The following is a 49,716-nucleotide window of genomic DNA, read 5'->3' on the forward strand; positions in this document are numbered from 1 at the left end:
CCCAGCTTCTCGGTCTCACCGCGCCGGAACTGACAGTGCTGATCGGCGGCCTGCGCGTCATCGGCGCCAATTATGCCGGTACCGCGCATGGCGTGTTTACCGACAAGCCCGGCGCGCTGACGACGGACTTCTTCACGACGCTGACGGACATGGCCTATTCCTGGGTTCCGACCGGCAACAATCTCTATGAGATTCGTGACCGCAAGACTGGAGCCGCCAAGTACACGGCGACCCGCGTGGATCTCGTCATCGGTTCGAACTCCATCCTGCGCGCCTATGCGGAAGTTTATGCGCAGGACGACAGCAGGGAGAAATTCGTGCGTGATTTCATCGCCGCCTGGACGAAGGTGATGAACGCCGACCGTTTCGACCTTCTGTAAGCAAAGGCCGACTGTTTAATGATGATACACCTCCCTGAGCGATCAGGGAGGTGTTTTTTCTATCTGGGTTGGCAAGGACGCATCAGCGACCGCTCGATCCGGCATGCTATCGCCGGTCAGAAGCCACAACCGGTTTGCCGGATGAAGATTTTTCCGCCTTTGCCGAGGGAGCTTTGCCGCTCTTTTCGTTTTCGTGCGCATCCGGCCCGGCCACGATGACGCCACGGCCCTTCTCTTCGCGTTTCTTGTCCGCAAAGTTGCCCGGTTCCTTTTTGCTGTCCATTGATGAATCTCCCGTGTTGCGTTCCTGTCAGGAGTTCAACGGGCGTTTCGCTCAGAGGTTCCAGAGCCGTCGCGTCAGCGAATGTTTCTCTTTATAACGATCTTTGCTATTAACATGAATTGATAAGTCATGTTATTGGGGCGGAGCGCGATGACTGGCGTGGCGCGCCCGTCTTTCCATACGCTCACCCCAGACCCGACAACCGGACGGTACCCGCATTGAGTTTCTGGCATTCCATGACCTGGCACACGGAAGGGATCAGCGTCACTGCGCCGGTGAAATGGCGCCAGTTCGACGGGCTGGTCAGTGCTTTCTGGGAAGCGGAAAGCCAGATGGGAGCCAAGGGTTATTATCTGGCCGCCGATCCGCGTATCATGATCTTTTTCAACGATGTCTCCTCGCGCATCAGCATGTCCAACCGCAATGGCGAGTTCAATAACCATTCGCGGCCGATGACGCGGGCGGTTTATGTGCCCGCTGGCGTGCCGATGTGGACGAGCAGCAGCGCCACGCACCGATTCTCGCATCTTAACCTGCATATTCACAAGGACCGCCTGTTGCGTTTCCTGTCGCCCTCGGTCGGCAGTTCGGCGGCGATGACGGCGCTGCGCCGTCCCGTCGAGATACAGGATATCGGCTCGGTGGAAACCCTTGCCGGCCTGCTGGTCGATGAGCTGGCTGAACCCTCGAAACATGCGGTCTATGCGGAAAGCCTCGTCGGCAGCATCGTTGCCGGCCTGCTGGATATTCCCGGCCCTTCGCCGGAGCAGGTCAATGGCAGGCTGACGCAGGCGCAGTTGAACAAGCTTCTTGCCCAGGTCGAAAAGCGTGGCGACGACCGTATGACGGTTGCGGAGATGGCCGATATTGTCGGTCTTTCGGAAAGCTGGTTCGCCACCGTATTTCGCCAGACCACCGGCAAGACGCCGCTGCAATGGCAATTGGAGCGGCGCATCAATGCCGCCCAGAAACTTCTGCTGGAAGGCGATCTGACGGTGGCCGATATCGCCGCCCAGCTTGGCTTTTCCGATCAGGCCCATCTGACCAAGGCTTTCCGCCAGTCCGTGGGAAACACACCCGCCGCCTGGCGACGGCTGCACAGGCTGCTTTGAAGCTGGGTGAGGTCGATGCGCAGTGTTTTGGTGAGGCCGCAAACCTCACCTTTCCTCATCATGGGGCTTGTCCCGAGGATCTGCGACCTTCAGACTTGATGAGGCGTGGTTAGATCCTCGGGACGAGCCCGAGGATGACGTGGTGCATTAGGGAAATTATTCAATATATTGAAAATTATTGCTAATATCGATTTTCACCATGTCTTTCGCAAAGTTACGGAAAACGCCCGGCCGGGATTGTAAAAGTCAGCGCCGAACCCGCCATAAGAGACGTGTTTTTCGTTAAAGATGTTGGAAACATTGACGTCCAGCGAGGCGGTTTCCTGAATCTTGTAGCTGAACGCTGCATCCACGGTCACGCTGCTTCCGGTTTCGACCTTGTTGGCATTGTCGAAATAATAAGCGCCGGTATAGCGGCCGCCGAGACCGAAGGTCATGTCGCCGAAATGGTCGTTGCCCGCAAGCGTGTAGTTGACCCACAGCGAGGCCTGATGCTCGGGCACGAATTGCGGCCGGTTGCCGACATTGCCGCCGGTGCCGTTTTCAGTGATTTCCGCGTCGAGATAGGAATAGGCCGCCGTCAGGCTGAGATTGTCGGTCACTTCCGCCTTGGCTTCGAGATCGAGACCGCGCACACGCACCTCGCCGATGGTCGTCGGCAGGCTGGTGATCGGGCTGGTGACGGTGATGTTGTTCTTCTTCAGATCGTAGATCGACGCGGTGAACAGGGCCGGGAAAGCGTCCGGACGATATTTCACGCCGAGTTCGATCTGTTCGCCGCGTTCGGGCTCTACCGTAAGACCAGATGCCGGCACCACCGACTCGGCGTAACTGATATAGGGCGCGATCTCATTGGTGACCTTGTAGGATACGCCGATACGCTTGGTCAGTTCGCTGATGTCGCCGCTCGCCGTCGTGCCGTTCAGCCGGTTGGTCTGGTCGGTGTCGATCCAGTCGTTGCGCAGGCCGGCGCTGACGATCAGCCTGTCGAAGAAGGTCAGGTCCTGTTGCAGGTAGATCGCTCTAGTCTTCTGGTCGGTCAGCGAGTTGGAGAAGAGCGGCACCGTGGAGGGGGCGCCGGTATAGACCGGGTTCGTCCAGTTTATGCTCGGCGCAGCGCCGAAGTAGTTTTTGCTGCCGGAGGTGTAGTCATTGTAGAAGACGCCGACGAGGCTGCGGCTTTCGACATTTTCAAACCGCGTATCGTATTGCAGCCGCGTTTCGATCAGGAAGTTTTCGGTCTCGGTGTCGTTGCCGAAATAGGACCGGTTGGCGATTGTCGAACCGTTGGTCGGCGTGGACGAGATGTAAGCATAACCGAAGTCCGTATTCGCCTTGCTGTAGCGGGCGTTGGAACTCAGCGTCAGGCCGGAGCCGAAATCGTGGTCGAACATCACGCTCAGCGAATTGCGGTTTGTGCCGCGATAATTGTAGTCCGGTTCGCCGAAGAAACGGCTCCGGTCGAAATGCGAGCCGACCGGATGGCCGCCGCCGCCCGGAACGCCATCCTTATTGAGGTGGTCGTAAACTACGGTAAGGCTGGTCACGTCCGTGGGACGCCATGTCAGGCCGCCCATGAAGAATTTCTCGTCGTCGCGGGAATAGTCATATTCTGCATCGGCATTTCTGAGCTTGCCGGTCAGGCGATAGGACAGCGTGTCGTCGCTGGTGATGTTGTCCCCGAAATCGAAGCCGGTTTCGGCGCGGCCATAGGAGCCGCCGGTGATATAGGCTTCACCGAAACGGGTGCGTTTCGGCACCTTGGTGGAGTAATTCACCGAGCCGCCGGGATCTGAGACGCCAAAGGTGGTGGAATTGCCGCCCTTCAGCACTTCCACCCGCTCATAGGCATAGGTTTCCTCGCGCAGCGCGCCGAAGGGACGGCCAAGCGTCAACCCGTCGCGATAGGTATAAGCGTCGAAACCGCGAATCTTGAAATAGTCGAACCGGTCGTCGGAGCCGTAAAAATCCGTGGTTACACCGGCGGTATATTGCAGCGCTTCTTCCACGCTCTGCACGCCGCGCTGCTGCATTTCCTTGGCGGTGATGACGGAGACCGAGGCCGGTGTGTCGAGAATATCGGTCGCCATCTTGCTGCCACTCGTCGTGCGGTTGGCGACGATGGACTTCTGGTCATTGTCACCGCTTTCGATGGTGATCCGTTCCAGAACCGTGCTGCTGTTCGTGTTGGCAGCCTCCTGCGCCAGCAAGGCGCCGGGCAGGGTGGCGACAAGCGCCGTGCAGGCAAGCAGCGCCGCATCCTGATAACGACGTCGCGCGGTTTTGCGGTGTCTGCCTTCGGTTTCGATATTCATTGATATGTTCCAGAAGTTGATGCCCCGATCGCCGCTTCCACGGCCCACTCTCGAAGCGCCCAATAACTTGAGAAAGTTTGTCCGGTATTGTAACTTTCTGCGGTTTTGTACAAAACCCCGGAAATTTCACCACTGTTGCGACGGCATTTCTTGCCTGGGCTTGACGGAGGCAATTGAAGCTGAGAGTTCAAGTCCACTTTTGAACTTTTGAGAGCTCGCCAATGCTTCGCCCATTCCGCTGCCTCCTGCCGGTATTTGTGCTTTTCCTGTCGCTGATCGCGCCGAATATGGCCTCGGCGGAGGAGACGACCAGCTATCCCGTCGTCATCAAACATGCTTTCGGCACGACCACGATTGCGAAGAAACCGCAGCGGGTCGCAACTGTCGCCTGGGCCAACCATGAGGTGCCGCTGGCGCTCGGCATCGTGCCTGTTGGTTTTGCGGCGGCCAATTTCGGCGATGATGATGGCGACGGCCTGCTGCCATGGGTGGCAAAGCAGCTCACCGAACTCAGCGCGGCAAAGCCCGTGCTGTTCGACGAGGGCGACGGCATCGATTTCGAGGCCGTGGCGGCGACGCAGCCGGATGTCATCCTTGCCGCCTATTCAGGCCTCAGCCAGTCCGACTACGATACGCTGAGCCAGATCGCCCCTGTCGTTGCCTATCCCGTTTCTCCCTGGGCGACGGACTGGCGCGAGATGATCCGGCTGAACAGCGCCGGCCTTGGCATGGTTGCGGAAGGTGAGGCGCTCATCAAACGCATCGAGGGCGAGATCGCGCAGGTCGTTGCCGGCCATCCGCAGCTGAAGGGCAAGTCGGCCATGTTCGTCACCCATCTCGACGCCACCAATCTCAGCGTCGTCAATTTCTATACGGCCAATGACACCAGGGTGAAGTTCTTCGCCGATCTTGGGCTTGCCTCGCCGAAAAGCGTCGTGGAAGCCACGAAGCCGGGGCAATTCGCCGCCGGCGTCAGCGCCGAGCGTGTGGATGCCTTCGACGATGTCGATATCGTCGTGACCTATGGCAGTGAGCCGCTGCTGAACGCCATGCGCGCCGATCCGCTTCTCGCCCGCATGCCGGCCGTTGCCAACGATGCCATCGTCATGCTGGGCCGCGACCCGCTCGGCACCGCCTCCAATCCCACGCCGCTGTCGATTTCGTGGGTGTTGAAGGACTATGCCGATCTTCTGGCAAAGGCTGCCGACAAATCCTCCGGGACATCGCAGTGACGATGTCTGGACCAGGCAAAGCGACGGCCGTGCTGCTCGCCGGCCGCTCCAACCGCGTGCGATCGGCATGGCTTGGCGCGGTGCTGGCGCTTCTCTCGCTGCTCTGTGCGCTGTCCGTCGCCATCGGCACGCGTGACGTCTCTTTTGCGGATATTGTTGGCGGGCTCAGCGGCCGCGTCGAGACGGTTGCCGAGGCGGCGGTTGCCGTGCGTTTGCCGCGCACGCTGCTTGCCCTGCTCTCCGGCGCCGCACTCGGGCTGGCCGGGGCCATCATGCAGGGTGTCACGCGCAATCCGCTTGCCGATCCCGGCATTCTCGGTGTGAACATGGGGGCGTCGCTCGCCGTCGTCATCGGCATCGTCTGGTTCGGCATCGCCTCGGCTCAGGCCTTCATCATGGTCGCAATTGCCGGGGCGGGGGTATCAGCGGTTTTCGTTTATGTTGTCGGCTCGCTCGGGCGAGGCGGGGCGACCCCGCTGAAACTCGCACTTGCGGGCGCCGCCACCTCCGTCGCCTTTTCCTCACTCGTCATCGCCGTCGTTCTGCCGCGCAGCGATATTGCCGGCGGTATCCGCTCCTGGCAGATCGGCGGCGTCGGCGGGGCGACTTTCGAGCGTATCGAGACCGTGCTGCCCTTTCTGGCCGCCGGCTTCATCGTCAGCCTGCTTTCGGCGCGCAAGCTGAATTCTCTGGCGCTTGGAGATGAACTCGCCGCCGGGCTTGGCGAGAATGTTGCGGTCGCCAGAGCCGTGGCCTCCTGCGGCGCCATCCTCCTCTGCGGTGCTGCCACCGCCATTTGCGGGCCGATCGGTTTTGTCGGGCTGGTGGTGCCGCATCTCTGCCGCCTGCTCGTCGGTGTGGACAATCGCTGGCTTTTGCCGTTTTCCGCGCTCGGCGGCGCCTGCCTGCTGCTTGCCGCCGATATTGTCGGGCGCATCGTGGCGCGGCCGTCGGAACTCGATGTCGGCATCGTCACCGCCCTTGTCGGTGCGCCTTTCTTCATCTGGATCGTCAGACGCCAGAGGATGCGTGAATTGTGACCATGTACGCTCCCGTCATCGAAAATCTCGTCTTCAATCGCCATGCCCGTCAGCGCCGGCGTCACCTTGTCATCGCCGCCCTGTCGGCGCTTCTGATTGCCGCTTTCGCAACGACGCTGATGCTCGGGCAATCCTTCACGCCGCCCGGTGATGTCGTTCGTGTTCTGCTGGGGCAGGACATTGCCGGGGTAACCTTCACCGTCGGGCAGTTGCGCCTGCCGCGTGCGCTGCTGTCTATTCTGGCAGGCTTGAGCTTCGGGCTTGGCGGCGTCGCCTTCCAGATCATGCTGCGCAACCCGCTCGCCAGCCCCGATATTATCGGCATCAGTTCCGGGGCGAGTGCGGCGGCCGTTTTTGCCATCGTCGTCCTGCAGATGAACGGGCCGCTGGTCTCGGTCTTCGCCGTCGCGGCCGGTCTTGGCGTCGCGCTCCTCGTCTATCTCCTGTCCTTCCGCAACGGCGTGGCCGGAACGCGGCTGATCCTTGTCGGCATCGGCGTATCAGCCATGCTGGAAAGCTTCATCGCCTATATCCTCTCCGTCGCGCCAGCATGGACGCTGCAGGAGGCGATGCGCTGGCTGACCGGCAGCGTCAACGGCGCGAAAATCGCGCAACTGCTGCCGCTCCTCCTCGCGCTCATCCTTTTCGGCGGCCTGCTCCTCAGCCGTGCGCGTGATCTGGAAGCGTTGAGACTGGGGGACGACGCTGCCGCAGCGCTTGGTGTGCGGGTGGGGCGAACCCGGATCATCGTCATCATCGCCGCCGTTGGCATGATCGCCTTTGCAACGGCGGTCTCGGGTCCAATCGCGTTTGTCGCTTTCCTCTCCGGGCCGATTGCGGCGCGCATTGTCGGCAGCAACGGCTCGCTGCTCCTTCCTGCGGCGCTGGTTGGGGCGGCGCTGGTGCTGTTGGGCGATTATTGCGGCCAGTTCCTGTTGCCGGGCCGTTACCCGGTCGGCGTCGTTACCGGCGCGCTCGGTGCGCCCTATCTGATTTACCTTATCGTGCGGGTCAACCGCAGCGGAGGCTCGTTATGACCGGCCACTCCCTTTCCGTGAACGGCCTGTCGGCAGGCTACGGCGAAAACCTCATCATCGACGGGCTGGATCTTACCATTCCGCGCGGGAAGATCACCGTCATCGTCGGCGCCAATGCCTGCGGCAAGTCCACCCTGCTGCGCAGCATGTCGCGGCTCATTGCGCCGCGCGCCGGTCAGGTTCTGCTCGATGGAAAATCGATCCATCGTCTTCCCTCACGCGATCTCGCACGGCGCATGGGCCTTTTGCCGCAATCGCCGATAGCGCCGGAGGGCATCGTGGTTGCCGATCTGGTCAGCCGTGGCCGGCACCCGCATCACGGCCTGTTCGCCCGCTGGTCGCGACAGGACGACGAGGCCGTCGCCGCAGCCCTTGTCGCAACCGATACGGTGGAACTGGCCGAGCGGCCGGTGGACGAGCTTTCCGGCGGCCAGCGGCAACGCGTCTGGATCGCCATGGCGCTCGCCCAGCAGACAGACATATTGCTGCTGGATGAACCGACCACCTTCCTCGATATCAGCCACCAGGTCGAGGTGCTGGACCTTCTGACCGATCTCAACCACGCCCGGGAGACCACCATCGTCATGGTGCTGCACGACCTCAATCTCGCAGCCCGTTATGCCGATCATCTCGTCGCCATGAGGGACGGGAAGCTGCATGTCTTCGGCACGCCGGAGGACGTATTGACGGAGGAGAATGTCCGCCACGTCTTCGGCATCGAAAGCCGGGTCATCGAAGATCCGACCTCGGGCAAACCGATGATGCTGCCGATCGGGCGGCATCGAACGGTGGCGGGGGCGGCAAAAGCCGTATCTCTTTAAGATACGGTTCTGTTGACTTCTGTGCGTATCTGTTTATGATACCAACATCACGAGGCCAGCAATGATCCGTTCTTTCAAAAACAAGCTGACCGCATCGATTGACGACGGATCTGTGAAGAAGGGCTTTCCCGCCGATCTGGTACGCCGCGCCCAGCAGCTGCTCACGATCCTGGATGCGGCGACCACGGTAGGAGACCTTCGCTCACCGCCCGGCAATCGTTTGGAAAAGCTGTCCGGCGATCGTGAGGGCCAATATTCGATCCGGATTAACAAGCAGTGGCGCATCTGCTTCGTCTGGACGGAAGCAGGGCCGGAAAGCGTGGAAATAACCGACTATCACTAGTCTGGCATTCTCGTGGAGAGGCTCATGAAAAATCGGCCAAGGAGGGCCAGCGAGCATGACAATCAGTAAATCGCCTCCGATCCATCCGGGCGAAATCCTGCGGGAACTCTATCTTGAGCCGCTGGGCATGTCGGCTTACGCTCTTGCAAGGCACCTCAATATTCCGCGCACCCGCATAGAACGGATTGCGGGAGAGAAACTTGGTATCACCGCCGACACCGCCTTGCGCCTTGCAAAGTTTTTCAAGACCACACCGGAATATTGGCTGAACTTGCAGAACGCCTTTGACATTAAGGCGGCGGCTGTGAAGCTGGAAGCGGACCTTGCCAATATCAAGGAACTGGAAGCGGCCTAATTCTCAGCCGCCCGTCAGGTCACGGCCAGGCCGCATAAGACGGCGGCGGCACGTTCTGCATTCGCGTTGCCGTTCTCCTGAACCGGCCGGGAGACGTGCCTTCGTTGCGGGTGAAAAAGCGATTGAAATAACCGGGGTCCTGAAATCCTAATCGGAACGCGATTTCAGCGACTTGCAGCGATGAGTTCAGAAGAAGGTCACGCGCTTCGGACAGCAGTTCCCGGTGAATATAGGCCTGCGGCGAAAGCCCCGTCGCCTTGCGCACCGCAAATCCCAGCCGTTCGCGGTTGACGCCGAGCTGCCTTGCATAATCTTCCACGCCCCATTGATCGCGTTTGTGCTGGCTGACCACCAGCACAAAGCGCTCGGTGAGGCTGCCGGGCGTTGAGACGGCTGCGGCAATATCGGCTATGGCGTGCTGGCAGATGCGAATGAGGGTGACGGAGAGCAGGCTGGCGATGATCGTGTCCGAACCGGTTGTCGCGCGGACATTTTCGCTGGCGATGGTCTCGAGATAACCCGCGAGTTCCTGCCGGTCTTTCTCCGCCGGCGCCTGCGTCAGAACACGCTGCAATATATTGCGCACGGCGCTTGCGCTCGTGCCGGTGGGCATCGCATGGGCAAGCCCGATTTCGCTCGTCCTCAGCAGCGATCCACGGCTTCCGGCAGTCAGCCGCAGACGGCCGGCGGGGCCGATGGGCAACCAGACGAGCCCCGGTGCTGGGACAGGCAGCGTCTTTTCGCCCTGTATGATTTCCGCTTCCCCGGCCGACAGGAGAAGCAGATGGGCACTATCCGATTCCAGCCGGAACTCGGAGATGCGCAGCGTCGAGGCGAGGGTGCGCGCCGTGATCTCCACGCGATTGCCGGCAATCTGGCGATGCAGCGGCATACGGCCTCCAAAAGTGCAATAATGCACTACACTAGTGCATTTTATATGCGGCTGTCATTGCTAAACTTTGGTCAGCGCAGGGGAAAGCCTTGAGGAGAACGGCAACCCCGATAAGGCGCTTTGGGAGGAACATCATGAATAATCTGAAGCGCAGAACGCTGTTCTGCCTGCTCTCCGGTGCTGCCTTGTCGGCGGTATCTTTCGGTCACGCCATTGCGCAGGACCGTACCTCGGTGAAGATCGGTTATGCCGTTTCGAAAAGCGGTGCCAATGCCACGGGTGCTGGCATAACCACCATTCCGAACTACAAATTATGGGTGAAAGAGGTCAACGACGCAGGCGGCCTCACCCTTCCGGATGGCAAGCGCCTGCCGGTGGAAGTGGTGGAGTATGACGACCGGTCCTCGGCCGAGGATGCCGTGCGGTTCACCGAGCGTCTGGCCAGCCAGGACAAGGTCGATTTCATCCTGCCGCCCTGGGGCACGGGCTTCAATCTGGCTGTTGCGCCGCTTTACGACCGTTTCGGTTATCCACAACTGGCCGTGACCGGCGTTACCGACAAGGCGCCCGATTTCGCGGCGCGCTGGAAAAAGAGCTTCTGGATGCTCGGCGGTGGTCATGACTATGCCAATGCGCTCGCAGACGTTTTGAAAGCCGCGCGCGATGCCGGCCAGATCAACGACAAGGTCGCGGTGATTTCCGTGGCCGATGGTTTTGGAATCGATCTCATCAAAGCCGCGCGGCCGGCGCTGAAGGAAGCGGGTTTCACGCTTGCCTATGACAAGACCTATCCGGTCGGCACCTCCGATTTCGCAGCACTTGTGAACGAGGCGGCGGCGAGCGGCGCGGACAGCTTCATCGCCTTTTCCTATCCGCCCGATAGTTTTGCGGTAACGAAACAGGCGCAAACGGCGAAGTTCAACCCGAAGGTGCTTTATGTCGGCGTCGGCGGTGCTTTCCCGATCTTCCCGAAGGTTTCCGATGGCAAGCAGGAGGGCGTGATCAGCATCGGCGGCGTCGATGGCAGCAGCGACAAGATCGAGGATTATTTCAAGCGCCACGAAGCCTTCATCGGCACCAAGCCAGACAGCTGGGCAAGCGCCATCACCTATGCGAGCCTTGAAATGCTGGCCCAGTCCGTTCAACGCGTTGGCCTCGACAAGGCGGCGGTGGCAAATGAACTTTCGACGGGAAGCTTCGACACCGTCATCGGCCCGGTCAAGCTTGAAGACAACCAGCTTCGCCAGCTCTGGTGGGCGGGGCAATGGCAGGGCGACCGTTTCGTGGCGATTGCGCCCGCAGACCGCGCAGGCGCGGCCAAGCCGGTCATTCCGAAGCCGCAATGGTGAGCCTTTGCCGGCCGGGGTCGTGAATCCCGGCCGGAAGGCTTCGGCCATCTTCCATACTGGAGACATTCCCTTGTTTTTATCCACCCTCATCTTCGGCTTGATGCTGGGAGGGACCTATGCGCTGATCGCGCTTGGACTTTCGCTGCAATATGGCATTGCCCGCATCATGAACCTTGCCTATGGCGAAGTGCTGATTGCGGCTGCCTTCATCACATTCGTGCTGTTTTCCAGCTATGGCCTGTCGCCGCTCTTGTCGATCTTCATCATCGTGCCGCTTGGTTACGCCCTGTCTTTCGTGATCTACCGGGTCATGATGCGGCCGCTGGTGCGCCGTTCGGGCGGCTCCGGCCGTCTGGAAGTCGATTCCATTCTGGCGACCTTCGGGCTGCTCTTCGTTATCCAGGGCATCATGCTCGTGGCGTTCGGCGGCAACTACCATTCCTATTCCTATCTCTCCGATGGCGTCGACATCTTCGGCACGACGGTGGCGCTGAACCGGCTCCTGTCGTTCATCCTGTCGGTCGCAATCGGCGGAGGGCTTTATCTGGCGCTCACCCACAGCCGCTGGGGCCTCAACCTGCGGGCGGTGGCGCTGGCACCCAAATCTGCGCCGCTGGTTGGCATTGATGTGAACCGTGTGGCCTCAATCGGCTTTGCGCTTGGCGGAGCACTCGCCGTGGCAGGCGGGGTGATGATTTCGATGTACCAGACCTTTTCCGCCTCCTATGGCGTGGTCTTCACCATGAAGGCGCTTGTCGTCGTCATCATGGGCGGTGTCGGCAATCTGCTCGGCGCGCTGGTGGCCGGCCTGCTGCTCGGTCTCGTGGAAACCTTCGTGCTCGTTTATGTCGATCCCGGCCTCACGCTTGCCGCCACCTATCTGCTCTTTCTCGTGGTGCTGCTCTGGCGTCCGGAAGGCATCTTCGCAAGGAGGGGCAAATGATCCCGCTTCTCATCGGCCTTGCCGCAGCCGCGCTGCTGGCGCTTTCCCCTTTCTTCTTCGATGCCTATGGCGTCGGCGTCATCATCGGCCTTCTCGGTTATGCGACGCTGGCCTCCGCCTGGGCGATGTTTTCCGGCCCGACGCGTTACATTTCGCTCGCCACCGTCGCCTTCTTCGGTGTCGGGGCCTATACGGTTGCGGTGCTGAGCGAGGTTTTGCCATGGCCGCTAGTGCTGCTGTGCGCGGCCCTTGTCGGCGCGGCGCTGGCGCTTGTCGTCGGGCTGTCCACGCTGCGCGTCGCCGGCATTTATTTCGTGATCTTTTCCTTTGGCCTTGCCGAACTCATCCGCCAGCTCATCACCTGGTATGAGGTGAATGTGACCGGCACGCTCGGGCGTTACATCTTCCTGCCGCTGGAGCCGCAGCATGTGCTATGGCAATTGCTGGCGCTGGCTGTCATCACCCTCCTGCTGGCAATCCTGATCGACCGCAGCAAGCTCGGACTGGCATTGAAGGCAATCGGTGACGACGAGGTCGTGGCCGCCCATGCGGGTATCAATCTGGCCCGCACCAAGCTGACGCTCTTCGTGCTGTCGGCCACGATCATCACGCTTGTCGGCGCCATTCAAGCCCCGCGCTGGGTCTATATCGAGCCGGCCATCGTGTTTAATCCGCAGGTCTCGTTCCTCACCGTCATCATGGCGTTGCTTGGTGGAGCCACACGCCGCTGGGGACCCATTCTCGGTGCGGTGCCCCTGTTCCTGCTGTTCGAGTGGCTGGGCGCGAACTTCCCCAACCATTTTTCCATCATCCTCGGCGCTCTCTTCATCCTCATCGTCTTCGTGCTGCCGGATGGCGTGCTGGCGGCGCTGGAGAAATTGCGCAAAAAGGAGAAAGCCGCATGAGCGCCGTTCTCGAAATCACCGATATCCGCAAGACTTTCGGCGGACTGAAGGCGGTGGATGGCCTTGGCCTCACCATCGAGGCTGGCGAGGTCGTCGGGCTGCTCGGCCCGAACGGTTCCGGCAAGACGACGCTGATGAACCTTATCTCCGGGGCGCTGAAGCCCACTGAAGGGTCTATCCGACTGAAAGGGCAGGAGATTGCAGGCCGGCGGCCGGATGTGATTGCGCGCGCCGGCGTGGCGCGCACCTTCCAGCTTGTGCGGCTTTTGCCGTCGCTTTCCCTGCTCGAAAACGTCGCCGTATCGGCCATGTTCGGCCCGCAGCGGCTTTCACGCCCCGAGGCGGAGAAGGTCGCGCGCGCCTGCCTCGAAAGAATAGGCCTTGCCGGGCGGGAAACCATACCGGCCGGCGATCTAACCTATATCGACCAGAAACGCCTTGAACTGGCGCGTGCGCTGGCGGGCGAACCGAAGCTTCTGCTTCTCGATGAATGGCTTGCGGGCCTCAACCCCACGGAGCTGCAGGAAGGAATAGCGCTGATCCGGCGGCTGGCGTCCGAGGGTACGACGATCCTGCTGGTGGAACATATCATGGCCGCCGTGCGCGCGCTTTGCCCGCGCTCCGTGGTCATGGCCGCCGGTCGCAAGATCGCTGACGGGCCGACGGCAACGGTGCTTGACGATCCGCAGGTCATTTCCGCCTATCTAGGAGCGGCACATGCTTGAAATAGATGCACTGACAATTCGCTATGGCAAACATCTCGCGGTTGACGGCATATCGCTCAATGTTGCCAAGGGCGAAACGGTGGTGCTGCTCGGCGCCAATGGCGCTGGCAAGTCGTCGCTGCTGAAAGCGGTCGGCGGCATGGTGGCTCCGGTCTCCGGCGAAGTGCGCGTCAATGGCGCGTCGCTTGCCGCTGTCCCCGCTCATCAGATTGTAGAGCGGGGCGTGGCGCTGGTGCCGGAGGGACGCGGAATTTTCGCGGCGCTGACGGTGGAGGACAATCTCCGTCTCGGGGCCAACCCCCGCCATGCCCGCTTAGCGGAAAAGGCGACACGAGAGCACATTTTTTCGCTGTTTCCCCGCCTTGCCGAGCGTCGGCAGCAGCTGGCCGGCACCATGTCCGGCGGCGAACAGCAGATGGTCGCCATCGGCCGCGCGCTGATGTCGGCACCCGATTATCTGCTGCTGGACGAGCCGAGCCTTGGCCTTGCGCCCATCGTTACGCAGGAACTTTTTGCCGCTCTGGCGGAGATCAAGAAGAGCGGCCTTTCCATTCTGATTGTGGAGCAGAATGTGCGCGAAAGCCTCTCACTTGCCGATCGCGGATATTTGCTTGAAGCAGGGCGGATTGTCGGGGCAGGCACGGCTGAGGCCCTGTCCGCCGATCCCGCCGTGCAACGGGCGTTTCTTGGCGGCACCACCGCCGCCATTGTCTGAATTCAGGAGGAAGACCATGCAGACAGTCAATCTTTTCATCGGCGGCGACCATTGCCCGGCCACAAGCGGCAAGCGTTTCGAACGCAGCAACCCCATCACCGGCGATGTGGCGACGAGTGCTGCGGCGGCAACGGTGGAGGACGCCACCCGGGCAGCCGATGCCGCGGCGGCCGCTTTCCCGGTCTGGTCGGCAACGCCGCCCGGTGAACGCCGCCGCCTGCTTCTGGCTGCCGCGCAGGCGCTTCTCGCCGCCGGGCCTGACATTACCCAGGCGATGAAGGAAGAAATCGGCGCAACCGATGCCTGGGCCGGTTTCAACGTCAAACTGGCAAGCGATATGCTGGTGGAGGCGGCAAGCCTGACGACCCAGATCAAGGGAGAGGTCATCCCTTCCAACCGTCCCGGAACCATGGCGATGGCGCTGCGCCAGCCCGCCGGTGTCGTGCTGTCCATCGCGCCGTGGAACGCGCCGGTCATTCTCGGCGTGCGCTCCATCGCCACGCCGCTCGCCTGCGGCAATACGGTTGTCATGAAGACCTCGGAACTGTGCCCGCGCACCCATGCGCTGATCATTGAAGCCGTCGCTTCGGCGGGTCTGCCCAAGGGCGTGCTCAACGCCGTCTCCAATGCGCCCGAAGATGCGGCAAAGATCGTCGATACGCTTATCGCACACCCCGCCGTCAGACGCGTGAATTTCACCGGCTCGACCCGCGTTGGCCGGGTGATTGCCGAAACCGCCGGCCGTTATCTGAAACCCGCTTTGCTGGAACTGGGCGGCAAGGCGCCGTTCATCGTGCTTGATGACGCCGATATCGATGCGGCTGTCGCGGCTGCCGCTTTCGGCGCTTATATGAACCAGGGCCAGATCTGCATGTCGACGGAGCGCATCATCGTGCTCGACAGCGTCGCCGATGCATTTGTGGAGGCCTTCGCCAAGAAAGCTTCGAGCCTTACTGCTGGCGATCCGCGTGAAGGCAAAACACCGCTCGGCTCACTGGTCAGTGCGGAGGCGACATCCCGCATTCGGTCGTTGGTGGATGACGCTGTCTCCAAGGGCGCTCGGCAGGTTGCCGGTGGCGGCGGCAACGGCACGATGCTCGATGCGATTGCCGTCGATGGCGTCACTCCCGCCATGCGGCTCTATGCGGAGGAAAGTTTCGGTCCTGTCGTCTCCATCATCAGGGCCGGCAGCATCGATGAGGCGGTGAGCATCGCCAACGAAACCGAGTTCGGACTTTCGGCTGCGATTTTCGGCAGGGATCAGGCAAGAGCGCTTTCGATTGCCGCCCGCATCGAAAGCGGCATTTGCCACATCAACGGCCCAACCGTTCACGATGAGGCGCAGATGCCCTTCGGCGGGGTCAAGGCTTCCGGTTACGGCCGCTTCGGCGGTACGGCGGGCATTGCGGAATTCACTGAGCTACGCTGGGTCACGCTGCAGGACGGGCCGCTGCATTATCCGATCTGAACCAAGAGTGCTGGCGGGCGGCGTCATCGCCGCTCGTCGATCAGCCAGCCGGTGAGTTTCCTCACCGCGCTGTCGCTGCTTTTCGGCCGCATCAGCCAGTAGCCGCGTCCTGGCGCATCGAGGCTTGGGCCTGCCGTCACCAGCACGCCGGCCTCAAGCAACGGATCGACCAGTCCCGCCCAGCCGAGCGCGAAACCCTGTTCGCCGATGGTTGCCTGCACCACCATGGTGTAATTGTTGAAGCTGATATCGCCGCCATCATGCTCGGCACCGCGATGCACGCCAAAATGCTTGAAATAGGAAGGCCAGTCGAACCAATGCGCCTGCGAGGTATTTTCGAGGTGGATGAGCTTCCGCCGCGAAAAATCCGCAACGGTTGCGGGTGCCGGTGTCCCGGCCAGCAGGGCAGGCGAGCAGACCGGCGTGACCTTTTCCGAAAGCAGCAATACCGCCCCGTCGCCCGCTTCCTGCCGCGTTCCGAAAATGATCATCACGTCGCTATCGTGTTTGCCCTGGCCGAGCGGGTCCTGCGTTGCGACGATCTGGATATTGATGTCAGGATTGAGCGCGCGAAAACCATGCATTCTCGGGATGAGCCACAGGGACGAGAAGGCATAGTCCGTGTGCAGGCGGATGGTCTGGCGCTCCTCCGTCCGGCGCAGCTGCTGTGCGAGAAGGTCGATGGCGTCGACATTGCGCGAGACGATCTCGAACAGCCGCTGGCCTTCGGCCGTGAGTTCGATGCCGCGATGTTTGCGCCGGATGAGGGTTACACCCAGCTCATCCTCCAGCCGGCGAATCTGATAGCTTACGGCCGGCTGCGTCAGCCGCAGGGATGCCGCAGCCGCCGTCAGGCTGCCGCGGCGGGCAACCTCGGTGAAAATGCGCATCCATCCCAGATCAAGCGGCCGGTCTGACATTAAAATTCCTTATATCAACCATCGAAAAATACCCGCTTCACAGGCAAAAGCAACGTGGTGTTCAATAAACTGGATTGATAAAAGGGGAGCCGCAATGAAAACCGTTTCTCATCTGCATCGCATCGCCGCCGGTCTTTTTCTGTCCGTGGCGGCCTTCTCCACCCCGCTTCAGGCGGCCGATGACGCGGCCTGCAAGACGATCCGTCTCAGCGATCCCGGCTGGACCGACATTACCGCCACCAACGGCGTCGCTTCCGTTTTGCTCGATGCGCTGGGTTATGAGGCTGACGTCAAGACGCTGTCGGTGCCGATTGGCTATCAGGCGATGAAGAACGGCGAAATCGATGTTTTCCTCGGCAACTGGATGCCGGCGCAGAAATCCTTCGTGGACGATCTGAACGCCGCCAAGGCGGCCGAGGTGATGACGAAGAATCTTGAAGGCGCAAAGTTTACGCTGGCAGTGCCATCTTACATGGCGGAAAAGGGCGTCAAGGATTTCGCCGATCTCGCCAAACATGCCGATGAATTCGAAAGCAAGATTTACGGCATCGAGCCCGGTGCGCCCGCCAACCAGAATATCCAGAAGATCATCGACGCCAATGATTTCGGCCTGAAGGGCTGGCAGCTCGTCGAATCCGGCGAGCAGGCGATGCTGGCGCAGGTGGAGCGGGCGGGCAGGGACAAGAAGGCCGTGGTCTTCCTCGCCTGGGCGCCGCATCCGATGAATGAGAAGATCGATATCGCCTATCTCTCCGGCGGCGACGCCTATTTCGGCCCGAATTTCGGCGGCGCGGAAGTCTATACGCTTGCCCGCACCGGCTGGCCGCAGCAATGCCCGAATGCGGCGACGCTGTTCAAGAACCTGAAATTCGATATCGGTATGGAAAACAGCCTGATGGGCTCCATTCTTGGTGGTGAGGATTCGAAGGCGGCGGCAGCTGCATGGCTGAAGGCCAATCCGAAAGCGCTCGACGGCTGGATGCAGGGCGTTACCACGCTGGATGGCAAGCCGGGTGCGGACGCCGTCAAAGGCAAGCTTGGTCTCTAAGTCGGAAAGTGGAAATGCCGCGTCCCAATATCCTGATCCTGATGGCCGACCAGTTCAACGGGACGTTTTTTCCCGATGGTCCGGCCGATTTCCTCCACGCACCCCATCTGAAAGCGTTGGCGGAGCGGTCTGTCCGCTTCGCCAACACCTATACGGCAAGCCCGCTCTGCGCACCCGCCCGCGCCTCCTTCATGTCCGGGCAATTGCCGAGCCGCACGCGGGTTTACGATAATGCCGCCGAATTTGCTTCCGATATTCCGACCTATGCGCACCACCTGCGGGCGGCGGGTTATTACACCGGCCTTTCAGGCAAGATGCATTTCGTCGGGCCGGACCAGCTGCATGGCTTCGAGGAGCGCCTGACGACGGATATTTATCCCGCCGATTTCGGCTGGACGCCTGATTACACCAAGCCCGGCGAGCGCATCGACTGGTGGTATCACAATCTCGGTTCGGTCACCGGCGCAGGCGTTGCCGAAATCACCAACCAGATGGAATATGATGACGAGGTGGCCTATCACGCCACCCGCAAGCTCTACGACCTGTCGCGCCGCCTCGATGACCGACCGTGGTGCCTGACGGTCAGCTTCACCCACCCGCACGACCCCTATGTGGCGCGGCGCAAATTCTGGGACCTCTACGAAGACTGCCCCGAGCTTGATCCGCAGACATCGGCGATTGCCTTCGACGAGCAGGATCCGCATTCGAAACGGTTGCTGGAAGCCTGCGACCATAAGGCTTTCGATATCTCGCCGGAACAGATACGCCGCGCACGGCGCGGATATTTCGCCAATATCTCCTATATCGACGAAAAGGTCGGCGAAATCCTCCAGGTGCTGAAGGCGACGCGGATGGAGGAGGACACGATCATCCTCTTCCTGTCCGACCATGGCGATATGCTGGGCGAACGCGGGCTGTGGTTCAAGATGTGTTTCTTCGAAGGTTCCGCCCGCGTGCCCTTGATGGTGGCCGCGCCGGGCTGGCAGCCGGCCCTTATCGACACGCCAGTCTCAACGCTCGATGTCACGCCGACGCTCTGCGGTTTGGCGGGGCTCGATATCACCTCGCTCAAGCGCTGGACGGATGGCGAGGATCTGGCGGCGCTGGCGGCGGGGACTGGCGAGCATGGCCCGGTGCCGATGGAATATGCCGCCGAAGGCTCGATAGGACCGCTCGTCGCCCTTCGCGACGGCCGCTACAAGCTATCGGTCTGCGAGGCCGATCCGCCGTTGCTCTATGATATCGAGGCGGACCCCGAGGAACGCACAAACCTTGCTGGCGATCCCGCTTTCAGCGACGTTCTCTCATCGCTTTCCGCTGAAATCGACCGGCGATGGCAGCTCCCGGTTTTCGACGCGGCGGTGCGGGAAAGCCAGGCAAGGCGCTGGGTGGTCTACAAGGCGTTGCGCAACGGCGCTTATTACCCGTGGGATTACCAGCCTTTGCAGAAAGCCTCCGAGCGCTATATGCGCAACCACATGGACCTCAACGTGCTGGAGGAAAACCAGCGGTATCCGCGCGGGGAATGAAGCGGTAGGGCGGATCGCGCCGCATTTTTAGGTTCGTCGCCAATGGAAACGACCTGCTTTTCATCGCAGCGACGCGAGAAGCCGGAGCCTGACCCAGTTCAGCGCTGCAAGTTTGAAGCGATCGTAGAATGAACGCGCGAAACGCACATAGCGCATGATCCATGCGAGCCAGGGATAGGTGAGGAGCTTTTCCCGGCCGGCGTGATAAATGCGCTCGACGATGAGGAATGTCGCGAGATGGGCAAGGACCGTCAGAACCAGTCCCGCTTTGACGGCGCCATGGGCAATGAGGACGAGACCGATGATCTTCATGGGTTCGGCGATGGCGAAGGGCACCGCAAGGCAAAAGAGAATGGCAAGACGCGGCAATCGCGCGATCCGGCTTTCCAGTCGCTTGATGAATGTCAGCCCGGATATGGCCCTGATGACGGGCCGGTAAAGCGGGCGGAAAATGCCGTCGAGGATGAGGGCGAAAACGATGATCGCCCTAAGCGGAAAGACGAGGATCGTCCGGATTATGCTCTTCACCTCGGCGGGTCTCCAAAAAGGGCGTAACGCCCATCCTTAATCGCCTGAAACATGTCAAAACGAAGTCGTTTTGTCGTTCAGCCCTGCCGCACGCTCGCATACATGCCGGTGGTGCGAAATTCGCTCGGATTGGTGCCGTAGAGCCTGCGGAAGACCTTGGAGAAATAGTTCGGATCCTCGAAACCGCACAGCACCGACACCTCCTTGATGGGAAGGTTGGCAGCCGAGGTGAGAAGCTTCGCCGCCCGGCGCAGGCGTCGCTGCAGCACGAATTCCGCTGGCGAAAGGCCTTCGCTTGCCGCGAAGATGCGGGAAAAATGCGCGCGGCTGAGGCCTGCCACCGCCGCAAGGTCGCTGACCGAAAGCCGTTCGCCGAGATGGCTGTCTATGTAGCTCAGCACCTGCTGCATGGTGCGATATTCGCCGCCGAAAGAAGGATGAGAACCGAAGACATCGTCATAAAGCGTCATTGCCGCTTCATAAGCGACGGCGGAGGCGGCACCTGGCGTTTCCGCGCCATTGACGAGGCGCGAGCAGCATTCGGCAAGATGATCCACGGTCTCGGGCTGGAGTTTGAGGATAGGGCCGGTGACGGAGAGGATATTGCGGTGAATGCGCAGAGCTTCCTCGCCATTCATGGAAATCCAGAAGAATTCCCACTCCTTGCCTTCTTCCAGCCAGTAGCGGTGATTGTGCGGTATGAGCAGCAGCAGGGTTTCGCCCGGCCTCACCACATAGTGGCGGTTCTCGTAACGCAGGTTGCCCTGTCCGGCGATGCAATATTGCAGCACGGTAAAAGGCGTCTGGCCGCGTTTGCGCCCGTCCCAGTCGTAATTGCCACTGCGGCGGATTTCATAACCGCTGCTGGTCGGCATGGTGTGCAGCGTCTGGCGGCCGCGCGGCAGCGAAACTGTTCGCATGCCGGGTCCCTGATCGATCAAATCCTGCAGCACAAAATTACCCATGAAAGCATAATCCTTCTCTGGTCCTCGCGGATATTATACGCATAATCCCGATCCGAGGAGACAGCCAGCGGGATATTGCTGCTGAAAAATTGGGAGTAAGGCCGGTTTTCCGGGATTCTTACGGGTATTTTTCTGCAACGCCATTTTACGATCCTGCGGCCCGTTTCACCCGTTCGATTTGCAACAGAGGTGGCGTTATGAGTTTCAAAATCGCTATTATTGGCGCAGGCAGCGTCGGTTTCACGAAAAAACTGTTCACCGATCTCCTGTGTGTGCCGGAGTTTCGCGATATTGAAGTCGCGCTGACGGATATCAGCCAGCGCAATCTGGATATGATCAGGGCGATCCTCGAGAAGATCGTCGAGGCCAATGGTTTCCCCGTCAAGGTGACGGCCGATACCGACCGCAGGCGGGCGCTGGAGGGCGCGAAATATATTATCAGCTGCGTGCGGGTCGGCGGGCTGGAAGCCTATGCGGACGATATCCGCATTCCGCTGAAATACGGCATCGACCAGTGCGTGGGCGATACGATCTGCGCCGGCGGCATTCTCTACGGTCAGCGCAACATTCCCGTCATTCTGGATTTCTGCAAGGATATCCGCGAAGTCGCCGCACCGGGTGCGAAATTCCTGAACTACGCCAACCCTATGGCGATGAACACCTGGGCGGCCATCGAATATGGCAAGGTGGATACGGTCGGTCTCTGCCACGGCGTTCAGCACGGCGCCGAACAGATCGCCGAAATTCTCGGTGCGAAAAGCGTGTCCGAGCTGGATTACATCTGCTCCGGCATCAACCACCAGACATGGTTCATCGATCTGAGGCTCAACGGTCGCAAGATCGGCAAGGACGAGCTGGTCGCGGCCTTTGAGGCGCATCCGGTCTTCTCGCAGCAAGAGAAACTGCGCATCGACGTGCTGAAGCGGTTCGGCGTCTATTCGACGGAAAGCAACGGCCATCTGTCCGAATATCTGCCGTGGTATCGCAAGCGGCCGGAAGAGATTGCCCGCTGGATCGACATGTCCGACTGGATCCACGGTGAAACCGGGGGGTATCTGCGCCACTCCACCGAAACACGCAACTGGTTCGAAACCGAGTTTCCGCAGTTCCTCGCCTCGGCCGCCAAGCCCATCGATCCGGCCAAGCGCTCCAATGAACATGCGAGCCACATTCTGGAAGCGCTGGAAACCGGGCGTGTCTATCGCGGTCATTTCAACGTCAAGAACAATGGCGTCATCACCAATCTGCCGGCGGACGCCATCATCGAATCCCCCGGTTTCGTCGACCGTTTCGGCATCAACATGGTCTCAGGCATAACCCTGCCGGAAGCCTGCGCAGCCACCTGCATGGCCTCCATCAACGTGCAGCGCATGTCCGTGCATGCGGCGGTGAGCGGCGATATCGATCTTTTGAAGCTTGCCGTGCTGCACGATCCGCTGGTCGGTGCCGTCGCCACACCGGAGGAGGTCTGGCAGATGGTGGACGAGATGGTCGTCGCGCAGGCGCGCTGGCTGCCGCAATATGCCGATGCCGTGCCGGCGGCGAAGGAGCGGCTTGCGAAATCCAGCGTCAAGACCCGCGACTGGGCCGGTGCCGCCCGCCGCAATGTGCGCTCCATCGAAGAACTGCGGGCCGAAAAATCGGCGCTGAAAAAGGCTGTTTGAAGGAAAAGACATGGGAACAGGCCGGGCGGCGGAAGGGAGTTCGCCGCCACGGCCAGAACGATCACAGAGGGTGGGCGGTCGAAGAGCTGCCATTTGGGAGGAATGACGATGTTACTTCAACGCAGGATCGGTATCATCTCGGCACTGGGTCTCGGTGTTTCGATGATCGCACTCAATGCGAATGCCTTCGAGACCACCACGCCGCCGGAGCCGCCGCAATTTCCGGCCGAAGGCAAGATCAACTATGTGGCGCGCGATTCGATCCTCGAATTCAAGGCGCTGCCGAGCTACAGTGAGCCTGACTGGGTTAGCGAGAAATTCGAAAAGACCGGCAAGCTGCCGCCCTTGAAAGAGCGCCTGCCGGAAGAACCGCTGGTCTACAAGACCGGCAATATGCCCGACGGTATGGGCGTTTACGGCGATACGATGCGCCATGTGGTCGGCGGCAGGCCCGAGGGCTGGAACTATATTGCCGGCCAGAGCCAGGGCTGGGGCGGCATCGATATCGCCCTTTCCGAATGCCTGACGCGCACCGCACCGCTCTTCCAGGTGGATGCCAAGGATACCGAGCCGCTGCCCAATCTGGCGAAAAGCTGGGAATGGTCCGAGGATGGCCACAAGCTGACGATGCATCTCGTCAAGGGCGCGAAATGGTCGGACGGCGAGTCCTTCAATGCCGATGACGTGATGTTCTACTGGGAAGATGCGGTCGTCGACCCCAATGTTTCACCGCTTGGCGGCGGCGCATCGCCCGAGGCTTTCGGTGAGGGAACGACGCTGAAGAAGATCGATGATTACACCGTCGAATGGACCTTCAAGGACGCTTTTCCCAAGCAATATCTCTACACCATGGCCTATCCGAGCTTCTGCCCCGGGCCGTCGCATATCCTGAAACCGCAGCATCCGAAATATTCCAAGAATACCTATAACCAGTTCAAGAACGCTTTCCCGCCGGAATATATGAACATGCCGGTCATGGGAGCATGGGTGCCGGTTGCTTATCGGCCTGATGACATCATCGTGCTGCGACGCAACCCCTATTACTGGAAGGTGGATGAGAAGGGCCAGCAGCTGCCTTATCTCAACGAGGTCCATTACAAGCTTTCCACCTGGGCCGACCGTGATGTGCAGGCCGTGGCGGGATCGGGCGATTTCTCCAACCTCGAACAGCCGGAGAATTTCGTCGCCTCGCTGAAACGCGCCGCCGATCCCAATGCACCGGCCCGTCTTGCCTTTGGGCCGCGGCTTATCGGCTATAATCTGCAGATGAACTTTTCCGCCAATGGCTGGGGCAATCCGGACGAGCGCGGGCAGGCCATTCGTGAACTGAACCGCAACGAGGTTTTCCGTCAGGCCGTCACATCGGCCATCGACCGCAAGGCGGTCGGCGACTCGCTGGTGAAGGGGCCGTTCACGGCGATCTATCCGGGCGGCATTTCATCGGGCACCAGCTTCTATGACCGCGCCTCCACGGTCTATTACCCCTTCAATCTCGAGGCCGCCAAGGCCGCGCTCGCCTCGATAGGCCTGAAGGATACGGACGGCGATGGTTTCCTGAATTTCCCGAAGGAAACGCTGCGTGGCCGCAATGTCGAGATTACCCTTCTCGTCAATAACGGTTACGCGACGGACAAGAGCCTCGCGGAAGGTCTTGTCGGCCAGATGGCTAAACTCGGCCTTCGCGTCGTCATCAACAGCCTCGATTCCAACCAGCGCGATGCCGCCCATTATGGCGGGCAGTTCGACTGGCTGGTGCGCCGCAACTCCACCGAGCTTTCATCCGTGGTGCAGAACACCGAGCAGCTTGCCCCTGTCGGCCCGCGCACCAGCTGGAACCACCGCTCGCCTGAAGGCAAGGAACTCGATCTGATGCCGTTCGAGAAGGAGATGGCCGATCTCGTGCGCAAGTTCATCTCCTCGCAGGACAATGCAGAGCGGGCCGAACTGATGAAGCAATATCAGAAGGTCTATACGCAGAACCTCTATACGATCGGCCTCACCGAATATCCCGGCGCGCTGATCGTCAACAAGCGGTTCTCGAATGTGCCGCAGGGCACGCCGATCTTCATGTTCAACTGGGCTGAAGACTCCATCATCCGCGAACGCCTTTGGGTCGCGGCCGACAAGCAGGGCAAATACGAACTCTTCCCGCAGCAGCTTCCCGGCAAGCCGGGTGAGGGCGGGCCGATTAACTAGAACTCCTCCCGGAGAAAACCCGGTACCGGTCGCGCGTGAAGCGCGGCCGGAGATACACGGCCCATCCAAACCGAGGAAGACCGTTCGATGCTGAGATTTCTGACGATACGCGTTGCATCCGCCATTCCGGTATTGTTGATCCTGAGCGTGGTAACCTTCGCCATCATTCAGGCACCGCCCGGCGATTATGCCGACTACATCCGCTCGCAGCTGATGAACCAGGGCGGCGCGTCTTTCGAACAGGCGGAAGCGCAGGCTCAGGCTTATCGCATCGAGCACGGCCTCGATAAGCCGCTCGTCATTCAATATTTCAACTGGATCGGCGGCATCGTCACCCGCGGCGATTTCGGCTACAGCTTCTATTACAACAAGCCGGTCGCCGATGTGGTTGGCGAACGCCTGCCGCGCACCATTGCGCTGGCGCTGGTCTGCCACATCTTCGCGTCCGTTCTCGGTATCGCCTTCGGCATCTGGGCAGCCACGCGGCAATATTCCTGGGTCGACAACCTGCTCTCCACCATCGCCTTCCTCGGCATGACGATCCCGCGCTTCCTGATGGCGCTGATCCTCGTCTATCTCATGGTGTTTCATTTCGATGTGTCTGAGATCGGCAGCTTCTTTTCGCCGCAATATGGCGGTGCGCCGTGGTCATGGAGCAAATTCGTCGATCTCGTCAGCCATGTCTGGCCGGTGGTTGCCATCGCCGTCTTCGGTGGGCTGGCCTATAATATGCGGGTGATGCGCGGCAATCTGCTCGATACGCTGAACGCGCAATATGTCGAGACGGCCCGCGCCAAGGGTCTTTCGGAAGGCGCCGTCATCATGCGCCATGCCGTGCCGAACGCCGTGCACCCGCTCGTCATGTATCAGGGCGTGGTGCTGCCTTACATGTTGAGCGGCGAGATCGAAACCGCGATCATCTTCGCGCTGCCGACCGTCGGTCCCGCCATTGTCGGCTCAATGGCGGTGGGCGATGTCTATGTCACCGCGACCTTCATGATGGTGCTGGCCGCCACGCTGATCGTCGGCAACATCATCGCCGATATGCTGCTCGCCATGCTCGACCCGCGCGTCCGCGAATTCGGGAGGGCCTGAGATGATGGCGTTTGACGAGATGAAAACCGAAACCGCCACCGCAGCAAAACCCGACCGTTCCGCCCATGGCAACGAGACCTATCTCGCACTGGTCTGGCGGCGTCTCAGACGCTCCTTCACCGGCATGGTCGGGCTGGTGCTGGTGGCGCTGTTGATCCTGATCGCTATCTTTGCAGATTTCTTCGCGCCGATGAACCCGCTCGAAACCCATGGCAGCTTCTCGCCGCCGCAGGTGGTGCGCTTCACCGACAAGGACGGCAATTTCAGCCTTGCACCGCGCGTCTATGCCATCGCCGAAACGGAAGAGCTTGATCCTGTCACCTTCCAGCCCATCGTCGGGCCGGATTACGACAATCCCGTCCATCTCGGCTTCTTCGTCAAAGGTGCGGAATACAGGCTGCTGGGCCTCATCCCGATGAGCCGTCACTTCTTCGGCTCGACCGACGGCCAGCCGGTGCATTTTCTCGGCACCGACAAGTTCGGACGCGACGTGCTGTCGCGCGCCATCTATGGCTCGCGCATCTCGCTTGCCATTGCCTTGAGCGTCGTCGCCATCGTCACCGTCATCGGCACCAGCGTCGGGTTGATATCAGGATATTTCGGCGGGCCGCTGGATGCCTGGGTGCAGCGTTTCGTGGAGGTAGTACTGGCCTTCCCGCAATTGCCGCTCTATCTCGCGCTGACCTCGCTCATTCCGGTAACCGCACCCACTACCGTGTTCCTCGTCTTCGTCGTCGGCGTCATGTCGGCGCTCGGCTGGGCGCAGATGTCACGCGAGGTGCGCGGCAAGACGCTGGCGCTGGCGCGTATCGATTATGTGCGCGCCGCCATTGCCGTTGGCGCCACCGACCGGCGCATCATTTTCCAGCATATTCTGCCGAATGTGATGAGCCATGTGATCGTCGCCGTGACGCTGCATATTCCAAGCGTCGTGCTGCTCGAATCCTTCCTCGGCTTCCTTGGCTTTGCGGTGAAGCCGCCGCTCATCTCCTGGGGGCTGATGCTGCAGGATACGGCGACCTATTCCGTCATAGGTTCCTATCCCTGGATTCTCGCACCTGTTGGTTTCGTGCTGGTCACTGTTTTCGCCTTCAACGCGCTGGGCGATGGCCTGCGCGATGCCGTCGATCCCTATTGAGAGGAGCGTAATATGGTTGCTGCTGCACAAAATAACACTTACGCGCCCGCCATCCGCTTCGATGCCGATGACCGAAACGACGACGCCATCATCGATGCGCGCAACATTGCCGTGACCTTCAAGGTGGAGCACGGAACGGTGGAGGCGGTGAAGGACATCTCCTTCCAGCTTTACCGGGGCGAGACGATAGCCATCGTTGGCGAATCCGGTTCGGGAAAATCCGTCACGGCCCGCACCATCATGGGACTTTTGACGAAGCGGGCGACCGTTGCGAAATCCGCGACCGTGCGTTTCAACGGCGACGACATTCTGAAGTTTTCTAGCCGTCAGCGGCGTGCGCTGCGCGGCAACCGCATCTCGATGATCTTTCAGGAGCCGATGAGTTCATTGAACCCGATCTATACGATCGGCAGCCAGATCGTCGAGGCGATCCGCGTTCATTCGAAACTCAGTCGGAAGGAGGCCGAGGCGAGGGCGCTTGATCTTCTGCGGCAGGTGCAGATACCGGAACCGGAAGCGCGGCTGAAGCAATATCCGCACCAGCTTTCCGGCGGCCAGCGGCAGCGTGTGATGATCGCCATGGCGCTTTCCAACGATCCGGATGTGCTGATTGCCGACGAGCCGACCACCGCGCTCGATGTGACGGTGCAGGCGCAGATCCTCAACCTCATCCGCGATCTTCAGAAGAAGCGCGGCATGGCCGTGGTTCTCATCACCCATGACCTGACGATCGTGAAGCAGTTTTCCGATTATGTTTATGTCATGCAGCATGGCGAGATACGTGAGCACAACACCACGGAAAAGCTCTTCGAAGCGCCGCAGCACCCCTATACGAAAAAGCTGCTTGCCTCCGAACCGCATGGCACGGCAAAGCCGCTGCCGGAAAATTCCGGCGTGCTCCTGACCGCAAGCGGCGTGCGGGTCTCTTTCATGATGCGTTACGGCGGCCTGTTTAAACCCGAACTGAAGGAACTGATCGCCGTCGATAGCCTGGGGCTTACCCTCAATCGGCACGAGACGCTGGGGCTCGTCGGTGAATCCGGTTCCGGCAAGACGACCTTCGGCCAATCCCTGCTGCGGCTGAACGAACCGGTTGCCGGGGAGGTGATATTTGACGGGGAGAGGGTGGATGGCCGCTCCCGCGCTGAAATGCGGCCTTTGCGTTCGCGTATGCAGATCGTCTTTCAGGATCCCTTCGCCTCGCTCAATCCGCGCATGACCATCGGCCAGATCATCGAGGAAGGGTTGATCATCAACGGTCTCGGCAAAACGAAAGCCGAGCGGCTAGACCGGGTGCGTGATGCACTGGAAGCGGCGGGCATGCCCGGCAATATCCTCTCGCGTTTTCCGCACGAATTTTCCGGCGGTCAGCGCCAGCGCATCGCCATTGCCCGTGCGGTGGCGCTGGAGCCGGAATTCATCCTGCTCGATGAGCCGACCTCGGCGCTCGATCTTTCCGTGCAGGCGCAGATCATCGATCTCCTGCGCAAGCTGCAGGATGAGCGGGGCCTGAGCTATCTGTTCATCTCGCACGACCTGAAAGTGGTCCGCGCGCTCTGCCACCGCGTCATCGTCATGCAGCGCGGGCAGATCGTCGAGCAAGGGCCTGTCGAGGATGTGCTGACCAATCCGAAAACCGAATATACTCAGCGGCTTGTACGGGCCGCCTTCGAAATCGCTTGAATTCCCAATGCTGGAGGTAGACATGGCAAGAGATCCCAAGATCACATTCATCGGCGCAGGCTCCACGGTGTTCATGAAGAACATCATCGGCGACGTGCTGCAGCGTCCGGCGCTTTCGGGCGCCACCATCGCACTGATGGATATCAACCGCGAGAGGCTGGAAGAAAGCGCCATCGTCGTCAACAAGCTGATTTCGACACTTGGCGCAAAGGCGAAGGCCGAGACCTATACGGACCAGAAAAAGGCACTTGCCGGTGCCGATTTCGTCGTCGTCGCCTTCCAGATCGGCGGCTATGAACCCTGCACGGTCACCGATTTCGAGGTGCCGCGTAAATACGGCCTGCGCCAGACCATTGCCGATACGCTCGGCGTCGGCGGCATCATGCGCGGCCTTCGCACCGTGCCGCATCTGTGGAAGATTTGCGAGGACATGCTGGCCGTCTGCCCCAACGCCATCATGCTGCAATATGTGAACCCCATGGCGATCAATACCTGGGCGATTGCGGAGAAATATCCGACGATCCGGCAGGTCGGCCTTTGCCATTCGGTGCAGGGCACAGCCATGGAGCTCGCCCACGATCTCGATATCCCTTACGAGGAAATCCGTTACCGTTCGGCCGGCATCAACCACATGGCGTTTTTCCTCGAATTCGAGCGCCGCCAGCCGGATGGAAGCTACAAGAACCTCTATCCCGATCTCGTGCGCGGTTACCGCGAAGGCCGTGCGCCAAAACCCGGATGGAACCCGCGCTGCCCCAACAAGGTGCGTTATGAGATGCTGACGCGGCTCGGTTATTTCGTCACCGAAAGCTCCGAGCATTTCGCCGAATATACGCCCTATTTCATCAAGGAAGGACGAGAGGACCTGATCGAGAAATTCGGTATCCCGCTCGATGAATACCCGAAGCGCTGCATCGAGCAGATCGAACGCTGGAAGGGGCAGGCGGCAGCCTATCGTTCGGCCGAGAAGATCGAGGTCAAGCAGTCAAAGGAATATGCCTCCTCCATCATCAACTCGGTCTGGACCGGCGAACCCTCGGTGATATACGGCAACCAGCGCAACAATGGCTGCATCACCTCGTTGCCATCGGATTGCGCGGCGGAAGTGCCCTGCCTTGTCGATCATAACGGCGTGCAGCCCACCTTTGTCGGCGAATTGCCGCCGCAGCTCACCGCGCTGATGCGCACCAACATCAATGTGCAGGAACTGACGGTGCGGGCGCTGATGAGCGAAAACCGAGAGCACATCTTCCACGCGGCGATGATGGACCCGCACACGGCGGCGGAACTGGATCTCGACCAGATATGGTCGCTGGTGGACGATCTGCTGCTGGCCCATCGCGACTGGTTGCCGGAATGGACGCAGGTGGAGGTGAAGCGGGCGCGGGCGGTGTAAGGCGCCGGTCGCTGCGACAAAATACGAAGGTGCAGACCATCTCCTCCGTCATGCCGGACTAGATCCGGCATCCAGCCACGGCGCGTCTGCGTCGTGAGAAGACTCTTCCGCGATCAAGCACTTGATCGCGCTGGACCCCGGATCAGGTCCGGGGTGACGGGGGGCGGATGATGCGGCTTTGCCAAACGAGGTCGTTTCATAGGGTTTTGCAACCCCTGAGGCCTGCTATCATCAGCCGGTTTAGGCGTCTGCCCGAAACCCTCAAAGCATTTGACTTGTGTCAAGGCCACAAAACACCTTGACGTCTAGACATCCCCTGAACCCGATCTATCTCCCTCAAACAGGAGAAATGACGAGTGCGAATACTAAACGCAATGGTGGCTGGCTTCTTCGGTTTCATCGTATTAGGGTTGAAATTCGAAGGGTTCATGGGGAAGACGGATGTCTAAAAAAGGCTTGCTCGTTGGTCTGGTGATTCTGGTTATTGCCGGTATCGCCTATTTCTCCTGGTCAAAGCTGAAGGGTGAGGGACTTCCCGCCGGTTTCGTGGCCAGTAACGGCCGTATCGAGGCCGTCGAGATCGATATTTCCACCAAGACCGCCGGTCGCCTTCAGGACATCATGGTGCGTGAAGGCGATTTCGTGAAGGCCGGGCAGGTGCTTGCCCAAATGGATACGGCGCAACTGGAGGCGAGGAAACGTCAGGCGGAAGCACAGTTTCGCCGTGCGAAAATAGCAATCGATACGGCCCACAGCCTTGTCGCCCAGCGGGAGGCGGAAAAGACCTCGGCGCTGGCGGTGGTGGAACAGCGCAAGGCCCAGCTCGATTCCGCCTCCAAGACCTATGCGCGCTCGAAACAGCTGCTGACCGGCAACGCCGTCTCGCAGCAGATCGTCGATGACAGTGAGGCCGCCGAGCAGTCCGCCCGCGCCACGCTCGCTTCCGCCGAGGCCTCGCTTGCCGCCTCCGATGCCGCAATCAACGCCGCCAAGGCGCAGATCGTCGATGCCGAGGCGGCGGTGGATGCCGCGCAGGCCGATATTGAAAGCATCGAGACGGATATCGCCGATGCGACGCTGAAATCGCCCCGCGATGGCCGCGTGCAATATCGGATCGCCCAGCCCGGTGAGGTGCTGTCCGCCGGTGGACGGGTTCTGAACCTGGTCGATCTCGGCGATGTCTATATGACGTTCTTCCTGCCGACGGCCGAGGCCGGCCGCACGTCCATGGGCTCGGATGTGCGCCTGATATTGGATGCCGCCCCGCAATATACCATCCCCGCCAAGGTTTCCTTCGTGGCCGATGTCGCGCAATTCACGCCGAAAACGGTGGAGACCGAAGAAGAACGCCAGAAGCTGACATTCCGGGTGAGGGCGCAAATCCCGCAGGAGCTGCTGCAGAAATATATCCAATATGTCAAAACCGGGCTGCCCGGCATGGCCTATGTCCGGCTTGATCCGCAGGCCGCCTGGCCGGAAAACCTCGAACGCAATCTCGTCAAGTGACGGTGGCCACCATGGTCGCGCCCCCCGCAACGAATGACAGGCATGCACCGGTCGCGCGATTGGCCGATGTGCGGTTGACCTTCGGAAGCACCATTGCGCTGGCCGACATATCGGTCGAGATCCCCGCCGGGCGGATGATCGGGCTTATCGGGCCTGACGGTGTGGGCAAATCGAGCCTGTTGTCGCTCGTCTCCGGCGCGCGCGCCATACAGAGGGGAAAGGTGGAAGTTCTGGGCGGTGATATGTCCGATCCGCGCCACCGCGAGGATACCTGCCCGCGTATCGCCTATATGCCGCAGGGTCTCGGCAAGAACCTTTATCCCACCCTGTCCGTCTTCGAGAATATCGATTTCTTCGGCAGGCTGTTCGGACAGGACGGCAGGGAGCGGCAGGCGCGCATCGCCGAATTGCTGAAAAGTACCGGCCTCGAGCCCTTCGCCGACCGCCCCGCGATGAAACTTTCCGGCGGCATGAAGCAGAAGCTCGGGCTCTGCTGCGCGCTGATCCACGATCCCGACCTGCTCATTCTCGATGAGCCGACCACCGGCGTCGATCCGCTGTCGCGGCGGCAATTCTGGGAACTGATCGATTCCATCCGCGCCGGGCGTCCGGGCATGAGCGTTATCGTTGCCACGGCCTATATGGAAGAGGCCGCCGGTTTCGACTGGCTGGTCGCGATGGATGGCGGCAAAATACTCGCCACCGGCTCGCCTGCCGAACTTCTCGAGCGCACCTCCGCACCCAATCTCGATGCGGCCTTCATCGCGCTCCTGCCCGAAGAAAAGCGCGAAGGCTACCACGAAGTCCATATCGCGCCGCGCAAGGTGGCGGGTGAGGGTGATTATGCCATCGAGGCGTCGCATCTCAGCATGCGTTTCGGCGATTTCACCGCCGTCGACAATGTCAGCTTCAAGATCCCGCGTGGCGAGATTTTCGGCTTTCTCGGCTCGAACGGTTGCGGAAAATCCACCACCATGAAAATGCTGACGGGGCTTCTGGCCGCCAGCGAAGGCGAGGCGAAGCTTTTCGGGCACAGGGTGGATGCCAGCGACATGGCGATCCGTCACCGCGTCGGCTACATGAGCCAGGCCTTCTCGCTCTATTCCGAGCTGACGGTGCGGCAGAACCTCGATCTTCACGCCCGCCTGTTCAAGCTGCCGGAAGAAACCATTCAGCCGCGTATCGCCGAAATGGCCGAGCGTTTCGATCTCGGTGCGGTCATGGACACACTGCCGGACGACCTGCCGCTCGGCATCCGGCAGAGGCTGTCGCTGGCGGTGGCGATGATCCATTCGCCTGATATTCTCATCCTCGATGAACCGACCTCAGGTGTCGATCCGGTGGCGCGGGACGGGTTCTGGCAAATCCTTGCCGATCTCTCCCGCAACGACGATGTCACCATCTTCATCTCCACCCATTTCATGAACGAGGCGGAGCGCTGCGACCGGATTTCGCTGATGCATGCCGGCAAGGTGCTGATCAGCGATACACCTGACGCGATTACCAAAAGCCGCAATGCGGCAACGCTCGAAGAGGCTTTTGTTGCCTATCTCGAGGATGCTTCAGGCGTCAAAAAGGTGGCACCTGCCGCCGCTCCTGTCGCGGCAGCGCAGGTGCCGGCGACGCAACATGCTGCACCCAATCGTAAGAGGTTTTTCGATTTCAGGCGCATGTTCAGCTATACCCGCCGCGAGGCGCTGGAACTGCAGCGGGATCCCATTCGCGGCACGCTGGCGGTGCTCGGCAGCGTCATCCTGATGTTCGTCATCGGATACGGTATCAATCTCGATGTCGAGGACCTGACCTTCGCGGTGCTGGACCGTGACGATTCCACCATCAGCCGCGATTATGTGCTCGACATTGCCGGCTCGCGTTATTTCATCGAGAAGGAACCGATCCGCGATTATGCCGATATGGACCGGCGGATGCGTGACGGGGAACTGAGCCTTGCCATTGAAATTCCCCCTGGTTTCGGCCGCGATGTCTTGCGCGGCAAGACGGTGGAGGTTGGCGCCTGGATCGACGGCGCGATGCCGCAGCGGGCGGAGACCGTTCGCGGTTACGTGCAGGGCATGCACCAGACATGGCTGGCGCGCAAGGCCGCCGAGATTTACGGCAGCGCGGCCACGCAAAGCAGTTTCAGCATCGAAACGCGCTATCGATACAATCCGGACGTCAAGAGCCTCGTCGCCATGGTGCCGGCGGTCATTCCGCTGCTGCTCATGCTCATTCCCGCCATCCTGGCGGCGCTCAGCGTCGTCAGGGAAAAGGAACTCGGCTCCATCGTCAATCTATACGTGACGCCGACCACGCGGCTGGAGTTCCTGATTGGCAAGCAGCTTCCTTATGTCGCCCTCGGCATGCTCAATTTCCTGCTTCTGACGGCCTTCGCCATCTTCATCTTCCAGGTGCCCTTCACCGGAAGTTATCTCGCCTATGCGACGGGAGCGCTGCTCTATGTCGTCATCGCCACCTCCATCGGCCTTCTCATGTCGTCCTTCATGAAGAGCCAGATCGCGGCGATCTTCGGCACGGCCCTGCTGACGCTCATTCCGGCAACGCAATATTCGGGCATGATCGATCCCGTTTCGTCGCTACAGGGGGCGGGCGCCTTTATCGGCAACATTTATCCCGCCACCTATTTCATGACCATTTCGCGCGGCACCTTCTCCAAGGGGCTGGATTTCACCGGGCTCTCCGGCTCGTTCCTGCCGCTTCTCATTGCCATTCCGCTGCTTCTTGCCGGCGCCGCCCTTTTGAGGAAACAGGCGTCATGAAGCTGTTTTCGTCCAACATCTTCCAGCTCGGCATCAAGGAACTGCGCGGCCTTGCGCGTGACGGGATGTTGCTGCTGCTCATCGTCTACGCCTTCACACTGCAGATTTACACCGGTTCCAGTGCGCTGCCGGAGACGCTGAACAATGCCGCCATCGCCATCGTTGACGAGGATCAGTCACCGCTTTCAGGGCGCATCAGCACGGCTTTTTATCCGCCCTATTTCTCCCCGCCGAAGCAGATTTCCATTGCGGAAATGGACAAGCGCATGGATGCGGGCCTCGATACCTTCGCGCTCAATATCCCGCCGGATTTCCAGCGCCGGCTGATGGCCGGGCAGCAACCCGCTATCCAGCTCAATATCGACGCCACCCGCATGAGCCAGGCTTTCAGTGGCGGCGGTTACGTGCAGAGCATCGTAACGAGTGAAGTTCAGGAATATATCAACCGTTATCGCGGTGCGACGTCGGTGCCGGTGGACCTGACGCTACGCTCCCGTTTCAACCCGGAGCTGGACAAGTCGTGGTTCGGGTCGATCAACAACATCATCACCGCCATCACCATGCTGTCGATCGTGCTGACGGGGGCCGCGCTCATTCGCGAGCGCGAGCATGGCACGGTCGAGCATCTGCTGGTCATGCCGGTCACGCCGCTGGAAATCATGCTCAGCAAGGTCTGGTCCATGGGCCTTGTCGTGCTGGTGGCCTCCGCATTTTCCCTGTTCGTAGTCGTCAGGGGCCTGCTCGCCATTCCAATCGAAGGCTCGCTCTTGCTCTTCCTGCTCGGAACGGCGTTGCAGCTCTTCGCCATGACGTCGATGGGCATCTTCCTTGCGACCGTTGCAGGCTCCATGCCGCAATTCGGCATGCTGCTGATCCTGTTCCTGCTGCCGTTGCAGGTGCTCTCCGGCGCCATGACGCCGCGTGAAAGCATGCCTGATATCATCCAGTACATCATGCTTCTCGCACCCAACACCCATTTCGTCATACTGGCGCAATCGGTGCTTTTCAGGGGGGCGGGGCTGGATGTGGTCTGGCCGCAATTGCTGGCGCTGCTGGCCATCGGCTCCGCGCTTTTCGTTTTCGCGCTTCGCCGTTTCAGGCGTTTCCTGCGCTGATTCCGCCTATTTCCGCGCAAGTTGAATTAATTGTGTTCGGTAACGGTATGTTCGCCTTCCGTGAATATGCCTATGAGGACGGCTGGGTAAGCGGGCTTTGTTCAGGAGTAGCAAAATGAATATTGCAGCACGTCTGTCACTGGCAGCCATGATCGCACTGGCGGCAACGCCATCTCTTGCGTCAGAAGATATGACGTCGGAGACGAGCGAAGCGATATTCGGTTTCGGCGGCGTCCTGACGAAAGAGGACATGCTGAAAAGTGCAGCCCTCATTCCGGTGGAATATGAGCGCAATGCCATTCTGGGCGGCGGCTATCAGTTCTACCCCTACCACATCGGCAACGTGAAACTCGGCGGCGAAATCGGCGTCGCCGCCAGGTTCGGCAAGGGCTTTACCAGTGAAGTCTGGGCGGGTCCGGTTGCACGTTACGAGCAGATCAGGCTCGGAGAACGGCTGTTTATCACGCCGAGCTTTACCGCCGGCCTCAGCCTCGTGACGGATGCGCAGCCTGGCCGCGAGCGGGAACAGGAAATCAAGGACAACGGCAATGCCAATGTCCTGTTTTATCTGGGACCGGAAATCAACGTGTCCTTCAGCGAGGATTCCTCGACGGAATTCTTCTGGCGTCTTCACCACCGCTCCGGTGGCGGCAAGACGCTCGGCAACATGAAGGGCGCGACAAACGCCAATGTCTTCGGCGTCCGCTACAAGTTCTGAGCGGCAGGGGGCGGTTCCAGGCCCGGCGAACCGTCTGAATTTTAGTCACGTTTCTTTTTCGTCGCAAAGCGTCATGGGGAACCCTTGCGTCTGGCGCATGGGTGGATTGCCTTATTCTGCCTGTTAATTCGTCATCGAAAAGCGCATATTGGGGGCATCAAAGGACGCCGGAACGAAAACGTTACTGACGTCACCTAAACCTCAGAAAGGGTAATGTCATGAACGTAGCACGCAGCTTCAATAACTGGCGCAAATATCGTCAGACCATCAACGAACTCGGCCGTATGAGCACCCGTGAACTGCACGATCTCGGTATCGATCGTAGCCAAATCACCAGCGTCGCCCGCGCCGCCGTTGGCAGGTAATCAAGGCGATATCGCCTCTTTTGAATGCCTAAACGCCCGCTCAGCGGGCGTTTTTGTTTTGGAGATATGGGATGCTTCTACGGCGAATATCCGCCAGATAATCCGGCGATGTCGAAGTGCGAGCCGAAGGGTGGGGTTTTCTCGACGTCAGGCGATGAATATCGCCATGCAATGAATGCATATCTGTACTGCAAGCTTATGCCTGTCAAATACGCAGAAAAATGCTATCTTCCAATCATCGAAAGGGATGTACCTCCTCCCACATCCTTTTGGTAAAGCGGGTGATCCTACTCCTCCTCCCAAAGGATTGCCCCGGGGACAGCGGTTTTCCTCCTCCCATATCGCTGTTCATCTTTTCAAAAAGCCTGCCGCACCTCCTCCCGCGGCAGGCTTTTTTGTTTTCAGAAACTTGCCTTTGTCTTCAGGAAATATCTCAGTCGAAAGCCATCATGCCGATGGGCGTCACGGCGTGGGCGCCTGCACGTTTGGCAAGGGCATAAGCGAGGCACTGCTCCACGGCATCCTGCGGCACGGGTTTGGCGATCACGCCGGCGCCGATGCCGAGATTGACGACGACTTCGGGGTTTGCCGTCATGAAGATCACCACCACGCCATGATCTTGGGAAAGCCGCCGTCCGATCTCCGGGCCGGTCTGTCCGTCGGCAAGGTTGACGTCGACGAAGGCGATATCGGCGCGGCTGCCAAGCGCCACGGCGTCTTCCAGCCGGTTGGCGATGCCGATGACATCGGCCTCTTCTTCCGCCTGCAAAATGGAATCCTCTATATCCATGGCGATGAGGAATTCGTCTTCCACGATCAGCACACGCGGCTGTTCCGTGCGGAAACCCGGTTCGTTTTGCAAGACGTCTGCCAACATATGCCTGCCTCCATTCTGTGTTTCAGAGCAACGGATTGAAAACTGAATCGCGGTTGCGGATCATCCGAGGCTTCAACTAAACCCGGAGCGGCGGGACCGGTTCCGTTTTATTTCCCGCCGCTCCAGCGCGGTCGGCATGCAAACACTTCTCGGCGCAACTCGTTCCAAAGTGAGATAAACATAGTGAATGGAGTGTAAACGGTGTGCCTTTTCGGCTATCACCTTACAAGAGCGAAGCAGTTGATTCGGTTCGGTTTTCATCCGGGGAAGGGGTCGGAGAACGTCGCCGTGGAGCATCTTTCGCCCCCTGGAACACCGTTCTTTCGCCATTATGGGGTGAAAGGCCGGCATGAAAATTCAAAGCGTTACAGCCTCTTTTCCCCATCGGGGAGGAAGCGCTGGAACCTTGCCGATCATTCGCGTGCCGCAGTCAAAGAACGGCGCGGGACCCTATGAGTTTAGAAAGAGAATAAGACGATGACCCAGTCTCCGCGCGCCACCATTGCCCGCAACACGCCCAATATCGCCGTCGTCGGCGTCGGTGGCGGTGGCGGCAACGCGATCAACAACATGATTGCCGAGGGCATCGGTGGCGTCGATTTCATCGCCGCCAATACGGATGCGCAGGCGCTGAAGAAGACCAACGCGCCGCGGCTCGTGCAGCTCAGCTCCGAACTGACCGGCGGGCTCGGCGCAGGCGCCGATCCCGAGGTTGGCCGGCAGGCAGCGATCGATTCACTTGACGAGATCATGGATCACCTGAGCGGCTACGACATGTGTTTCATCACCGCCGGCATGGGCGGAGGCACCGGCACGGGCGCTGCCCCCGTCATCGCCGAAGCCTGCCGGGCGAAGAACATCCTCACCGTCGGTGTCGTGACGCTTCCCTTCAGTTTCGAAGGCGCGCGCCGCATGCGGGCTGCCGAATATGGATTCGCCAACCTGCTCAACACGGCAGATACCGTCATCGTCATCCCCAACCAGAACCTGCTGCGCATTGCCGATGCCGGCACGACCTTCGAAAATGCGCTGAAGACGGCCGACAAGGTTCTGTCGCTTGGCGTGCGCTGCATCACAGATCTCATCCTGCGCGAAGGCCTGGTCAATCTCGATTTCGCCGATGTGCGCTATGTCATGAAGAATGGCGGCCGGGCGCTGATGGGCACGGCGCAGGCCAAGGGTGAAAAGCGCGCATCGGAAGCGGCGGCCGCAGCCATTGCCAACCCGCTGCTCGGCGAACCGTCGCTGAAGGAAGCACGCGGCGCATTGGTTTCCATCTCCGGCGGCAACGATCTGACGCTCTACGAGATCGATGAGGCAATGACGCTGGTGCGCGAGGCAGTCAGCGAAGAAACCGATGTGGTGATGGGCGCTTCCTTCGACCCGACGCTGGACGGCGCTTTCAAGATTTCGGTCGTCGCCACCGGCCTGCGCAACTGAGGCTTGCCTGAGAAGCGGCGTACTCTTTGCTTCCCAGGGACATCGCCTTCTTGAGTTGGCGATACCCTAAAAACAGCGTCCACGCCACAAACTGAACGATCAAAAGCCGTCGCGGGCAATTTTCGCGACGGCTTTTTGTTGTTTTTGAACAATTATTCCGCCATTCGAAGAGGCTGCGGTGCTGCGCAGCGTTGATCGGGAAAAAATATAATAGTACTCTTTATGTCGACAAGAGGGATTTGATGATGACGGATATAATTGCTTCTGCCGAGCGCAAGCGCGGCTCCGGCGTGAAGATGGTCTATGATCTGCTGCGCGACGAGATTCTCGATCTGGTTCTGCCGCCCGGCAGCCCCATCGACGAGGTGCAGCTTGCCGAAAGGTTCAAGATGTCGCGCACGCCGATCCGCGAGGCGCTGGTGCGGCTTTCGGGCGAGGGGCTGATCGATACGCTGCCGAACCGTTCGACCATGGTGTCGAACATCGATTTCCTCAACATGCACACCTATTTCGATGCGCTGGTGCTGATGTATCGGGTAACGACGCAGCTTGCCGCGCAATATCACCGTCCGGAGGATCTGGCCGGAATCCGCGCCCACAATGCGGAATTCGCCATTGCGGTGGAAGAGCAGGATGCGCTGGCGATGATCTCCACCAATGCCGCCCTTCACCTTTCCATCGCCGAAGCCGGGCGTAACCCCTATTTTACCAGCCTGTTCAAGCGGCTGCTGGACGAGGGGCGACGCATCCTCAGGCTTTATTACCAGTCCTATGACGATCGTTTGCCGAAGCGCTTCGTCGACGATCATGATGAGATCATCGCGGCGATTGCCGCGCGTGATACCGTTCTTTCCGAGAAACTGGCCCGTGAGCATGCCGAACAGATCGTGCGGCAGGTGCAGAAACTACTGGTGCGAAACGAACGGCTGGAAATAAATCTGTAGCTTGTCGATTTCTTGTCGACAAATAAAATACAAGATTGTAATGTCCTTGTCGAAAGGGTGGCGCGGAGGTGCGTCCATTCCTGAAAAACATGTCCCTTAGGAGCTTGAAATGACGGCCAGCATTTTTTCCGGCGTGATTCCCGCCTTGATGACCCCCTGCAAGGATGATCGCACCCCTGATTTCGATGCGCTTGTTCGCAAGGGCAAGGAACTGATCGCCGATGGCATGTCGGCCGTTGTTTATTGCGGTTCCATGGGCGACTGGCCGCTCCTGACGGACGAGCAGCGCATGGAAGGCGTCGAGCGCCTGGTGAAAGCCGGTATTCCGGTCATCGTCGGCACCGGCGCGGTCAACACGGCATCTGCCGTTGCCCATGCCGCCCATGCCCAGAAGGTTGGCGCCAAGGGCCTGATGGTCATTCCGCGCGTCCTGTCGCGCGGTTCGGTCATCGCCGCCCAGAAGGCCCACTTCAAGGCCATCCTCTCGGCCGCACCGGAAATCCCGGCCGTCATCTACAACAGCCCCTATTACGGCTTCGCCACTCGCGCCGATCTCTTTTTCGCGCTGCGCGCCGAGCACAAGAACCTCGTCGGCTTCAAGGAATTCGGCGGCCCGGCCGATATGCGTTACGCAGCTGAAAACATCACCAGCCGCGATGACGACGTCACCCTCATGATCGGCGTCGATACCGCCGTCTTCCATGGCTTCGTCAATTGTGGCGCAACTGGCGCCATCACCGGCATCGGTAATGTCCTGCCGAAGGAAGTCATTCACCTCTGCAAGCTGTCGCAGGCCGCCGCCAAGGGTGATGCCGATGCCCGCGCCCGCGCGCTCGAGCTGGAACAGGCGCTCGCCGTTCTCTCGTCCTTCGATGAAGGCCCGGATCTGGTTCTCTATTTCAAGCACATGATGGTGCTGAAGGGCGACAAGGAATACACGCTGCACTTCAACGAAACCGATGCCCTGACGGACAGCCAGCGCGGTTATGTCGAGGCGCAGTTCAAGCTGTTCAACAGCTGGTATGCCGACTGGAGCAAGCTGCCGGGTGCGGTTCAGGCCTGCAAAGCTGCTTGATCAGTCACTGACGTGAAAACAAAAGGCCCGCAACTGCGGGCCTTTTTTGTATGTGATGAGATTTGATGTCTCTTTTCCGTCATGCCGGACTAGATCCGGCATCCAGCCACGGCGCGTCTGCGCCGTGAAAGGACTCTTCCGCGATCAAGGACTTGATCGCACTAAACCCCGGATCTAGTCCGGGGTGACGGAGCGGGGATGCTATGCAGTCGCAAAGAAAGCTGAGTGACGCTGTCGTTATGAGAAAGCCCGCGATCGCGGGCTTTTTTTATTTCCACATCCAAACGCGCTCAGGAAACCGCGTCCAGCCCCTTCTCCAGCAACCGGTCGAGCCCGGCCATTTCGGCGGCGGTGAGGGTAATGCCTTCGCTTTCGGATTTGGCGCGGGCAGTGAAGCGGCGGCCCGAGGGAAGGCGGGCGCCCTGGCCGATGATAGCGTCGAACAGCACTTCCGCGCGCTGGAAAGGATCGCCGGGGCGGCCTTTGGCGAAGGCTTCGGGAGAGAAGGCGACGATCAGCTCGCCATGGGTGGGGGCAAGCGTGGTGGTGCCGAGAAATTCGAGCGCTTCGGGGCTGGTGAGATCGCCGATCATGATGCCGGCGAGAAGCTCGATCATGGTGCCGATGGCCGATCCCTTGTGGCCGCCAAAGGGCAGCATGGAGCCGGCAAGGGCCGCCTCCGGGTCGGTCGTCGGCTTGCCGTCGGCATCCAGAGCCCAGCCTTCCGGCAGGGGCTTTCCGGCCCGCCGGTGTAGTTCTATTTCACCTCGGGCCGCAACCGAGGTCGCGAAATCAAAGACATAAGGGGAGGTGTCCTTGCGCGGCCAGCCGAAGGCGAAGGGGTTGGTGCCAAGCAGAGGCTTGGTTCCGCCGGTGGGCGCAACGGTGGAATAGCTCGGGCACATGACCAGCCCGGCGAGACCATTCGAGGTAAGGCCCTCGACTTCCGGCCAGAGCGCCGAGAAATGCGTGCAGTCATTGATGACGAGTGCAGCGATCCCCGCACGTTTCGCTCGCTCCACCAGAACCGGCAGACCAAGTTCGAAGGCGGGGTTGGCGAAGCCGCCACGGGCATTGACCTTGACGATGGCCGTGGCGTCGTCTTCAGCCACTTCAGGTATGGCGTCGGGCTTCACCTTGCCCGCCTTGACGGTGCGGAGCGCGCCTTCGATACGGTAGATGCCGTGGGACTTGCAGGCGTCCCGCTCACCGGCAGTAATGACCCGCGCCAGCGCTCCCGACTGTACATCATTCACCCCGGCCCTCAAAAAAATCGACTCGACCCGCTGGAAAAGTGCCTCAATGGTCAAAGTGGTCGTGTCGCTCATCATAGTCCTCCGATAGGGCTCGCACATTTTGAATACATAAAGTATACAAAGGCGTGAGTATTGCAACGTGTCTTTTCGATGAAGCTCAGTCCGAGCAGAAGGTGACCCTCTCAAACACGAAGACACCTTAAGCCGTCATTCCTTTGCTTGTTACAAAAATCCGGTCGGCGCGTCTGCGCGTCGGAAAGCCTTTTTTAGCCCAAAGATTTGGGCAGGCCAGATTCCTGTGACAAGTACAGGAAGGAGGGATTCTGGATGTCTCGCCCATCTTGTCGCTCCCCCCGCGCTGGCATGCGTAATCATCCGCGATACCTCATCAGTTCGCACATGCAAAAATTCTTTTTGTATACTCGTTGTATTTTTATGTTGATTTATCGCCGCCATAGGGAAATAGTGACCGCGCCTTCAAGGGCAGACCAATTGTGGGAGCAAATAAAGAATGAAAAAATCGGTCATCGTCGCCGGCCTCCTGGCCGCCACTTTCGCTATTACGCCGGCCAAGGCCGACAAACTTGACGACATCATTTCGTCCGGCACGCTGCGTTGCGCCGTCGTGCTCGATTTCCCGCCCATGGGCGCGCGTGATGACGCCAACAACCCAATCGGCTTCGATGTCGATTATTGCAACGATCTTGCCAAGGCGCTCGGCGTCACGGCTGAAATCGTCGAAACGCCGTTCCCCGAGCGCATTCCGGCGCTGATGTCCGGCCGCGTCGATGTCGGCGTTGCGTCCACCTCCGATACGCTGGAGCGCGCCAAGACGGTCGGCATGACCGTGCCTTACTTCGCTTTCGAAATGGCCGTTACCGCCAACGACAAGTCGGGCATCAAGTCCTTTGAGGACATGAAGGGCAAGACGGTCGGCGCGACTGCCGGCACGTTCGAAGCCATCGCGCTCGAAAAGACGGTCAAGGAATGGGGCACCGGCGAATTCCGTCCGTACCAGACGCAGGCCGATGTGTTCCTCGCGCTCAGCCAGGGCCAGATCGACGCCACCGTCTCCACCTCGACGGTTGCGCAGTCCAACGTCAAGGGCGGCAAGTTCGCGGGCATCTCCGTGGTAGGCAAGGCGCCCTATGACATTGACTATGTCGCGCTCTTCACCAACCGTGACGAATACGGCTTCATCAACTACCTGAACCTCTTCATCAACCAGCAGGTTCGCACCGGCCGTTACGCCGAACTCTATGAAAAATGGGTTGGCGGCGAAGTTCCTTCGCTCACCGTCAACGGCGTTTATCGCTGATCAGGACTTTTCGTAAACGGCGCGGTCAAGATGATCGCGCCGTTGATCGTTTCTGAAAAGGCGGGACGCTTAATGTTCAACTATACATTCCACTGGAATCAGGCGCTGAAGGCTCTGCCGCAGCTTCTGGACGGTGCGGTGGTGACGCTGCAGATCGCCATTCTGTCGATGGTAATCGGTCTTTCCTGCGCCATAGTGCTGACGCTGTTCCGGCTCTCCGGCAACCGCATTCTCGGCGCTTTCGCCGCCGTCTGGGTGGAAGTCGCCCGCAACACGCCGGCGCTGTTCCAGATCTACATGGCCCATTTCGGCCTTGGCAATTTCGGCATTCATTTGAGCCCCTATACGGCGCTTCTGGTCGGTATCGCCTTCAACAATGCCGGTTATCTGGCGGAAAATTTCCGTGGCGCGCTAAAGGCCATTCCCGATACGCAGACGCGCTCGGGCCGTTCGCTAGGCATGACCTCGATGCAAACCTTCCGGCTGATCATCCTGCCGCAGATGCTGCGCGTTGCGTTCCTGCCTGCCACCAACCAGATGGTGTGGGCAATTCTCATGACCTCGCTCGGCGTCACGGTCGGCATGAATACGGATCTCGCCGGCGTCACGCAGGCGCTCAATGCGCGCTCGTTCCGCACCTTCGAATTCTTCGCGCTCGCCGCGGTCATCTATTACGTGATCGCCAAGATCGTCACGCTCGCCGCCCGTCTGCTGGCAGCGCGTCTGTTCCGTTATTGAGAGAGGTGAGCCATGTTTGAAACCGCTCTCACCTGGAGTGATCTCGCCTTCCTGGCCAAGGGTGCCGGTATGACGCTTGCCGTCACCGCCGTCGCCGTCACGGCGGCACCATCATGGGGATCATCTTCGGTATCATCCGTTTCCAGTTCGGCCCCTATTGGTCGCTGCCGCTGACCTTCGTGCTGGATATTTTCCGTTCCGTGCCGCTGCTCATCCAGCTCGTGCTCGGCAACGCCTTCCAGTCGATCGCCAAGCTCGGCTGGCCGCCATTCACCACCTCCTGCGTGGTGCTGTCGCTTTATACGGCAGCCTATTGCACCGAGATCGTGCGCGGCGGCATCGATGCCGTGCCGTCGAATACGCGCCGCGCCTGCCGTTCGCTGGGTATGACCTGGTCGCAGGACATGCGCTATATCGTGCTGCCGCTCGCCACCCGCGTGTCGCTGCCCGCATGGATCGGGCTCACGCTCGGTGTCATGAAGGATTCGGCGCTGGTGCTTTGGCTCGGCCTCATCGAGCTTCTGCGTGCCTCGCAGATTCTCGTTACCCGCCTGCAGGAACCGCTGACGATCCTGATGATCTGCGGCGCCATCTACTTCCTTATCAGCTTCCCCATCGCCCGTTTCGGCGGGTATCTCGAAAGACGGTGGTCCCCCAATGATTGAGATCGAAAACGTCCGCAAATCCTTCGGCCCGCTGGAGGTTCTGAAAGGGATCAACCTCACCGTCAACAAGGGCGAGGTGGTCACCATCATCGGCGGCTCCGGTTCCGGCAAGTCGACGTTGCTGACCTGCATCAACGGCCTCGAGCCGATCGATAGCGGCAAGATCGTCATCGACGGCACGGAAGTGCATGCGAAGTCCACCGACCTCAACAAGCTGCGCCGCAAGGTCGGCATCGTCTTCCAGCAATGGAACGCCTTCCCGCATCTGACTGTGCTCGAAAACGTCATGCTCGCGCCGCGCAAGGTGCTCGGTATCTCGAAGGAGCAGGCCGAGGAAATCGCGGTAAAGCAATTGACCCATGTGGGCCTTGCCGAAAAGCTGAAGGTCTATCCGAACCGCATGTCGGGCGGTCAGCAGCAGCGTATGGCGATTGCCCGCGCGCTTGCCATGTCGCCGGAATATATGCTGTTCGACGAAGTCACCTCGGCGCTCGACCCGATGCTGGTGGGCGAAGTGCTCGATACGCTGAAGATGCTGGCGGATGAGGGCATGACGATGATCTGCGTCACCCATGAAATGGCCTTCGCCCGCGATGTCTCGAACCGCGTCGCCTTCTTCCATCAGGGTGTGATGGCGGAAATCGGCACGCCGGACCAGCTGTTCGGCGCGCCGCAGCACGCTGAAACGCAGAAATTCCTGGCGAGCGTGCGGTAATGCCAGCCAATGATGTCATCGTCATCGGGGCCGGCGTCGTCGGCCTCTCGGCGGCAATCGCGGCGCAGGGCCGTGGCCTGTCGGTCACGGTCATCGACCGCGAGGGACCGGCGGCGGGCGCGTCCGCCGGTAATGCCGGTGCCTTCGCTTTCACCGATATCCTGCCGCTGGCATCGCCCGGCATTCTGTGGAAGGCGCCGAAGTGGCTGCTCGATCCGCTCGGTCCGCTCAGCGTGCCGCCGGCCTATGCGTTGAAAATTGCGCCTTGGATGTTCCGGTTCTGGCGGGCCTGCGCCGCTTCGAAGGTGGAACATTCGACCGCCGCCCAGACCGCGCTGATGGATCTCGCGAAGGCCGAGCTGGAGCCGTTCTTGAAAAGGACCGACACCATCGCCATGCTGCGCAAGGAGGGCAACCTCCAGGTCTATGAAAGCGAGGCGGAATTCGAAGCCTCGCTTCCCGGCTGGAAGGCGCGCGAGCGGCACGGTATCGAGTTCCGGCATCTCAATGCCGAACAGATGGCTGAGATACAGCCCGGCATCGCGCCGCGTTTCACCTGCGGCACGTTCACGCCCGGCTGGTATTCCATCGCCGACCCCAAGCTCTACACGCTGGCGCTGGCCGAGCATTTCCGCACCATTGGCGGCCGTATCGAATGCCTCGATATCGCTTCGCTCAGGCCGCTGGAAGACGGTGTCGAGGTAGTGAGCCATGATGGGCGCACCCGCAAGGCCGCCAGGGTGGTGCTGGCGGCCGGCGCCTTTTCGCATCGCATCGCCCGTTCGCTCGGGGAAAAAATTCCGCTGGAAACCGAACGGGGGTATAATACGACCCTGCCGTCTGGCGCCTTCGATCTGCGCACGCAGGTGACTTTCGGCGGCCATGGTTTCGTCGTCACGCGGCTTTCCTCCGGCATCCGCGTCGGTGGCGCGGTGGAACTGGGCGGACTGGAGCTTCCGGCCAATTTCGCCCGTTCCGAAGCGCTGCTGACCAAGGCGAAAGCCTTCCTGCCGGGCCTGAAGACCGAAGGCGGCAAGCAGTGGATGGGCTTTCGCCCCTCGCTGCCGGACAGCCTGCCGGCCATCGGGCAAGCACGGCACACGGCGCGGGTGGTCTATGCCTTCGGCCACGGACATCTGGGGTTGACGCAATCGGCGGGCACGGCCCGCATCGTCGCCGATCTTCTGACGGGGCAAAAACCCGCCATCGATACAAGGGCATTTTCGCCGCAACGCTTCTGACGGGGATTTCCGATGTCTTCTTCCCTCTCGACAACAGCCGTTTCTGAAGCCCGCAGCATTTTGGCCGGTTCGGCCGAAGGGCCGGCGATCTCCACCACCGAAGCGCTGAGTTTCTGGGGCGGGGTCGATCCCGCCACCGGCCGGGTGATCGACGTGCACCACCCGTTGCATGGTATCTGTCTCACCGGCGGCGTGCTGTTCATGCCCACCAGCCGTGGCTCCTGTACCGGTTCGGGCGTCTTGCTCGATCTTATCCTGACGGGCCGTGCGCCCTCGGCGCTGGTCTTCTGCGAGGCGGAGGACGTGCTGACGCTGGGCGCGCTGATCGCCGCCGAGATGTTCGGCAAGCCTTTGCCGGTGCTGCGCCTCGACGCGGAAAATTTCGCCCGGTTCTCCAAAGCCGTTCATGTCCGTATCGATGAGACGGCCATTAAAGCCGATGGCGTTTCCCTTGCCATCACGCCGCCGGCGACGGCGCATCTCGATCTTGGGGATGACGACCGGGCCGTGCTCGAAGGGCGCGATGGCATCGCCGCGCAGCAGGCCATGCGCATCACCGTCGCCATGGCCGCCCAGCAAGGGGCATCGGCGCTTGTCGATGTCACGCAGGGCCATATTGACGGTTGCATCTATGCCAGCCCCGCCAATCTCACCTTCGCGGAAAAAATGGCGGAGATGGGCGCGAAGGTACGGGTGCCGACGACCATGAACGCCATTTCGGTGGACAAGGCGCATTGGCGTTCGCAGGGCATGCCGGAGGATTTCGGCGACCCGGCCGCAAGGCTGGCGGATGCCTATGTGCGCATGGGCTGTCGCCCGACTTTCACCTGTTCGCCTTACCTGCTCGACAGCGCGCCGCGGGCCGGCGACATGATCGCCTGGGCCGAATCGAACGCGGTGATCTTCGCCAATACGGTGCTTGGCGCGCGCACGGCGAAACATCCGGATTTTCTCGATCTCTGCATCGCGCTTACGGGCAGGGCGCCGCTTGCCGGCGTCTATCTGGAGGAAAATCGCCGTCCTCAGCGCATCGTCAATGTGGCGTTGCCGCAGGGTGTGGATGATGCCTTCTGGCCACTCGTCGGTTATCTGGCGGGCAAGGCCGCACCGGATTGTATTCCGCTGCTGCGCGGCCTTGGCCCTGCGAAGCCGTCACGGGATGATCTAAAAGCGCTTTGCGCGGCTTTCGGCACCACATCCGCTGCGCCCATGTTGCATATTGAGGGTGTGACCCCGGAAGCCGGGCTTGCGCCTTTGGAAACAGCCGAGACCGTCACCATTTCGCTCGCAGATATGGCCGCCGGCTGGTCGCTGCTGAATGAGGGGCCGGAGGACGTGCAGCTCGTTGCCATCGGCAGCCCGCATGCCTCGCTGGAGGAGTGCCGCGCGCTCGCCGCTGTGCTCGCCGGTCGCAAGCGGCATGCGGATGTCGCCGTCATCGTGACAGCCGGGCAGCAGGTCATCGATGCGGCCAGCCAGGACGGCACCTTGAAAAGACTGCATGACAGCGGGGTGCAGGTGCTGCCTGATCTTTGCTGGTGCTCCATTTCCGAACCGGTCTTCCCGACGAAGACCCGTGCCCTGATGACTAATTCCGGCAAATACGCCCATTACGGACCGGGCCTCAGCGGTCGCGCAGTGCGCTTCGGCAGCCTTGCCGATTGCGTGGAAAGTGCGCTGACCGGCCGTGCTCCATCCCTTCTTCCTTCATGGCTTTCCTAAGGAGTTCTGAATGCGCAGCATCAAGACCATTCATGTCATTTCCGCCCATGCGGAAGGTGAGGTGGGGGACGTGATCGTCGGTGGAGTGAAGCCGCCGCCGGGCGAGACGATCTGGGAGCAGAGCCGCTTCATCGCCCGCGATGAGACCCTGCGCAATTTCGTGCTAAACGAGCCGCGTGGCGGCGTGTTCCGGCACGTCAACCTGCTGGTGCCGCCGAAACATCCGGATGCGGATGCCGCCTTCATCATCATGGAACCGGAAGATACGCCGCCCATGTCCGGCTCCAACTCCATCTGCGTTTCCACCGTGCTTCTGGATGGCGGCATCGTACCGATGCAGGAGCCGGAAACCCATATGCTGCTGGAAGCGCCGGGTGGGCTGGTGAGGGTGCGCGCCGAATGCCGCAACGGCAAGGCCGAGCGCATTTTCGTGCAGAACCTGCCGAGCTTTGCCGCAAAGCTCGACGTCGAACTCGAGGTGGAAGGTCTCGGTACGCTGAAAGTGGACACGGCCTATGGCGGCGACAGCTTCGTCATCGTCGATGCCGAAGCTATGGGCTTTAGCCTGAAGCCGGAAGAGGCGCATGAGATTGCCCGCCTCGGCGTGCGCATCACCAATGCCGCTAACAAGGCTCTGGGCTTCGACCATCCGGAAAACCCGGACTGGAAACATTTCTCCTTCTGCCTGTTTGCCGGCAAGGTGGAACGCACGGCCGAAGGCCTGCGGGCAGGGGCGGCCGTCGCCATCCAGCCGGGCAAGGTGGACCGTTCGCCGACCGGCACGGCCCTTTCGGCCCGCATGGCGGTGCTGCATGCACGTGGCGAAATGAAGGAGGGCGAAACGCTGACGGCGGTGTCGCTGATCGGCTCTACCTTCACCGGCCGTATTCTTGGAGCGACAACGGTCGGCGACCGTCCAGCCATCCTGCCGGAAATCTCCGGTCGCGGCTGGATCACCGGTATCCACCAGCACATGCTCGACCCGTCTGATCCGTGGCCGGAAGGGTATCGTCTGACGGATACGTGGGGTGCGCGGTAAGGAGGGCCTTTAAAGGTCTATACCCCAATCGGGCTGCATCGGTTCGGCGTCTTTCTTCTCCCCGCCGGGGAGAAGATGGCCCGAAGGGTCAGATGAGGGGGTAACGTTGCCGGATTTCGGAGAGCGTG

Annotated in this window: 44 protein-coding genes and 1 pseudogene (1 of these 45 only partly in view); 37 read left to right on the forward strand and 8 right to left on the reverse strand. The window is 60.5% G+C overall.

Translation table 11 applies throughout. The features are described 5' to 3' along the window. A protein-coding gene (katG, locus tag AGR7B_RS23020; protein WP_080858025.1) for a catalase/peroxidase HPI crosses the window boundary here: on the forward strand, positions 1–380 show its end. 1,792 nt of this gene lie to the left of the window's left edge; only the last 380 of its 2,172 coding nucleotides appear in the window; the start codon falls outside the window, past its left edge; it ends in the stop codon at positions 378–380. Positions 381–486: 106 nt separating this feature from the next. On the opposite strand, the gene AGR7B_RS26030 is transcribed toward katG, so the two are convergent. Next, positions 487–663: a hypothetical protein gene (locus tag AGR7B_RS26030; protein WP_080858026.1), complete on the reverse strand. Its 177-nt coding sequence runs from the start codon at positions 661–663 to the stop codon at positions 487–489. Positions 664–881: 218 nt separating this feature from the next. Here AGR7B_RS26030 and AGR7B_RS23030 point away from each other — a divergent pair, with 218 nt between their 5' ends. Then, complete coding sequence (locus tag AGR7B_RS23030) at positions 882–1,775, forward strand: helix-turn-helix domain-containing protein (RefSeq protein ID WP_208616056.1); 894 nt, start codon at positions 882–884, stop codon at positions 1,773–1,775. Between the two features lie 194 nt (positions 1,776–1,969). Here AGR7B_RS23030 and AGR7B_RS23035 read toward each other — a convergent pair whose 3' ends face one another. Next, positions 1,970–4,090, reverse strand: a complete 2,121-nt coding sequence (locus tag AGR7B_RS23035) for a TonB-dependent siderophore receptor (protein ID WP_080858027.1) — start codon at positions 4,088–4,090, stop codon at positions 1,970–1,972. Positions 4,091–4,311: 221 nt separating this feature from the next. Here AGR7B_RS23035 and AGR7B_RS23040 point away from each other — a divergent pair, with 221 nt between their 5' ends. The 6 genes from AGR7B_RS23040 (at position 4,312) to AGR7B_RS23065 (ending at position 8,918) form a co-directional block, all read left to right on the forward strand. After that, positions 4,312–5,322 (forward strand): iron-siderophore ABC transporter substrate-binding protein, encoded by a 1,011-nt coding sequence (locus AGR7B_RS23040; protein WP_080858028.1) that lies wholly within the window; start codon positions 4,312–4,314, stop codon positions 5,320–5,322. A gap of 2 nt (positions 5,323–5,324) precedes the next feature. Further along, positions 5,325–6,362, forward strand: a complete 1,038-nt coding sequence (locus tag AGR7B_RS23045) for a FecCD family ABC transporter permease (protein ID WP_425352632.1) — start codon at positions 5,325–5,327, stop codon at positions 6,360–6,362. 2 nt (positions 6,363–6,364) lie between these two features. Further along, positions 6,365–7,399 (forward strand): FecCD family ABC transporter permease, encoded by a 1,035-nt coding sequence (locus tag AGR7B_RS23050; protein ID WP_080858030.1) that lies wholly within the window; start codon positions 6,365–6,367, stop codon positions 7,397–7,399. After that, the gene (locus AGR7B_RS23055) at positions 7,396–8,220 is read left to right on the forward strand and encodes an ABC transporter ATP-binding protein (protein WP_065657662.1); all 825 of its coding nucleotides are present in this window, start codon (positions 7,396–7,398) and stop codon (positions 8,218–8,220) included. The genes AGR7B_RS23050 and AGR7B_RS23055 overlap by 4 nt, the downstream gene beginning before the upstream one ends. Positions 8,221–8,281: 61 nt before the next feature. Next, positions 8,282–8,563: a type II toxin-antitoxin system RelE/ParE family toxin gene (locus tag AGR7B_RS23060; RefSeq protein ID WP_035264269.1), complete on the forward strand. Its 282-nt coding sequence runs from the start codon at positions 8,282–8,284 to the stop codon at positions 8,561–8,563. A 55-nt stretch (positions 8,564–8,618) separates the two neighbouring features. Continuing rightward, positions 8,619–8,918, forward strand: a complete 300-nt coding sequence (locus AGR7B_RS23065) for a HigA family addiction module antitoxin (RefSeq protein WP_078053925.1) — start codon at positions 8,619–8,621, stop codon at positions 8,916–8,918. A 19-nt stretch (positions 8,919–8,937) separates the two neighbouring features. On the opposite strand, the gene AGR7B_RS23070 is transcribed toward AGR7B_RS23065, so the two are convergent. Next, positions 8,938–9,810 carry a helix-turn-helix transcriptional regulator gene (locus tag AGR7B_RS23070; protein ID WP_080858031.1) on the reverse strand — a complete coding sequence of 291 codons (873 nt, stop codon included), beginning with the start codon at positions 9,808–9,810 and terminating at the stop codon, positions 8,938–8,940. Positions 9,811–9,944: 134 nt separating this feature from the next. Between AGR7B_RS23070 and AGR7B_RS23075 the strand changes: the two genes are divergently transcribed. The 6 genes from AGR7B_RS23075 to AGR7B_RS23100 all read left to right on the forward strand — a co-directional run bounded on the left by AGR7B_RS23075 (position 9,945) and on the right by AGR7B_RS23100 (position 15,915). Continuing rightward, positions 9,945–11,159, forward strand: coding sequence for an amino acid ABC transporter substrate-binding protein (locus AGR7B_RS23075; protein WP_080858032.1), 1,215 nt, complete (start codon positions 9,945–9,947; stop codon positions 11,157–11,159). Between the two features lie 70 nt (positions 11,160–11,229). Next, positions 11,230–12,102, forward strand: a complete 873-nt coding sequence (locus tag AGR7B_RS23080) for a branched-chain amino acid ABC transporter permease (RefSeq protein WP_080858033.1) — start codon at positions 11,230–11,232, stop codon at positions 12,100–12,102. Next, positions 12,099–13,007 (forward strand): branched-chain amino acid ABC transporter permease, encoded by a 909-nt coding sequence (locus tag AGR7B_RS23085; protein WP_003521750.1) that lies wholly within the window; start codon positions 12,099–12,101, stop codon positions 13,005–13,007. The genes AGR7B_RS23080 and AGR7B_RS23085 overlap by 4 nt, the downstream gene beginning before the upstream one ends. Then, positions 13,004–13,732, forward strand: a complete 729-nt coding sequence (locus tag AGR7B_RS23090) for an ABC transporter ATP-binding protein (protein WP_065657667.1) — start codon at positions 13,004–13,006, stop codon at positions 13,730–13,732. The genes AGR7B_RS23085 and AGR7B_RS23090 overlap by 4 nt, the downstream gene beginning before the upstream one ends. Further along, positions 13,725–14,447 (forward strand): ABC transporter ATP-binding protein, encoded by a 723-nt coding sequence (locus AGR7B_RS23095; RefSeq protein WP_080858034.1) that lies wholly within the window; start codon positions 13,725–13,727, stop codon positions 14,445–14,447. The genes AGR7B_RS23090 and AGR7B_RS23095 overlap by 8 nt, the downstream gene beginning before the upstream one ends. 16 nt (positions 14,448–14,463) lie before the next feature. Then, entirely contained in the window at positions 14,464–15,915 is a 1,452-nt protein-coding gene (locus AGR7B_RS23100) for an aldehyde dehydrogenase (protein WP_080858035.1), read from the forward strand. 23 nt (positions 15,916–15,938) lie between these two features. Here AGR7B_RS23100 and AGR7B_RS23105 read toward each other — a convergent pair whose 3' ends face one another. Then, positions 15,939–16,835: a choline sulfate utilization transcriptional regulator gene (locus tag AGR7B_RS23105; protein ID WP_080858036.1), complete on the reverse strand. Its 897-nt coding sequence runs from the start codon at positions 16,833–16,835 to the stop codon at positions 15,939–15,941. Between the two features lie 94 nt (positions 16,836–16,929). Between AGR7B_RS23105 and choX the strand changes: the two genes are divergently transcribed. Then, the gene (choX, locus tag AGR7B_RS23110) at positions 16,930–17,883 is read left to right on the forward strand and encodes a choline ABC transporter substrate-binding protein (RefSeq protein WP_080858037.1); all 954 of its coding nucleotides are present in this window, start codon (positions 16,930–16,932) and stop codon (positions 17,881–17,883) included. A gap of 14 nt (positions 17,884–17,897) precedes the next feature. Then, complete coding sequence (betC, locus tag AGR7B_RS23115; protein WP_080858038.1) at positions 17,898–19,412, forward strand: choline-sulfatase; 1,515 nt, start codon at positions 17,898–17,900, stop codon at positions 19,410–19,412. A 60-nt stretch (positions 19,413–19,472) separates the two neighbouring features. Here betC and AGR7B_RS23120 read toward each other — a convergent pair whose 3' ends face one another. Together AGR7B_RS23120 and AGR7B_RS23125 are read right to left on the reverse strand one after the other, a co-directional pair. Continuing rightward, positions 19,473–19,940 carry a hypothetical protein gene (locus tag AGR7B_RS23120; protein ID WP_080858039.1) on the reverse strand — a complete coding sequence of 156 codons (468 nt, stop codon included), beginning with the start codon at positions 19,938–19,940 and terminating at the stop codon, positions 19,473–19,475. Positions 19,941–20,017: 77 nt separating this feature from the next. After that, positions 20,018–20,905 (reverse strand): AraC family transcriptional regulator, encoded by an 888-nt coding sequence (locus AGR7B_RS23125; RefSeq protein ID WP_080858040.1) that lies wholly within the window; start codon positions 20,903–20,905, stop codon positions 20,018–20,020. A gap of 197 nt (positions 20,906–21,102) precedes the next feature. Here AGR7B_RS23125 and melA (AGR7B_RS23130) point away from each other — a divergent pair, with 197 nt between their 5' ends. The 11 genes from melA (AGR7B_RS23130) (at position 21,103) to AGR7B_RS23180 (ending at position 36,558) form a co-directional block, all read left to right on the forward strand. Further along, a complete protein-coding gene (gene melA / locus AGR7B_RS23130) occupies positions 21,103–22,569 on the forward strand; it encodes an alpha-glucosidase/alpha-galactosidase (protein WP_080858041.1) in 1,467 nt (488 codons plus the stop codon). A 108-nt stretch (positions 22,570–22,677) separates the two neighbouring features. Then, positions 22,678–24,765, forward strand: coding sequence for an ABC transporter substrate-binding protein (locus AGR7B_RS23135; protein WP_080858042.1), 2,088 nt, complete (start codon positions 22,678–22,680; stop codon positions 24,763–24,765). 87 nt (positions 24,766–24,852) lie between these two features. Continuing rightward, positions 24,853–25,860: an ABC transporter permease gene (locus tag AGR7B_RS23140; protein WP_080858043.1), complete on the forward strand. Its 1,008-nt coding sequence runs from the start codon at positions 24,853–24,855 to the stop codon at positions 25,858–25,860. Position 25,861: 1 nt separating this feature from the next. Further along, a complete protein-coding gene (locus tag AGR7B_RS23145) occupies positions 25,862–26,998 on the forward strand; it encodes an ABC transporter permease (protein WP_020811645.1) in 1,137 nt (378 codons plus the stop codon). A 12-nt stretch (positions 26,999–27,010) separates the two neighbouring features. Further along, complete coding sequence (locus AGR7B_RS23150; protein ID WP_080858044.1) at positions 27,011–28,681, forward strand: ABC transporter ATP-binding protein; 1,671 nt, start codon at positions 27,011–27,013, stop codon at positions 28,679–28,681. A 22-nt stretch (positions 28,682–28,703) separates the two neighbouring features. Beyond that, complete coding sequence (melA, locus tag AGR7B_RS23155; RefSeq protein WP_080858045.1) at positions 28,704–30,077, forward strand: alpha-glucosidase/alpha-galactosidase; 1,374 nt, start codon at positions 28,704–28,706, stop codon at positions 30,075–30,077. 441 nt (positions 30,078–30,518) lie between these two features. Beyond that, positions 30,519–31,583: an HlyD family secretion protein gene (locus tag AGR7B_RS23160; RefSeq protein WP_080858046.1), complete on the forward strand. Its 1,065-nt coding sequence runs from the start codon at positions 30,519–30,521 to the stop codon at positions 31,581–31,583. 11 nt (positions 31,584–31,594) lie between these two features. After that, positions 31,595–34,360, forward strand: coding sequence for a ribosome-associated ATPase/putative transporter RbbA (gene rbbA, locus AGR7B_RS23165; protein ID WP_080858219.1), 2,766 nt, complete (start codon positions 31,595–31,597; stop codon positions 34,358–34,360). Next, positions 34,357–35,475 carry an ABC transporter permease gene (locus AGR7B_RS23170; protein ID WP_059756311.1) on the forward strand — a complete coding sequence of 373 codons (1,119 nt, stop codon included), beginning with the start codon at positions 34,357–34,359 and terminating at the stop codon, positions 35,473–35,475. Before rbbA ends, AGR7B_RS23170 begins: the two co-directional genes overlap by 4 nt. A 115-nt stretch (positions 35,476–35,590) precedes the next feature. Continuing rightward, entirely contained in the window at positions 35,591–36,193 is a 603-nt protein-coding gene (locus AGR7B_RS23175; protein ID WP_162934241.1) for a hypothetical protein, read from the forward strand. A gap of 218 nt (positions 36,194–36,411) precedes the next feature. Further along, positions 36,412–36,558, forward strand: a complete 147-nt coding sequence (locus AGR7B_RS23180) for a DUF1127 domain-containing protein (RefSeq protein WP_003521716.1) — start codon at positions 36,412–36,414, stop codon at positions 36,556–36,558. A 433-nt stretch (positions 36,559–36,991) separates the two neighbouring features. On the opposite strand, the gene AGR7B_RS23185 is transcribed toward AGR7B_RS23180, so the two are convergent. Then, positions 36,992–37,435 (reverse strand): response regulator, encoded by a 444-nt coding sequence (locus AGR7B_RS23185; RefSeq protein ID WP_065657684.1) that lies wholly within the window; start codon positions 37,433–37,435, stop codon positions 36,992–36,994. A gap of 477 nt (positions 37,436–37,912) precedes the next feature. Between AGR7B_RS23185 and ftsZ the strand changes: the two genes are divergently transcribed. The 3 genes from ftsZ to AGR7B_RS23200 all read left to right on the forward strand — a co-directional run bounded on the left by ftsZ (position 37,913) and on the right by AGR7B_RS23200 (position 40,894). Next, positions 37,913–38,875 carry a cell division protein FtsZ gene (gene ftsZ, locus AGR7B_RS23190; RefSeq protein ID WP_003521714.1) on the forward strand — a complete coding sequence of 321 codons (963 nt, stop codon included), beginning with the start codon at positions 37,913–37,915 and terminating at the stop codon, positions 38,873–38,875. 245 nt (positions 38,876–39,120) lie between these two features. Then, positions 39,121–39,819 (forward strand): GntR family transcriptional regulator, encoded by a 699-nt coding sequence (locus AGR7B_RS23195; RefSeq protein WP_031234148.1) that lies wholly within the window; start codon positions 39,121–39,123, stop codon positions 39,817–39,819. A gap of 109 nt (positions 39,820–39,928) precedes the next feature. After that, complete coding sequence (locus AGR7B_RS23200; protein WP_003521712.1) at positions 39,929–40,894, forward strand: dihydrodipicolinate synthase family protein; 966 nt, start codon at positions 39,929–39,931, stop codon at positions 40,892–40,894. A gap of 290 nt (positions 40,895–41,184) precedes the next feature. Here AGR7B_RS23200 and AGR7B_RS23205 read toward each other — a convergent pair whose 3' ends face one another. Then, complete coding sequence (locus AGR7B_RS23205) at positions 41,185–42,222, reverse strand: Ldh family oxidoreductase (protein WP_080858047.1); 1,038 nt, start codon at positions 42,220–42,222, stop codon at positions 41,185–41,187. Between the two features lie 439 nt (positions 42,223–42,661). Here AGR7B_RS23205 and AGR7B_RS23215 point away from each other — a divergent pair, with 439 nt between their 5' ends. From AGR7B_RS23215 to AGR7B_RS23245, 7 genes and pseudogenes are all read left to right on the forward strand, one after another. Beyond that, positions 42,662–43,468, forward strand: coding sequence for an ABC transporter substrate-binding protein (locus AGR7B_RS23215; RefSeq protein WP_003521709.1), 807 nt, complete (start codon positions 42,662–42,664; stop codon positions 43,466–43,468). A gap of 72 nt (positions 43,469–43,540) precedes the next feature. Further along, the gene (locus AGR7B_RS23220; RefSeq protein ID WP_078053901.1) at positions 43,541–44,206 is read left to right on the forward strand and encodes an amino acid ABC transporter permease; all 666 of its coding nucleotides are present in this window, start codon (positions 43,541–43,543) and stop codon (positions 44,204–44,206) included. Between the two features lie 12 nt (positions 44,207–44,218). Further along, positions 44,219–44,871, forward strand: a pseudogene (locus AGR7B_RS23225) (amino acid ABC transporter permease). Beyond that, the gene (locus AGR7B_RS23230; RefSeq protein ID WP_020811659.1) at positions 44,864–45,586 is read left to right on the forward strand and encodes an amino acid ABC transporter ATP-binding protein; all 723 of its coding nucleotides are present in this window, start codon (positions 44,864–44,866) and stop codon (positions 45,584–45,586) included. The pseudogene AGR7B_RS23225 and the gene AGR7B_RS23230 overlap by 8 nt, the downstream one beginning before the upstream one ends. Then, positions 45,586–46,827: an NAD(P)/FAD-dependent oxidoreductase gene (locus AGR7B_RS23235; RefSeq protein ID WP_080858049.1), complete on the forward strand. Its 1,242-nt coding sequence runs from the start codon at positions 45,586–45,588 to the stop codon at positions 46,825–46,827. Before AGR7B_RS23230 ends, AGR7B_RS23235 begins: the two co-directional genes overlap by 1 nt. A gap of 12 nt (positions 46,828–46,839) precedes the next feature. Beyond that, entirely contained in the window at positions 46,840–48,549 is a 1,710-nt protein-coding gene (gene lhpI, locus AGR7B_RS23240; RefSeq protein WP_080858050.1) for a cis-3-hydroxy-L-proline dehydratase, read from the forward strand. A gap of 10 nt (positions 48,550–48,559) precedes the next feature. Continuing rightward, a complete protein-coding gene (locus tag AGR7B_RS23245) occupies positions 48,560–49,588 on the forward strand; it encodes a trans-3-hydroxy-L-proline dehydratase (protein WP_080858051.1) in 1,029 nt (342 codons plus the stop codon). Positions 49,589–49,716: the final 128 nt, after the last annotated feature.

It is taken from the genome of Agrobacterium deltaense RV3, from assembly GCF_900013505.1.
Taxonomy (GTDB): Bacteria; Pseudomonadota; Alphaproteobacteria; order Rhizobiales; family Rhizobiaceae; genus Agrobacterium; species Agrobacterium leguminum.

What these genes read in the sequence shown, in the direction of transcription:
- AGR7B_RS23035 (WP_080858027.1), bottom strand. Translation starts at nt 4,090, where the DNA reads ATGAATATCGAAACCGAAGGCAGACACCGCAAAACCGCGCGACGTCGT.
- AGR7B_RS23235 (WP_080858049.1), top strand. Translation starts at nt 45,586, where the DNA reads ATGCCAGCCAATGATGTCATCGTCATCGGGGCCGGCGTCGTCGGCCTC.
- ftsZ (WP_003521714.1), top strand. Translation starts at nt 37,913, where the DNA reads ATGACCCAGTCTCCGCGCGCCACCATTGCCCGCAACACGCCCAATATC.
- AGR7B_RS23045 (WP_425352632.1), top strand. Translation starts at nt 5,325, where the DNA reads ATGTCTGGACCAGGCAAAGCGACGGCCGTGCTGCTCGCCGGCCGCTCC.
- AGR7B_RS23230 (WP_020811659.1), top strand. Translation starts at nt 44,864, where the DNA reads ATGATTGAGATCGAAAACGTCCGCAAATCCTTCGGCCCGCTGGAGGTT.
- AGR7B_RS23075 (WP_080858032.1), top strand. Translation starts at nt 9,945, where the DNA reads ATGAATAATCTGAAGCGCAGAACGCTGTTCTGCCTGCTCTCCGGTGCT.
- AGR7B_RS23150 (WP_080858044.1), top strand. Translation starts at nt 27,011, where the DNA reads ATGGTTGCTGCTGCACAAAATAACACTTACGCGCCCGCCATCCGCTTC.
- AGR7B_RS23220 (WP_078053901.1), top strand. Translation starts at nt 43,541, where the DNA reads ATGTTCAACTATACATTCCACTGGAATCAGGCGCTGAAGGCTCTGCCG.
- AGR7B_RS23050 (WP_080858030.1), top strand. Translation starts at nt 6,365, where the DNA reads ATGTACGCTCCCGTCATCGAAAATCTCGTCTTCAATCGCCATGCCCGT.
- lhpI (WP_080858050.1), top strand. Translation starts at nt 46,840, where the DNA reads ATGTCTTCTTCCCTCTCGACAACAGCCGTTTCTGAAGCCCGCAGCATT.
- AGR7B_RS23185 (WP_065657684.1), bottom strand. Translation starts at nt 37,435, where the DNA reads ATGTTGGCAGACGTCTTGCAAAACGAACCGGGTTTCCGCACGGAACAG.
- AGR7B_RS23085 (WP_003521750.1), top strand. Translation starts at nt 12,099, where the DNA reads ATGATCCCGCTTCTCATCGGCCTTGCCGCAGCCGCGCTGCTGGCGCTT.
- AGR7B_RS23205 (WP_080858047.1), bottom strand. Translation starts at nt 42,222, where the DNA reads ATGAGCGACACGACCACTTTGACCATTGAGGCACTTTTCCAGCGGGTC.
- choX (WP_080858037.1), top strand. Translation starts at nt 16,930, where the DNA reads ATGAAAACCGTTTCTCATCTGCATCGCATCGCCGCCGGTCTTTTTCTG.
- rbbA (WP_080858219.1), top strand. Translation starts at nt 31,595, where the DNA reads ATGGTCGCGCCCCCCGCAACGAATGACAGGCATGCACCGGTCGCGCGA.
- AGR7B_RS23140 (WP_080858043.1), top strand. Translation starts at nt 24,853, where the DNA reads ATGCTGAGATTTCTGACGATACGCGTTGCATCCGCCATTCCGGTATTG.
- AGR7B_RS23090 (WP_065657667.1), top strand. Translation starts at nt 13,004, where the DNA reads ATGAGCGCCGTTCTCGAAATCACCGATATCCGCAAGACTTTCGGCGGA.
- AGR7B_RS23160 (WP_080858046.1), top strand. Translation starts at nt 30,519, where the DNA reads ATGTCTAAAAAAGGCTTGCTCGTTGGTCTGGTGATTCTGGTTATTGCC.
- AGR7B_RS23200 (WP_003521712.1), top strand. Translation starts at nt 39,929, where the DNA reads ATGACGGCCAGCATTTTTTCCGGCGTGATTCCCGCCTTGATGACCCCC.
- AGR7B_RS23055 (WP_065657662.1), top strand. Translation starts at nt 7,396, where the DNA reads ATGACCGGCCACTCCCTTTCCGTGAACGGCCTGTCGGCAGGCTACGGC.
- AGR7B_RS23095 (WP_080858034.1), top strand. Translation starts at nt 13,725, where the DNA reads ATGCTTGAAATAGATGCACTGACAATTCGCTATGGCAAACATCTCGCG.
- melA (WP_080858045.1), top strand. Translation starts at nt 28,704, where the DNA reads ATGGCAAGAGATCCCAAGATCACATTCATCGGCGCAGGCTCCACGGTG.
- AGR7B_RS23060 (WP_035264269.1), top strand. Translation starts at nt 8,282, where the DNA reads ATGATCCGTTCTTTCAAAAACAAGCTGACCGCATCGATTGACGACGGA.
- AGR7B_RS23180 (WP_003521716.1), top strand. Translation starts at nt 36,412, where the DNA reads ATGAACGTAGCACGCAGCTTCAATAACTGGCGCAAATATCGTCAGACC.
- melA (WP_080858041.1), top strand. Translation starts at nt 21,103, where the DNA reads ATGAGTTTCAAAATCGCTATTATTGGCGCAGGCAGCGTCGGTTTCACG.
- AGR7B_RS23195 (WP_031234148.1), top strand. Translation starts at nt 39,121, where the DNA reads ATGACGGATATAATTGCTTCTGCCGAGCGCAAGCGCGGCTCCGGCGTG.
- AGR7B_RS23145 (WP_020811645.1), top strand. Translation starts at nt 25,862, where the DNA reads ATGATGGCGTTTGACGAGATGAAAACCGAAACCGCCACCGCAGCAAAA.
- AGR7B_RS23100 (WP_080858035.1), top strand. Translation starts at nt 14,464, where the DNA reads ATGCAGACAGTCAATCTTTTCATCGGCGGCGACCATTGCCCGGCCACA.
- AGR7B_RS23065 (WP_078053925.1), top strand. Translation starts at nt 8,619, where the DNA reads ATGACAATCAGTAAATCGCCTCCGATCCATCCGGGCGAAATCCTGCGG.
- AGR7B_RS26030 (WP_080858026.1), bottom strand. Translation starts at nt 663, where the DNA reads ATGGACAGCAAAAAGGAACCGGGCAACTTTGCGGACAAGAAACGCGAA.
- AGR7B_RS23040 (WP_080858028.1), top strand. Translation starts at nt 4,312, where the DNA reads ATGCTTCGCCCATTCCGCTGCCTCCTGCCGGTATTTGTGCTTTTCCTG.
- betC (WP_080858038.1), top strand. Translation starts at nt 17,898, where the DNA reads ATGCCGCGTCCCAATATCCTGATCCTGATGGCCGACCAGTTCAACGGG.
- AGR7B_RS23215 (WP_003521709.1), top strand. Translation starts at nt 42,662, where the DNA reads ATGAAAAAATCGGTCATCGTCGCCGGCCTCCTGGCCGCCACTTTCGCT.
- AGR7B_RS23175 (WP_162934241.1), top strand. Translation starts at nt 35,591, where the DNA reads ATGAATATTGCAGCACGTCTGTCACTGGCAGCCATGATCGCACTGGCG.
- AGR7B_RS23135 (WP_080858042.1), top strand. Translation starts at nt 22,678, where the DNA reads ATGTTACTTCAACGCAGGATCGGTATCATCTCGGCACTGGGTCTCGGT.
- AGR7B_RS23170 (WP_059756311.1), top strand. Translation starts at nt 34,357, where the DNA reads ATGAAGCTGTTTTCGTCCAACATCTTCCAGCTCGGCATCAAGGAACTG.
- AGR7B_RS23245 (WP_080858051.1), top strand. Translation starts at nt 48,560, where the DNA reads ATGCGCAGCATCAAGACCATTCATGTCATTTCCGCCCATGCGGAAGGT.
- AGR7B_RS23125 (WP_080858040.1), bottom strand. Translation starts at nt 20,905, where the DNA reads ATGGGTAATTTTGTGCTGCAGGATTTGATCGATCAGGGACCCGGCATG.
- AGR7B_RS23105 (WP_080858036.1), bottom strand. Translation starts at nt 16,835, where the DNA reads ATGTCAGACCGGCCGCTTGATCTGGGATGGATGCGCATTTTCACCGAG.
- AGR7B_RS23070 (WP_080858031.1), bottom strand. Translation starts at nt 9,810, where the DNA reads ATGCCGCTGCATCGCCAGATTGCCGGCAATCGCGTGGAGATCACGGCG.